Source organism: Gilliamella sp. App4-10 (assembly GCF_001690495.1).
Taxonomy (GTDB): Bacteria; Pseudomonadota; Gammaproteobacteria; order Enterobacterales; family Orbaceae; genus Gilliamella; species Gilliamella apicola_G.
In genome coordinates this window covers 1-48,435 of record NZ_LZGS01000008.1, presented here as the reverse complement: position 1 = coordinate 48,435, position 48,435 = coordinate 1, and the positions used below count along the sequence as shown (strand labels likewise).

Annotated in this window: 38 protein-coding genes and 1 tRNA gene; 18 read left to right on the top strand and 21 right to left on the bottom strand. The window is 33.0% G+C overall.

From position 1 onward, the window contains the following. Positions 1–977: 977 nt before the first annotated feature. Positions 978–1,565 carry a helix-turn-helix domain-containing protein gene (locus A9G23_RS02205; protein ID WP_176700259.1) on the top strand — a complete coding sequence of 196 codons (588 nt, stop codon included), beginning with the start codon at positions 978–980 and terminating at the stop codon, positions 1,563–1,565. Between the two features lie 49 nt (positions 1,566–1,614). Continuing rightward, positions 1,615–2,658 (top strand): YdgH/BhsA/McbA-like domain containing protein, encoded by a 1,044-nt coding sequence (locus tag A9G23_RS02200; RefSeq protein WP_065586075.1) that lies wholly within the window; start codon positions 1,615–1,617, stop codon positions 2,656–2,658. A 72-nt stretch (positions 2,659–2,730) separates the two neighbouring features. Here the strand turns inward: A9G23_RS02200 and hrpA are convergent, their stop codons facing one another. Further along, on the bottom strand, positions 2,731–6,570 hold the full coding sequence (hrpA, locus tag A9G23_RS02195; RefSeq protein WP_065586077.1) for an ATP-dependent RNA helicase HrpA: 3,840 nt from the start codon (positions 6,568–6,570) through the stop codon (positions 2,731–2,733). Positions 6,571–6,681: 111 nt separating this feature from the next. Between hrpA and A9G23_RS02190 the strand changes: the two genes are divergently transcribed. The 4 genes from A9G23_RS02190 (at position 6,682) to A9G23_RS02175 (ending at position 12,536) form a co-directional block, all read left to right on the top strand. Beyond that, positions 6,682–7,101: an META domain-containing protein gene (locus A9G23_RS02190; protein WP_065586074.1), complete on the top strand. Its 420-nt coding sequence runs from the start codon at positions 6,682–6,684 to the stop codon at positions 7,099–7,101. A gap of 318 nt (positions 7,102–7,419) precedes the next feature. Then, positions 7,420–8,832, top strand: coding sequence for a pyruvate kinase PykF (gene pykF / locus A9G23_RS02185; protein WP_065586073.1), 1,413 nt, complete (start codon positions 7,420–7,422; stop codon positions 8,830–8,832). 112 nt (positions 8,833–8,944) lie between these two features. Continuing rightward, on the top strand, positions 8,945–11,002 hold the full coding sequence (gene ppk1, locus A9G23_RS02180) for a polyphosphate kinase 1 (protein ID WP_065586072.1): 2,058 nt from the start codon (positions 8,945–8,947) through the stop codon (positions 11,000–11,002). A gap of 64 nt (positions 11,003–11,066) precedes the next feature. Next, the gene (locus A9G23_RS02175) at positions 11,067–12,536 is read left to right on the top strand and encodes a Ppx/GppA phosphatase family protein (protein ID WP_081296902.1); all 1,470 of its coding nucleotides are present in this window, start codon (positions 11,067–11,069) and stop codon (positions 12,534–12,536) included. Positions 12,537–12,624: 88 nt separating this feature from the next. Here the strand turns inward: A9G23_RS02175 and A9G23_RS02170 are convergent, their stop codons facing one another. The 3 genes from A9G23_RS02170 to A9G23_RS02160 form a co-directional block, all read right to left on the bottom strand. After that, positions 12,625–14,085: a DASS family sodium-coupled anion symporter gene (locus tag A9G23_RS02170; protein WP_065586070.1), complete on the bottom strand. Its 1,461-nt coding sequence runs from the start codon at positions 14,083–14,085 to the stop codon at positions 12,625–12,627. Between the two features lie 264 nt (positions 14,086–14,349). Further along, a complete protein-coding gene (locus A9G23_RS02165; protein WP_065586069.1) occupies positions 14,350–15,315 on the bottom strand; it encodes an FAD:protein FMN transferase in 966 nt (321 codons plus the stop codon). Positions 15,316–15,345: 30 nt separating this feature from the next. Further along, entirely contained in the window at positions 15,346–18,117 is a 2,772-nt protein-coding gene (locus tag A9G23_RS02160) for a flavocytochrome c (RefSeq protein WP_065586068.1), read from the bottom strand. Positions 18,118–18,636: 519 nt separating this feature from the next. On the opposite strand from A9G23_RS02160, the gene A9G23_RS02155 reads away from it, so the two are divergent. Further along, complete coding sequence (locus tag A9G23_RS02155) at positions 18,637–19,701, top strand: dihydroorotate oxidase (RefSeq protein WP_065586067.1); 1,065 nt, start codon at positions 18,637–18,639, stop codon at positions 19,699–19,701. Between the two features lie 765 nt (positions 19,702–20,466). Here the strand turns inward: A9G23_RS02155 and A9G23_RS02150 are convergent. Both A9G23_RS02150 and dnaQ read right to left on the bottom strand, forming a co-directional pair. After that, positions 20,467–20,543: transfer RNA gene (locus A9G23_RS02150), tRNA-Asp, on the bottom strand. Between the two features lie 112 nt (positions 20,544–20,655). Next, the gene (dnaQ, locus tag A9G23_RS02145) at positions 20,656–21,393 is read right to left on the bottom strand and encodes a DNA polymerase III subunit epsilon (protein WP_065586066.1); all 738 of its coding nucleotides are present in this window, start codon (positions 21,391–21,393) and stop codon (positions 20,656–20,658) included. A gap of 221 nt (positions 21,394–21,614) precedes the next feature. Between dnaQ and rnhA the strand changes: the two genes are divergently transcribed. From rnhA to A9G23_RS02130, 3 genes are all read left to right on the top strand, one after another. After that, positions 21,615–22,085: a ribonuclease HI gene (gene rnhA, locus A9G23_RS02140; RefSeq protein WP_065586065.1), complete on the top strand. Its 471-nt coding sequence runs from the start codon at positions 21,615–21,617 to the stop codon at positions 22,083–22,085. Positions 22,086–22,181: 96 nt separating this feature from the next. Then, on the top strand, positions 22,182–22,910 hold the full coding sequence (gloB, locus tag A9G23_RS02135) for a hydroxyacylglutathione hydrolase (RefSeq protein WP_065586064.1): 729 nt from the start codon (positions 22,182–22,184) through the stop codon (positions 22,908–22,910). A gap of 213 nt (positions 22,911–23,123) precedes the next feature. Further along, on the top strand, positions 23,124–24,194 hold the full coding sequence (locus A9G23_RS02130; protein WP_065586063.1) for a transglycosylase SLT domain-containing protein: 1,071 nt from the start codon (positions 23,124–23,126) through the stop codon (positions 24,192–24,194). On the opposite strand, the gene A9G23_RS02125 is transcribed toward A9G23_RS02130, so the two are convergent. The 3 genes from A9G23_RS02125 to rlmC form a co-directional block, all read right to left on the bottom strand. Next, the gene (locus tag A9G23_RS02125) at positions 24,166–24,954 is read right to left on the bottom strand and encodes an endonuclease/exonuclease/phosphatase family protein (RefSeq protein WP_065586062.1); all 789 of its coding nucleotides are present in this window, start codon (positions 24,952–24,954) and stop codon (positions 24,166–24,168) included. The two genes, A9G23_RS02130 and A9G23_RS02125, sit on opposite strands and share 29 nt — an antisense overlap. Continuing rightward, a complete protein-coding gene (gshA, locus tag A9G23_RS02120) occupies positions 24,947–26,518 on the bottom strand; it encodes a glutamate--cysteine ligase (RefSeq protein WP_065586061.1) in 1,572 nt (523 codons plus the stop codon). Before gshA ends, A9G23_RS02125 begins: the two co-directional genes overlap by 8 nt. Before the next feature lie 239 nt (positions 26,519–26,757). After that, the gene (gene rlmC, locus A9G23_RS02115; protein ID WP_065586060.1) at positions 26,758–27,906 is read right to left on the bottom strand and encodes a 23S rRNA (uracil(747)-C(5))-methyltransferase RlmC; all 1,149 of its coding nucleotides are present in this window, start codon (positions 27,904–27,906) and stop codon (positions 26,758–26,760) included. A gap of 233 nt (positions 27,907–28,139) precedes the next feature. Between rlmC and map the strand changes: the two genes are divergently transcribed. Continuing rightward, complete coding sequence (gene map, locus A9G23_RS02110; RefSeq protein WP_065586059.1) at positions 28,140–28,928, top strand: type I methionyl aminopeptidase; 789 nt, start codon at positions 28,140–28,142, stop codon at positions 28,926–28,928. Positions 28,929–28,981: 53 nt separating this feature from the next. Here the strand turns inward: map and A9G23_RS02105 are convergent, their stop codons facing one another. Then, positions 28,982–29,851, bottom strand: a complete 870-nt coding sequence (locus A9G23_RS02105; protein ID WP_065586058.1) for a co-chaperone YbbN — start codon at positions 29,849–29,851, stop codon at positions 28,982–28,984. A 22-nt stretch (positions 29,852–29,873) separates the two neighbouring features. Beyond that, positions 29,874–30,665, bottom strand: coding sequence for an SDR family oxidoreductase (locus tag A9G23_RS02100; RefSeq protein ID WP_065586057.1), 792 nt, complete (start codon positions 30,663–30,665; stop codon positions 29,874–29,876). Between the two features lie 77 nt (positions 30,666–30,742). On the opposite strand from A9G23_RS02100, the gene A9G23_RS02095 reads away from it, so the two are divergent. Next, on the top strand, positions 30,743–31,453 hold the full coding sequence (locus tag A9G23_RS02095; protein WP_065586056.1) for a 5'-methylthioadenosine/adenosylhomocysteine nucleosidase: 711 nt from the start codon (positions 30,743–30,745) through the stop codon (positions 31,451–31,453). Here the strand turns inward: A9G23_RS02095 and rnd are convergent. Then, positions 31,447–32,541: a ribonuclease D gene (gene rnd, locus A9G23_RS02090; RefSeq protein WP_065586055.1), complete on the bottom strand. Its 1,095-nt coding sequence runs from the start codon at positions 32,539–32,541 to the stop codon at positions 31,447–31,449. The two genes, A9G23_RS02095 and rnd, sit on opposite strands and share 7 nt — an antisense overlap. 24 nt (positions 32,542–32,565) lie before the next feature. Then, positions 32,566–33,720 (bottom strand): metallophosphoesterase, encoded by a 1,155-nt coding sequence (locus A9G23_RS02085; protein WP_065586054.1) that lies wholly within the window; start codon positions 33,718–33,720, stop codon positions 32,566–32,568. Between the two features lie 33 nt (positions 33,721–33,753). On the opposite strand from A9G23_RS02085, the gene cmoA reads away from it, so the two are divergent. From cmoA to argE, 3 genes are all read left to right on the top strand, one after another. Continuing rightward, positions 33,754–34,524 (top strand): carboxy-S-adenosyl-L-methionine synthase CmoA, encoded by a 771-nt coding sequence (gene cmoA / locus A9G23_RS02080; protein WP_065586053.1) that lies wholly within the window; start codon positions 33,754–33,756, stop codon positions 34,522–34,524. Positions 34,525–34,560: 36 nt separating this feature from the next. Further along, positions 34,561–35,529, top strand: a complete 969-nt coding sequence (cmoB, locus tag A9G23_RS02075) for a tRNA 5-methoxyuridine(34)/uridine 5-oxyacetic acid(34) synthase CmoB (protein WP_065586052.1) — start codon at positions 34,561–34,563, stop codon at positions 35,527–35,529. Between the two features lie 491 nt (positions 35,530–36,020). Next, positions 36,021–37,178 carry an acetylornithine deacetylase gene (argE, locus tag A9G23_RS02070; RefSeq protein ID WP_065586051.1) on the top strand — a complete coding sequence of 386 codons (1,158 nt, stop codon included), beginning with the start codon at positions 36,021–36,023 and terminating at the stop codon, positions 37,176–37,178. Between the two features lie 56 nt (positions 37,179–37,234). On the opposite strand, the gene rnz is transcribed toward argE, so the two are convergent. Together rnz and A9G23_RS02060 are read right to left on the bottom strand one after the other, a co-directional pair. Further along, positions 37,235–38,152 (bottom strand): ribonuclease Z, encoded by a 918-nt coding sequence (rnz, locus tag A9G23_RS02065; protein ID WP_065586050.1) that lies wholly within the window; start codon positions 38,150–38,152, stop codon positions 37,235–37,237. A 6-nt stretch (positions 38,153–38,158) separates the two neighbouring features. Then, entirely contained in the window at positions 38,159–38,386 is a 228-nt protein-coding gene (locus A9G23_RS02060) for a YccJ family protein (RefSeq protein WP_065586049.1), read from the bottom strand. 74 nt (positions 38,387–38,460) lie between these two features. Here A9G23_RS02060 and yaaA point away from each other — a divergent pair, with 74 nt between their 5' ends. Beyond that, complete coding sequence (yaaA, locus tag A9G23_RS02055) at positions 38,461–39,234, top strand: peroxide stress protein YaaA (protein ID WP_065586048.1); 774 nt, start codon at positions 38,461–38,463, stop codon at positions 39,232–39,234. Positions 39,235–39,244: 10 nt separating this feature from the next. Continuing rightward, complete coding sequence (locus tag A9G23_RS02050; protein ID WP_065586047.1) at positions 39,245–40,198, top strand: AEC family transporter; 954 nt, start codon at positions 39,245–39,247, stop codon at positions 40,196–40,198. A 3-nt stretch (positions 40,199–40,201) separates the two neighbouring features. On the opposite strand, the gene A9G23_RS02045 is transcribed toward A9G23_RS02050, so the two are convergent. Further along, positions 40,202–41,062, bottom strand: a complete 861-nt coding sequence (locus tag A9G23_RS02045; protein ID WP_065586046.1) for a carboxylate/amino acid/amine transporter — start codon at positions 41,060–41,062, stop codon at positions 40,202–40,204. Between the two features lie 170 nt (positions 41,063–41,232). Further along, on the bottom strand, positions 41,233–41,454 hold the full coding sequence (locus A9G23_RS02040) for a hypothetical protein (protein WP_065586045.1): 222 nt from the start codon (positions 41,452–41,454) through the stop codon (positions 41,233–41,235). A gap of 743 nt (positions 41,455–42,197) precedes the next feature. On the opposite strand from A9G23_RS02040, the gene A9G23_RS02035 reads away from it, so the two are divergent. Then, positions 42,198–43,790: an ABC-F family ATPase gene (locus A9G23_RS02035; RefSeq protein WP_065586044.1), complete on the top strand. Its 1,593-nt coding sequence runs from the start codon at positions 42,198–42,200 to the stop codon at positions 43,788–43,790. 62 nt (positions 43,791–43,852) lie between these two features. Here the strand turns inward: A9G23_RS02035 and A9G23_RS02030 are convergent, their stop codons facing one another. From A9G23_RS02030 to A9G23_RS02015, 4 genes are all read right to left on the bottom strand, one after another. Next, entirely contained in the window at positions 43,853–44,188 is a 336-nt protein-coding gene (locus A9G23_RS02030) for a YggL family protein (protein ID WP_065586043.1), read from the bottom strand. Positions 44,189–44,215: 27 nt separating this feature from the next. Continuing rightward, positions 44,216–45,523, bottom strand: coding sequence for a DEAD/DEAH box helicase (locus A9G23_RS02025; RefSeq protein WP_081296897.1), 1,308 nt, complete (start codon positions 45,521–45,523; stop codon positions 44,216–44,218). A 519-nt stretch (positions 45,524–46,042) separates the two neighbouring features. After that, complete coding sequence (locus A9G23_RS02020) at positions 46,043–46,780, bottom strand: carbonic anhydrase (RefSeq protein ID WP_065586042.1); 738 nt, start codon at positions 46,778–46,780, stop codon at positions 46,043–46,045. Positions 46,781–47,087: 307 nt separating this feature from the next. Continuing rightward, positions 47,088–47,810 carry an outer membrane protein gene (locus A9G23_RS02015; RefSeq protein WP_065586041.1) on the bottom strand — a complete coding sequence of 241 codons (723 nt, stop codon included), beginning with the start codon at positions 47,808–47,810 and terminating at the stop codon, positions 47,088–47,090. Positions 47,811–48,435: the final 625 nt, after the last annotated feature.

The window sequence follows — 48,435 nt, the reverse complement described above, 5'->3', positions numbered from 1 at the left end:
GAATGAAATTATAGCTATAAATGGAAGTAGTGAGGAATTCGCAATAATCAACTTAATTTAACATAATATACATTATTCCGACTTTAACATTTTGATATTTATAGTTTTTTATAATTAAAAAAAAGAGGGTGAAAATTTTCCCAGTGGTTAGTTTTGTGAATTGTAACTTAATGATTAACAATAAACATCATTGAATTTATACTTGATTTATCTAAAACAACAACTGTGGGATATAGGCTCAACTTGGAATTTTTTAGGTTGATTCTGTCAGCAAATTTTATATCCATTTTTCAGAAACTTGTTGTATTGACAGATAAATGACTTTTGGTCGGCAAAACCTATGGAATACCGTATTTAAAGACTCTATCGCATTGCATTAATGGTATAAATCGCTTTACGAATATCTCGATCCTAGCCAAAATATTAGACAATACACACCTATATCATTTTGTCATTTTGGTCATATTGTATGGCTGTGTTGGAGATTATAATAGATTTCAATATATTCCAGCCAGTTTATACTTGAATTTACATGCTGATTTTATTAGTTATATCTCAATAATTCATGTACATTTATTTTAGTGCGCATAATGTATATTATGTTAAATTAAGTTGATTATTGCGAATTCCTCACTACTTCCATTTATAGCTATAATTTCATTCGATACTTTAATTTTTTGTCATAAAAATAACTTCACTACCAGGAACTGGCATTTTTAAAATAGGTTTTTTTATTTTACCCCTCTTTACACAATAGAATAAAAATAATAATTAGCGAGCAATTGTGGTTTTATTATAAAATATGATACCCTAATGATCATAATAAACTATGATCATTACTTTTCGTCAATATGCAAAATATATTTAAGAGATTACGTTCCAACAGTTATTCTGTTCCATGTGAATTGTGTAGTATGGGATCTCTTTGCATTCCAATGTTACTTAACAATAAGTTAGATAGCATATTAGAGCAAAAAATGTCTTATACCAAAGATGAAATTCTAGTTAAAGCAAATACACCATTTACCAAATTATATATTATTCATTCGGGGGCATTAAAAACTTTTGTTACTACACCGGATAATCAACAACAAATTAATGGTTTTTATTTACCTGGCGATATTGTTGGTTTAGATTCACTTTCAACCAAAGTATATAACAATAATATTCAATCTCTTTGTAATACTCTTGTTTGTGAACTTTATTATGATGAATTAATGTCTTTAGTCGATACTCAAAAAAATATCAGAGACATGGTTTTTAATTTGCTAAGTTCTGATATTTATAATTATCAAAAATTAGTATTATGCTACTCGCAAAAAAAAGCAGATGAACGATTAGCAACCTTCATATATTCGCTTTATCAACGTTATGAAAAAAGAGGTCATTCTTCATTAAATATTAAACTTATGATGAGTCGGGCTGATATCGCTAATTATTTAGGCTTAACAATTGAGACAGTTAGTAGAAATTTATCAAAATTGCAAGAACAGAATATTATATCAGCTAAAGGAAAATATATATTTATTAAAAATTTAAATGCTTTGATAGATTTAGGTAACTAGATATATCTATGTTAAAATAATCAAAATAATTTATTTAAGGTCTTAATATATGGCAAGTTTAAAGAAAATATTCATTGTGACAACTATGACCTTTGTCTCTCTTTCTACGTTTGCAGCCCAACAACTAACAGAGCAACAAGCTAAAGATTTGCAGCCATTTAAAAACATAACCATCCGTGGAGCATTTTACACTGATAATGATTATGTTATGGCCATGTCAAGAGCTGCAGATAAAGAAGGTGCAGCTTCTTTTTATATAACCACAACCAATATCAGCCCATCTAATGATACTTTACGGATTGTTTACGCTAAATTATATAAAGCTGATGCGCCTAAAGCAGAAGAACAAACTGAAAAATTGCGCAAATTTGAAGGTGTGTATGAATATTCCAAATCTAAAGCTATACGTTTAGAACCATTCAATATTATTCGTATTCGAGGGTATTTTTCTAGTGAATATGATATAAACCAAGCAATTGCTAAAGAAGCTTCGGCAAAAGGTGCTTATGCTTATTATATCGATTCACATTCTCAATTAGGTAGTAATATACAAGTTACAGCCTATTTGTTTAAAAAAGATGCGCCAGTACGTAATCTGCAACCAGAAGATGCAATACCTTATGATTCTGAAGCTGGGCAACAAGCCCTTGCGCAAGGTGGTGATGTGGCAATGCAAGTTGAAAAACCTGGTTATTATTCTTCTTCAGCTTTTAATGAAAAATTTTATGCTAACAAATTTAATAATAAAGTAAAAGTCATTGATCAATCTACCAATAATGCAACAACGCCTACAGCAACAAGTACACCTAAATTGGGCGTTACTGCGGTTGCAAATGAGCTGCAGCGCATAACTCGTTACACTGTCACTCTGCCCGATGGAAGAAAAATTCAAGAATTAAATGATGCAACTGCAGCCAAAATGGTCGCATTTGATACAATTAAATTTAGAGGCTACTATGTGACTGATCAGGAAATTTCTTATCAAGCTGGTAAACGAGCCATTGATGCTGGAGCTAAGTATTATCACATAGCCCGAGTGGCTCATGATTCAAATGGTCCAAATATAACTGTTTTTGTTGACCTTTATCGATGAAACGTATATAGATAATTGGGCGCATAAGCGCCCTATTATTTTATTCAAACGAATTCTTTATTCATTCCATCATTATAATTCAGATTTAACTGTATCAATTTGTTGCTTAATGCGTTTTGCTGAAATGGGATATGATGTGCCTAGCTGTTGCGCAAATAGATTTACTCTTAATTCTTCAATCATCCAACGTATATTTATTACTTTTTCTTGTAATTTTGAGTTTTCTGGTAAGCTATTAAGCCATTTTTCATATTCATTTTCAATCTCTTCAACTATATTCATCGACAGCCTATCTTTAGTGTAATTTAACATGAGTTTTTCAATTCTTTTTTCAATTGCAGTTAAATAACGGTTGATATCTGGCAGCCGCTTATAACCTGATTGCGTAACAAAACCTTTATAAACAAGGTGATCAAGTTGTTTTTTTATATCAGATAAAGCAAAAGCTAATGCTAAGTCAATACGACCTTTTAATTTTTTACTGATGTTGTAATATAAAGTCAAAATGGACTCAACTTGTTTTGCAATATCAACCACAATTTCATTGATATTCGCTTTGGTATAATCCAATAATTTCTCGTAGTTATTTTGGCTTTGAATGACTTGACCATTTTGTTCAATTAAATAATCAACACCACAAGCAATGCAGTCATCAATTAAACTCAGTACTGTACCAAAAGCATTGAAATATAAACTTAATTTAGATTTATTTGGTAACTTTTCATGTAAATACTTGATTGGCGATGGTATATTGAGTATAAGTAAACGTCTTAACCCTAATTTTGTCAGTCTTTGTTGCTCATCTGGATTATCTACTAGCTTAATGCTTACAGATTGTTGATTATCAATGATTGCCGGATAAGCTTTAATCGTATAATTTTTATGCTTTTCTTCATAGATACTAGGTAGAGAGCCGAAACTCCACCCAGTTAAATTACTTTGCTCAATTTGAACCGTTTTCTTAATTGTTAAAGATGATAATGCTTGTTGAAGTTCGTTTTTGAGTTGTTCTTTTAGTAAAACGAGGTCTTTACTTGTAGCAATTTCTTTATTGTTATTATCAACAATGCTAAAAGTCATTTTCAAATAATCAGGAATTTGATCCAATTGCCAATCTTCAGGGGTAATTTTTACACCTGTCATTTTGTGAAATTCGGTTTCTAAACTTTCGAGTAAAGGTTGATCCGTTGAAATACCTCTACTCAAAAATGCATCAGCATAGTTTGGTGCTGGAACAAAATTTCGGCGCAGTGATTTAGGTAATGATTTGATTAGTGCAATAATTAAATTTTTTCTAAAACCTGGTACCTGCCAATCAAATCCCCTATTTTTGATTTGGTTTAATAGATTAAGAGGTATCCTTATTGTGACGCCGTCACGTTTATCTCTTATATCAAATTGATAACTCAGTGCTAATTTCAAATTATCTTGATTCCAAAAATCAGGAAAGTCATTTAAATTAATCAGTTGTGCTGATTGTTTGATCAACATCGCTTTCTCAACATTAAGAAAGTCAGGGGCTGATTTCTGCTTTTGTTTCCACCAAGCATCAAAGTGTTTAGATGACACGACAGATTTATCAATTCGTTTATCATAAAATTCAAAAAGTTCATCATCATCAATTAAAATATCTTGCCGACGAGATTTATGTTCAAGATCTTCAACTTCATTAATCAATTTTTTATTTTTTTTATAAAACTGATGGTTGGTAAACCAATCCCCTTCAACCAAGGCATGACGAATAAATAGGGAACGACTTAATCCAGGATCGATTTTACTATAATTCACTATTCGGCTAGCAACAATAGGTAAACCAAATAATGTCACTTTTTCATTTGCAATTGTTGTACCTTGTTTTTTTGACCACCTCGGTTCGTTATAACTATATTTCACCAAATGTTTTGCTATGGGCTCAATCCATTCAGCTTCAATTTTAGCCGCTGTTCTTCCCCATAGCCGGCTAGTTTCAATCAGTTCACTAACGATACACCATTTAGGTTGATTTTTGAAAAGTGCCGAATTAGGAAAAATTGCAAATTTAATATTTCGCGCCCCAATATACTCATGCTTTTCAAGTTCCTTCATTCCGATATGGGATAATAAACCACTTAGTAATGAAATATGTAATGAATTATAATCTGCCGCTTTACTATTTATAGGGAATGCTAATTGTTTAATTGTTTGTCTAATTTGTGTATAAACATCTTGCCATTCTCGAATCCGAAGGTAGTTTAAGAACTCCTTCTGACACAATCGTCTAAATTGATTGCCGGATAGCATATTTTGTTGTTCTTTAATATAATTCCATAAATTAATCAGAGAAATAAAATCGGACTCCTTATCTACAAAACGCCGATGTTTTTCATCAGAAATTTGCTGTTTATCAAAAGGTCTTTCTCTAGGATCTTGTATCGACAAAGCTGCAGTAATTATCATTATTTCTTTAGTACAACCTAATCGCCTTGCTTCGACCAGCATTCTGGCCAACCTTGGGTCGATGGGTAATTGTGCTAAAATCCGTCCTATTTCAGTTAAATGATATCGATGATGTTTAGTAAATATTGCACCGAGTTCTTCTAACAATCGAATGCCATCACGAATATATTTTGCATCAGGCGCTTCAACAAAAGGAAATGCTGCAATGTCACCTAAACCTAACGAGGTCATCTGTAATATCACCGATGCTAAATTGGTACGTAAAATTTCAGGATCGGTAAATTCGGGGCGAGATAAAAAATCTTGTTCATCATATAACCGGATGCAGATACCATCTGAGGTTCGCCCACAGCGCCCTTTTCGTTGGTTGGCTGAAGCTTGAGATATCGGTTCAATCGGTAAACGTTGAACTTTAGTGCGATAACTATAGCGACTAATCCTAGCTAAACCCGTGTCGATAACATATTTAATTCCAGGCACCGTTAACGATGTTTCTGCCACATTTGTTGCTAGAACTATTCGCCTTTTAGTGTGTGACTGAAAAATCCGATTTTGTTCTGATACTGATAACCTTGCATATAATGGTAAGATATCAGTATGACGAAGTTCCAATTTATTAAGTGTATCTGCAAGATCTCGAATTTCTCTTTCACCAGTTAGAAAAATAAGTATATCACCATGGCTTTCAGCAGACAGTTCATCAATTGCTTCTATGATCGGTTGAAAATCACTATTTTTATCATTGTAATTATCATCTTCATTTAATATTGTGGGACGATATCTAACTTCAACTGGATAGGTACGACCCGACACTTCAATAATCGGTGCTTGGTTAAAATGTTTAGAAAAACGTTCCACATCAATCGTTGCCGATGTTATTATGACTTTCAAGTCTGGACGTTTAGGTAATAATTGCTTAAGGTAGCCTAAAATAAAATCAATGTTTAAGCTACGTTCATGAGCTTCGTCAATAATAATGGTATCGTATTGTAATAAAAGTTTATCTTTTTGAATTTCAGCAAGCAATATACCGTCAGTCATTAATTTAATCAGTGTTGTTTCACTAACATGATCAGAGAATCTGACTTTGAAACCAACTAATTGCCCTATTTCTGTTTTCAACTCATCTGCAATACGATTAGCCACTGAACGTGCAGCTAATCTCCTTGGTTGGGTGTGACCAATATAGCCTTTGACGCCTAAGCCTAATTCTAAACAGATTTTTGGAATTTGTGTCGTTTTTCCTGAACCCGTTTCACCAGCAATTATGACTACTTGATGATGCTTAATTGTGTCATAAATTTCTTGTTTTTTTTCAGCGACAGGTAAATTATCGGGAAAATCAATTTTCTTTGGTAACGATGCTACTCTGGCTTGGAAAGCTAAATGAGCCTCATGTATGGCGGAATCTATATCAGCTATAGTTTGACTTTTCTGGACTAATTTTATTATTTTATGTTTATTTACGAAAGTCATTGAATCAAGATTTTTTAATTGTTGTTGAGATAACATGGCTCGTCAGATATTTTAATTAAAGTCATAATTAGACTCAATTATAGCAAATTTAACCTATTATTAGGAGTTCAAATGAAAAAAACGTTATTGCTAATTTCACTATTTATGGCTTCTTTATGTATGTCAGGATGTGATAAATCAAATAAAATACAAGATACCGACCTTATGCATCACCGTTTTGCACTAATTAAAGTAAATGGTCAAGATATTCCTTTATATGAACAAGCTGAGCTTATATTTGGAGAAAACATGATTATCACAGGAAAAATGTGTAATCAGTTTTCTGGTCAAGTTACCTTAAATAATGATAACATTAAAGGTGCAAGCCTTGCGATGACCAAAATGCTTTGTAATGATGATCAATTAAATCAATTAGATTATATTATTGATCAATTAATTACTGAAGGCGCTAAGATCAATTTAACCAATGATCAATTAACCTTAAAAGACCACGAAAATGAATTAATTTATCAACTTAAAGATTTAATGTAGCACATACATGTTATTTTTTAAGACTTTTTGATATAAATATATCTATTAATTTGAGATAAAAAACTTTATTTAAAATACTGTTAAGAATATAATAAGGATAATTTTTAAAGGATCTAACTTATTGATGAAATTATCATATTTTTCAAGAGTTTTATACGAATTTTGTAGCTATTTAATTAAAGCTATAAAAATCCTTTTAATCAATATTGCCAATGCTTTGTCATTGGTTTTTTTTTGCATAACGTTGGTTTATCGAATTTTTAAATTGAATTAAAACTTTAACTTTAACTTTAAATAAATTACTAAGTAGATATTATTATGAAAAAGACAAAAATTGTTTGTACTATCGGACCAAAATCTGAATCAAAAGAAATGTTAGCAAAACTATTAAACGCAGGAATGAACGTTATGCGTTTAAACTTTTCTCATGGTGATTATGAAGAGCATGGCAATCGTATTAAAAACTTACGTGAAGTCATGCAAGAAACTGGTTTAAAAGCAGCTATCATGCTAGATACCAAAGGACCAGAAATTCGTACTATTAAATTAGAAGGTGGTAATGATGTATCGCTTGTTGCTGGTCAAACGTTTACTTTTACAACAGATAAAAATGTTATCGGAAATACTGAACGAGTAGCGGTTACTTATGATGGCTTTGCACATGATCTTAAACCAGGTAACAGAGTACTTGTTGATGATGGTTTAATTGCCATGGATGTTAAAGAAATCAAAGGTAACGAAGTTATCTGTACCGTTTTAAATAATGGTGATCTTGGTGAAAATAAAGGTATCAATTTACCAGGTGTTTCAATTAAGCTGCCAGCACTTGCAGAAAAAGACAAAAACGATCTTATCTTTGGTTGTGAACAAGGTGTTGACTTTATTGCCGCATCATTTATACGTAAACGTTCTGATGTTGAAGATATCCGTGCACATTTAAAAACTCATGGCGGTGAAGACATTAAAATCATCTCTAAAATCGAAAACCAAGAAGGTTTAGATAATTTCGATGAAATTCTTGAAGCTTCTGATGGTATTATGGTTGCACGTGGTGACTTAGGTGTTGAAATTGCCGTTGAAGAAGTTATTTTTGCTCAAAAAATGATGATAAAAAAATGTAATAAAGCTTCTAAGCCCGTTATTACAGCAACACAAATGCTTGATTCAATGATAAAAAACCCACGCCCTACTCGAGCTGAAGCTGGAGATGTGGCAAATGCAATTATTGATGGTACCGATGCTGTTATGCTGTCAGGTGAAAGTGCTAAAGGCAAATATCCACTTGAGACAGTGAGTGTCATGGCGACTATCTGTAAACGTACTGATGGTACAATTCCTGCATCATTAGAATTAACATCAAAAGAAGAAAAATTACGCATAACTGCAGCTGTTTGTTGTGGTGCGGTAGAAATTGCTGAACGTCTGAATGCACCATTAATTGTTGTTGCAACTCGTAGTGGTAAATCTGCTCGTGAAGTTCGTCATTATTTTCCTAAAGCACGTATTTTAGCGCTTTCATCAAGCCAAAAAACAGTTAATCAATTAGCAGTAACAAAAGGTGTAGAACCTATTTTAATTGATTCAATCAACTCAACTGATGATTTTTATCGTTTAGGTAAAGAGATGGCAGTTAAAGTATGCGGTTTACAACAAGGTGATATTATTGTGATGGTATCAGGTGCTTTAGTACCAAGCGGAACGACTAACACAACATCTGTTCACCGTATTTAAAAATATATTTTTTAATCTATAATAAAATAAAAAAGCTAGTGATCTGCTAGCTTTTTTATTTACATAAGCTATTCTGTATAAAATTATTATCCATAGAGTTTAAAAGACTAAAATGATTAAAGAAAAAGTATATTTACCTAAAGAACTTAGTTGGTTATCTTTTAATCAGAGAGTTTTACAAGAAGCTGCAGATAAAAGCAATCCGCTCATTGAGCGAGTACGTTTTTTAGGTATATACTCCAGTAATCTTGATGAATTTTATAAAGTACAGTTTGCTAACTTAAAAAAATATGTACTTATTGAACAAGAACAAACGCATACTTCATCTAACTCTAAAAACTTATTGCGCCAAGTAAATCAAAAAGTTATTCAATTAGAATTACAGTTTGATCAACTCTATAATGAACTACTATTAGAAATGGCCAGAAACCAAATTTTTTTGATTAACGAAAGGCAACTTTCATCTTATCAAGAAAATTGGATAAAAAATTATTATAAAGAAAATCTTAGACAATACATCACACCTATTTTACTTGATAGTCATACTGAACTTATACAATTTTTAAAAGATGATCATGCCTATTTGGCTGTAGAAATTAGTTGTGAAGATAACATTAGTTATGCTCTACTTGAGCTACCGACAGATAATATTCCACGCTTTGTATTATTACCTTCAGAAGTTTCAACTAAAAATAAATCAATCATCTTTTTAGACAACATATTACGTTACTGTTTACCCGATATTTTTAAAGTGTTTTTTGATGCGAAAGAATTAAATGCTTACTCAATTAATATTAACAGAGATGCAGAATACGAGTTAAACACTGAGTTAGACAGTTTACTTGAGCTTATGTCTCAAGGTTTAAAACAACGTTTGACTGCACAGCCTGTGCGTTTTACTTATCAAAAAGATATGCCAAAAGCATTATTTGAATTATTGATTAATAAATTACGATTAACCGAACAAGACGCAATGCCTAGTGGACGCTATCCTAATTTTAAAGATCTTGTTAAATTTCCTGATTTTGGGCAAAAGAACCTATTAAATAAAAAAATTCCAAGCTTAAGTTATAATCGTTTTAAACAATTTCGTAATGCATTTGATACGATTAAAGAGCGAGATGTGTTGCTTTATTATCCCTACTATTCTTTTGGTCATGTACTAGAAATCATGCGACAAGCCTCGTTTGATCCTTCTGTTACACATATTAGAATGAATATCTATCGTGTTGCGAAAGATTCACGTTTTATTCACACAGCCATTAATGCTGCCAATAATGGTAAAAAAGTTACCGTAGTGGTTGAATTACAAGCCCGATTTGATGAAAAAGCCAATATAAAATGGGCTAAACGCTTAATTAGTAGTGGAATTAAAGTCATCTATTCACAACCAAAACTAAAGATCCACGCCAAATTGTTTTTAATTGATCGTAAAGAACATGGTGAAATTGTTCGTTATGCTCATATTGGTTCAGGTAATTTCAATGAAAGAACCGCAAGAGTTTATACTGATTTTTCATTATTAACGGCAGATCCCGCAATTACAGATGAAGTTAAAAAAGTATTTAATTTTATCGAAAATCCATTTAAACCTGTGTCATTCAATTATTTACTTGTTTCCCCACAAAATACACGTTTACGATTCTATGAATTTATCGAACAAGAAATAAATAATGCCAAAGCTGGTAAAAAAGCAGGTATCTATTTAAAACTCAATGCAATAACCGATAAAGATATGATAGATCAATTATATCGAGCGTCTTGTGCTGGCGTAAAAATTAGGATGGTAGTAAGAGGAACCTGCGTATTAGTACCGCAAATTCCTAATTTAAGTGAAAATATTACTGTCACAAGTATTGTTGATCAGTTTTTAGAGCATGCACGAGTTTATATTTTTGAAAATGATGGAAAAAAAGATACTTATATCTCTTCTGCTGATTGGATGCCCCGTAATATAGATAACCGTATTGAAGTGGGTGTAAAAATTTTTGATCCAATAATAAAATCAACTATCCATAGTATCTTTGACATACAGTGCAATGATAATGTAAAAGCTCGTATTATTGATAAAGATGCGGTTAACAATTATGTGCAAAGAGGTAATAAGAAAAAAATCAGAGCCCAATATGCTATTTATGATTATTTGAGGCAGTTAGAATTAATTGAATAAGGATTTTTAAGTGAATAAATTCAATGAATATGCGGTAGTGGATCTTGGTTCAAATAGTTTTCATATGGTTATTGCCCGTGTCATTAATGGTGCCATACAAATTATTTATAAAAATAAAAAAAATATTCATCTTGCCACTGGGCTTAATGCCAATAAAGAACTTAGTGAATCAAGCATTATGCAAGGCGTAGAATGCCTTGCGCTATTTGCCGAACGATTAAATGGATTTCCTTCCGAACATGTTCGTGTTGTCGCAACGCATACTTTAAGGGTGGCAAAAAATAGACATAAATTTTTAATGGCAGCGGCTAAAGTATTCCCTTTTCCTGTTGAAATTATTTCAGGCCAAGAAGAAGCTCGTCTTATTTATTTAGGCACCATGACAGCAGAATCAACATCGCCAACCGATACAAAACTTGTGATAGATATCGGCGGCGGTTCTACTGAAATTGCGATAGGCAAAGGGAATGATTTAACCCCTTTAATTGTTGCTAGTCGTCCCATGGGATGTGTAACTTATACAAAACAATTTTTTTATGAACAAAAAATTGATGCGGTGTTATTTCAACGAGCAAAACTTGCTGCTGAACAGCAAATAGAAAGCATGATCAATAGAATAAAAAAATTGAATATCACAGCAGCGTTTGGAACGTCTGGAACCATTAAATCTATTTATCATATCTTATTAGATCTTGGTGTCAGTGATGGTATTATCACACCTAAAAGGCTTGATGATTTAATTAGTTATGTTTTGGAATTTAAATCTTTTCACGATATTAATTACCCTTCGCTTTCCAATGAAAGGAAAAACGTATTTGTTAGTGGGCTAGCTATATTTAGCGGTGTTTTTAATGCGCTGGGGATAGAGGCCTTACAGTTTAGTTCATGTGCTTTACGAGAAGGCGTGCTTTACGAGTTGATTGATGGACCTAATTATCGCGATATTAGACAAAACACCGCACAATCGCTTTTAGAACATTACAACATAGATCAACGCCATGCAAAACAAGTTGTTAAAACTGCAAAATATTTATTTGCACAATGGCAACAACAAGCAACAATCACGATTCCATCCAGCCTTGAATCTATATTATATTGGGCCGCTCAGTTACATGAAGTAGGTTTAAAAATTAACTTTTCTTCAATTCATAAACATTCAAGTTATATTTTACAAAATAGTAACCTACCAGGATTTAATGAAGAACAACAATTACTTTTATCTACTCTTGTTCGTTATCATAGAAAGTCGATCAACATTGATGAATTACCTTATTTTAGCTTGTTTGAATATAAATATATAATATCGTTAATGCAAATCCTTAGATTATCTATCTTGATAAACAATCAACGAAATGCTGAACTCGATTTACAGGCGTTTCAATTGGAATTATCAAAAAGTAAACTAACCAAAGTGACCTTAGAAGTTAACCAAGAATTTGTTGAAAATAATAAATTGATATTACTTGATTTAGAACAAGAGCAAAAATATTGGAAAATGATTGAGGATTGGGAATTATCAATTGCAATTTGCTAGGCTATAAAAATTATATTTATACATAGAAATACCGCCAATCAATATGGCGGTATATACATTAATTAGTAAAAGAACTATCAGCTAATTATTAACCGAGGCCAATAATTTTCCACCATAAAATACCGACAGTAAATACGATAATCAAATTTACAACACTACAAATAAATCCTACTTTCCACCAGGTTTTTACTGGCACAAACCCTTCAGCAAATAACAATGGATTACGAGCATTGGCAAACTGTGTAATTGAACCAAAATAGTTAGTACAAATAACCAAAGCAAAAATTGCAATTAATGTTGGTACGCCAAGCGTAATAGCAATCGATAAGAAAACAGGGAATAATGCAGCTATATGAGCATTTCCACTTGCAAAGAAATAATGTAAATAAACATAAGCAACACATAAAATAACTAATATAAATACCCAACTACTTTCTCCTAAATGACCTTGCACTGCACTACCTATTGTGTCACCTAACCATTTTGTTACCCCAAGTTTATTAACTTGACCTGCCATCATGAGTAATGCAGCAAACCAAATTAATGTATCCCAAGCGGCTTTTTCACTTTTTATATCATCCCAGTTTAATACACCAGTTAAGATCAAAATCGTTAAACCAATAAACGCAGTGGTTGTTGAATCAATACCAAAGTTTTTGCCAAAAATCCAAAGTGCTAACAATAGTACAACCGTAACACCCATAATGATCTCTTTAGCTTTAATTGCCCCCATTTTTTTTAATTCTTCAGTGGCTAATTTTGGGGCTTCTGGTGTTCTTTTTAATTCTGGATTAGTTAAAAAGTAAATAACCAAAGGAATCACAATAAATGAAACTAAGCATGGCACAATTGCTGCAACAAACCATTGTCCCCAGCCTAATGTAATACCCAACGATGTTGTAACTAATTTAGCGGCTAATAAGTTGCCAGTAAACGCTGTTAAAAACATTGCCGAGGTAATATCATTAACATGGCTAATCGTTAACATTAAAAATGTACCAATGCGGTTTCTTGACTCATCTTTGGGGTTAGAATTAAAATTGATTGCTAAAGCTTCTGCTATTGGGTAAATAACCCCACCAGCACGTGCTGTTGTACTTGGAATAGCTGGCGCCAAAGCAATATCAGTGACAGATAAACCATAAGCAAGCCCCAATGTACTTTTACCTAAAATCTTAACAAGATAATAGGCAATGCGTTTACTTAAACCAGTCTTGATAAAGCCACGGGCAATCATAAAAGCAATAACAATTAGCCAAATAAGGCTGCTATTTAGTTCACTTAGCGATACTTTTATCGATTCAGCAGCGGTTATTGCACCAGAAGGTCTCAATACAGCAAAAATTGTAATCGCTAATAGGCCGATTGCGCCAATAGGCATTATTTCAGCTACAATACTGGCAATTGTTGCCACAAAAATAATGCTGGTTTGCCAACCTTCTTGGCTAATACCTTCAGGTGGTGATACAAACAACCAGAGTATCGCTGAAAATGCCACAATAATTATAAGTGGCAGCCATTTCACCGGCGGTTTCTTGACTACGTTCATAGTGTTTTCCTTTTTAAATTTAAATATTATTTAATTTATAAGAGTTGATTCAGTAACAATTATGCCACCCTTTGCTTTGTTGTTATTTTTATTTAAAATGATTTCTATTTTAAACAACTCTAAAAATTTCAATAAAATCAATTACTTTCCTGACAACTTTTGTGGGGAAGTTTATATATTAACTAACCTTACAAAACTGAATTTTTAAAAAGACTAATAAAATCAGTATTTTTTTAAAACCCTTTTTGATAGCAAATCAAATAATCAATCTGCTTTTATTTTGTATTGAGTATCAATCTTTTGAAAAATAAAGTTATCAGGATTTATTAATGCTATTGTTTTATTCTTTAACAAAAATATCGCTGATAAGTTTTGATGTTTTTGTAAATATTTACTGCTTTTATCAAGCCCCCATCCATAAAAAACAGTTGAATAAATATCGCCTTCCAATGAGGAATCTGAAATTATTGTCACGCTTTCTAATTCATTGTCTAGTGGATAGCCTGTTTGGGGATTAAATATGTGATGATAAAGATGATCGTTTTGCATAAAAAAACGTTCATAAATTCCCGATGTCACAATCGATTTATTTTTAACTTTGATAATTCCAGACAGCTTATCATTAGTTGAAAACGGTTTTCGGAGTCCTACATGCCAATAGCCGTTTTTATCCGTTAAGGAGCCCCCTAATGTTAATACATTTCCACCTAAGTTAATGATACCTTGGTACACTTGCTGTTCATGTAAAACCAATTTGATGACATCGGCAATATACCCCTTCGCAATTGCACCTAAATCAATTTCCATTCCTTGCTTTTTTAAAAAAACGGAATGTTTATTTGCATTAAGTTCGATATTTTTAGGATCAATTAATAATAGTTGTTGTTTAATTAACTTGGCAGAAGGAACTTTATAACCTTTAAAGCCAATTTTCCAAATCTTAACTAAAGGACCAATGGCAAGATTAAAGCAACTATTAAAATGTAGGCTGACTTTTTGAGCTTGTTCAATTAAAGAAAAAACTGGTTGGCTCACAGTAACGGCGTGTTTTCCTGCAGCTAAATTAATTGACATAACTTCAGATAAAGACCTATTAACGGTCAATTTATCCTCAAGCATTTTTATGGTTTGAAAAACCGTATGTGCAGCGGTTTCATTAGGCTCTAAGAGCGTTAATGAAACCGTTGTTCCCATTAAAGTTTGAGTATATTCGTAGCTCGAACTTACCATGTTAAACAAGCACAAATAATCATAGAAAAATTAACTTTTAATATAATCAGCAGCTTTGGTACCCGCTTGAATACCAAAAATAATGATATCTGCAACCGCATTACCACCAATACGGTTAGCGCCATGTACGCCCCCCACAACTTCGCCTGCTGCGAAAACACCTTGAATGATATTTTTATTTGCATCTAAGACTTGTGTTTGCGTATTGATAGTTACACCGCCCATGGTGTGGTGAACTCCAGGCGCAATTTTTATTGCATAAAAAGGACCTTTTTCAATTGGGTAACGTATTCCTGTTGTTCGACCAAAATCTTCATCGTGTTTAGTGATGACAAACTGATTGTAACGTTCTACAGTTTTAGCTAATGTGTTACCGTCAATCGATAATTGTTGTGCTAATTCTTTAATGGTGCTTGCTTGGGTTACAAGTTTATTTGAAATATATTCTTCAACAGCTTTGTTTTCATCACGAACTTGTTGATCAAACAAGATATAAGCATAATGTTCCGGTAATTTGATAATTTCAGCTGATACTTTATCCCTTGTATCAAGTTCATTAACAAATCGTTGACCTTTTTGTGATATAAGTATTGCGCCACCACCTCGAATAGACTCAGAAATTAAATATGAACTTGTTTGTTCAACCGTTGGATGAATTTGAATTTCCCCCATATCAACAGTTCCTGCACCAAGTTTTTCTAATATCATAATACCTGAACCAGTCGCGCCTTTGTGATTGGTAGTGACAAAGCCTTTGAGATCTGGACGATATTTTTCAACCATGGCAGTATTGGCACTGAATCCTCCCGTTGCAATAACAACTGCTTTAGTTTTTATAACATGAGTTGAACCATCTTCTTCTAAAACTTTAACGCCAACAACTTTATGGTTTTCGGTTGCAATTTCAGTAACCTTAGTATCAAGCATCACTTCAATTGCGCGCTTGTTAATATTTTTTACTAGGCCACTAATTAAAAATCCCCCTACCGCGGCACCACTTTCTGGACGGTGAGTGCGATCGATGCTCATCCCACCCGTTGTTGTAATATTGCTTAATTCAATACCATTTTCATCTAACCAATTAATGGCATCAGGTGCGTTTTCAACAAAATAACGTAATAATGCTGGATTATTTTTATTTTTTCCACCTGTCATGGTTTCTTTATAAAAGAGTTCTTTAGTATCTACAATACCTTTGAGTTTTTGGAACTTGGTTTCTGCGGCATTCATTCCAGCCGAGGCTTTATTGGTATTACCACCAATGACAGACATTTGCTCAACTATAACTACACTTGCACCAAGATCACGAGCTTGAATAGCAGCAACAAGACCTGCCCCCCCACTACCAACAATCACAACATCGAAAGACTGGTCATCAGGATTGCCACCTTCAGCAATAATTGCTGCTTTGTTAGATTTTGCCATTGCTTTAGTGACTGCTTTTTTAAAAGCCTCGCACTGAGTAGTTGCTCCCGAAATCGTATCAACATGCGGACTATTTGAACCAATAATTCTATTTTTAATAACCGAAAAATTACCTAAAACGTCATTATCAAACTCTTTCTCATTCACTAATTTTATATTTTTAATAAAGTCTTTACCTAATTCAACATTAATAAGGAATTCATAAGATTCGTCATTAACTTTCTCTTGGTAATTACCGGGTTTGAATTTTTTCACATTAAGATTAACATCACGAATCAAGCTTTCAACAAGAGAAAAATGCCATAGAGGTACAGGAATATTAAGAGCCTCACGCTTATCACTATCGATGAAGAGTTCTAGTTTTTCACCTTTCTTTATGCGATTTACCCAGTCAGGATAAGCAATGCAGGCTCGACCAACCGCAACTAAGTCATAACCATTGTTGATTGCATCATCAACATCACTTAGATTAATAACATTCCCAACACCCACAACAGGAATTTTAGCTAATGTTGCTGAACGCATTGCAACATATTTTTTGATTAAAGGAGTTGGATCCTGAGTATCAACAATCGACGATCTAAGCGTTGTTCCCATTGAGAAATGAACATAATCTAGCCCTTTTTTAGCCAATTTTTCAAGTAAATACATTGTGTCATCAAAACGAATTCCTGGGACTTCTATCTCTTCTGGTGAAAAACGATATCCAACAATAAATCTAGGGGTTGCATATTGCTTAACCATATTATGGGTAATATCTAATACAGCAAGAGGGAATTGAGCGCGATTATCACGATTACCCCCCCATTTATCATCTCGTTGATTTGAATTAGGTGAATAGAATTGTTGAATTAAATAAGTATTAGCACCATGAATCTCTACGCCATCAAAACCAGCCTGAATAGCTCGACGCACTGCCTGACCAAATTTGTCAATCAGTTCGTCCACTTCATCAGCAGTCAATTCAATTGGAGTAGCTGCATTAGGGCGTGGAGCTGCAATAGCACTAGGTCCGACAGGAGATTGACCACCAATTAACTTTGGTTCAACCATTCGACCACCATGGTAAACTTGAATAATTGCTTTAGAACCTTGTTCTTTGATAGCTTTAGCAATTTTTGCTAATCCTTCAATCTTATCATCACAATCTAAACCAATAGCGCCAGGAAAAGCTAATCCTTTATTATCAACAAATCCACATTCGACAATAACTGTTCCAATTTCGCCAGCTCTTACGCGATAATACTCAATCAGATCATGTGTAACGGAACCATCGTGAAAACCAGAGCAAGTTGTCATTGGCGCCATCACTATGCAATTTTTTAGTTCGACTCCATTAGGTAGGGTGATCGGCCTAAAAATATGTTCATTTTTCATTTTTATATACCTAATCATTAATATTTAACTTTCATAGTTATCAGTAATGATGACATTACAAATAATCGTTCTCTAGTTTCATTAGCTACATTAATCGTAATGTGTATCATTTTTTCGACGAATTTTTTTTAGATTTATTAATTAATTATAAAATTATTGATATAAATAAAATAATATTTTGCCTATTTTTTATACTCTATAAATCTTAAGGTGAAGAAGTTATAATTAAAAATCTCAAAAAAAACACTGTAACCTTTTCATTTAGTTACATATTTTTCATATTTTCATATTGAACTTTAATTTTGTTAGGATAAAATGACTAGAAATTAATACTATAGAGAATAACGTAATGTTTTTAATACCAATTGACAGATTAGATTCAAAACCAACTTTCTCTTCTCTATTCATCCTACTTTTCAATCCTCCTTTATGGAGGATTTTTTGTTTTAAAAACCTTTTACTTTTATAGCAAATTAATAATCGATTTTACTTTAAGAACACATATAATCAGGAGATATTATGAAATCTTTGACACCTTTTTATAATCCTAGTATAAGCTATGAAGATAATTATGCTCAAGGACCATTTGGAAGTTTTACACAATTAGATAAAGTGCAACAAATCTCAACAAAATCCTCAAAATTTTTAAATGTTGATGTCAATTTACCATTCGGTATGCCAGCGGGGCCTTTATTAAATGCAAATTACATCAAAGCAGCATTTGCTTATGGATTTGATTTATGTGTATATAAAACAGTACGAACTAAACTTCATAAATGCCATCCTTTACCTAATGTTTTAGCAGTCCATCCTAAAGGTGAATTATCTTGCAATTTAGATACGGTATTAGCTGATACTAATTATGAACAGCCACTATCTATAACCAACTCATTTGGTGTGCCTTCTTTTTCACCCGATATTTGGCAACCCGATATGGCAGACGCTGTAAAAACAGCAAGTCATGGACAATGTGTAATTGGTAGTTTTCAAGGTACACAAGGTAATGGCGATATAGAAAAAGATTACGCTTTAGCTGCAAAATTAGTTCGAGAAACCAATGCACCTATTCTTGAGGCAAATTTAAGTTGCCCAAACGAAGGGGCAAGCAAACTACTTTGCTTTGATATAGATAAAGTTGAGCGAATTGTCAATGCCATTAAAACTGCTGTACCGGATCGTCCTCTTATTTTAAAACTGGCTTATTTCCCTGATGATGAAAAAATTATTTCTTTACTAACCCGTGTTGGATCGATTATTGATGGTTTAAGCGCAATCAATACATTATCGGCTAAACCCGTTGATGCTAAAGGCAATCCGGCCTTAGGTGAAAATAGAAAAGAAGGTGGAATTTGTGGTGATGCAATTCGTTGGGCTGGCTTAGATATGGTAAGTCGACTTGCTAAATATCGTAAACAAATGGAGCTAAAATTTGCTATTGTTGGTGTGGGTGGTGTCAGCTCGAATGAACATTACCAGCAGTTTATTAACAGTGGCGCTGATGCCGTCATGAGTGCAACCGGTGCAATGTGGAATCCACTCCTTGCGATAGAAATCAAGAAAGACCTTTTGAATGGAAATGGTTAGTTGAAAAAACATAAAACGTTACGGGGTAACTTATCCTATAATCCCATTTCCAGTAATAAAGTTATATGATATTGCTTTATTTACTTTTACTAACAATAAAATTGAAGAAGAATTGATTAAACGGATGGGGGCTTGAACCCGCCCCCCAGCGTAACAGGCAGAACGCTAAAAGGTAATTTAATTAAAAAAAATTAAAAACAAAGATTTGCATCTATTGCAATATTTGATTGTGACACAATATAAAGTAAATTAAATTTATATAAAGCGTGGAATTGACACAAATATACCACAACGTCAACAACGATGACATTGCCGATTTTGTGATGCTATACTCTACTGTAGAATATAGAAAATTGATAGCGTTTTAGATTAGTCTAGTTTTAGTATTTATTAATTCGTTATCAACTAAAATGAATTCATCATTATCATGAATTGGTAATCGTTTCCCTGTCAGCATTTCAGATGTAAAAAACCAATGATTATCCGACAATTCAATCACATTATTATTACTATCTACTCCATCTTAGATTGCATGCTTGGGCAAATAGACATTCAATGAATGGCATTCATCCACACGCACTACAGGTTTTAGAAGAGTGGAATAAAGCTGATACCTGTTAGAAGATATGCTCATTTGTCTTCAAGGCATTTGTTAGGAGTTTCGGACAATGCTTTATCGAAAAGCGTCGCAAATTTGACACAAAGAGTACCGCAATGAGAAGTACTTTTACCGATTTCTTTAATCAATTGATACTCATAAAGAATTGGCGGAACGGACGGGGCTCGAACCCGCGACCCCCTGCGTGACAGGCAGGTATTCTAACCAACTGAACTACCGCTCCGCTTTATTTGATAGTTTTAATGTAGAACATTAAAGTAGGCGTGATATTAAAGATTATTTTTATTATCGTCAATAAAATTTTTAAAATTAACGTTTAATTGACTACAAAGCAATCACCTGTTCAAATTCCATAATGCCCCACCACTTTTTTTATCAATTTTTTTTAAAACAGTTTCATGTTCAAAAAGCTCATCTTTTGTTGCTTTGATTACCTTTAAAGGCAAACCGTTACGTTTTACTCTTTTTATTGCATTAAATTCAGATGAAAATGCATTATCATCCTCTGAACTGAAAGATAAAGTCGTTTGTCCCCCTGTCATTGCTAAATAAACTTCAGCTAAAATCTCGGCATCTAATAATGCACCATGCAGCGTTCGGTGAGAATTATCGATCTGATAGCGTTCACATAATACATCTAGATTATTACGTTTCCCTGGATATAGGCGTCTTGCCATAGCCAAGGTATCAGTCACAATACAATGCTCTGCGGTTTTAAAATCCAGTCCGCAAAGACGAAATTCATAGTCCATAAAGCCCACATCAAACGAAGCATTGTGGATAATTAATTCAGCGCCATCAATAAACTTAATAAAATCATGTGCTATATTTTTGAAACTTGGTTTATCTTTAACAAACTCGTCACTTATTCCATGTACTTTAAATGCATCTTCATCAATTAAACGTTCTGGGTTAATGTAAACATGAAAATGATTACCTGTTAAGCGACGGTTAATAATTTCAACGGCACCAATTTCAATAATCTTATGTCCTTCATAGTGATTATTACCTTCTTGGTTCATACCAGTTGTTTCTGTATCTAATACGATTTGTCGAGTGGAATTATGTATCACTTTCTTCTCTTTTATATCAATTTTTGGGGAAACACATTTTTAGTGGTATAGTTTAGCATCTAAACCCTTTAATGTTGATACCTTCATAAATGAAGATAACTGATAATTTGCTCAAATTATAGAACAACGGAAATAAATTAAAGATCTGCTAAATTATATTTTGAATTGAAATAAACAACAAATTTAAATAGGTCCCCAATAGTTATAAAAGAAATCAGAAAATGTTAAAAAAAATCGAAATCTATACAGATGGTTCTTGCCTTGGTAACCCCGGTCCTGGTGGTTATGCCGCTATTTTAAAATATAAACAAACTGAAAAAATATTATCGGAAGGCTTTTTTAAAACAACGAATAATAGAATGGAATTATTAGCTGCAATTGTTGCTTTAGAACAATTAAAGCTGCCTTGTCAAATTGAGTTATATTCCGATAGTCAGTATTTACGAAATGGAATTATCAATTGGATACACGGTTGGAAAAAAAATGGTTGGAAAACAGCTAATAAACAACCAGTAAAAAATATTGATTTATGGATAAGGCTTGACGATGCTGTTAAAAAACATCAAATTGAGTGGATTTGGGTCAAAGGTCATGCTGGACATATTGAAAACGAACGTTGTGATATTATAGCTAAAACCCAAGCTCAATCCCCTACTTTGCAAGACACAATATTTGAAAATATCTATACATAATTAATTTATGAAATAAAACATTTTTTATTCAACCTAAATAAGGTTAATTGCTTTTAATTTAAAGAATTAACTCATAACTGATGGTAAAAAACTAATATGTATCAAATTAATAGCATTGCATCTTTAAAAGATAACTATATTTGGATTATAACTAATACAGATAATCAAGCCGTGATTATTGATCCTGGTGAAACCGAGCCTGTGATTAATTATCTTAACAAACATAAATTATCACCTATTGGAATTTTACTAACCCATCACCATATTGATCACACTGGCGGTGTGAAAGAATTAAAAACTCGATATCCGGATATAGAGGTTTATGGTTCTCGTGAAATCGATTTACCAATCAATCATCTTATTAATCAAACTAATATATGTGTTGGTAATTTTAACTTTGATGTTATAACAGTACCAGGACATACTCTTGGGCATTTAGCTTATTATTGTTGCCCTTATTTGTTTTCTGGTGATACTTTATTTTCAGCTGGTTGTGGAAGAGTTTTTGAAGGTACTTATCAACAAATGCTAGATTCATTAAATAAATTAAAAAATTTACCCAATGAAACACTTATTTGTGCTGGGCACGAATACACTTTATCCAATTTAGAGTTTGCGCAAAATATGATTCCAGAAGATGAATATATTAATAAATATTTAAAATTTATTGCTAAAAAATCGATGTCCTTACCATCTACTTTATTAAATGAAAAACAAATCAATATCTTTTTAAGATGTGACGAAAAAAAATTGCAAAATAAATTTAATTTTAACAGTGAGTTAGAGTTGTTTGCTTTTTTTAGAAGCCAAAAGGATATTTTTTAGTTATAATAGGCAGCTTAAAACAACGAATAAATTAACAATATAATGAAGAAATTATTAATATTTACAATATTATGTTCATTTTTAGTCGCATGTCAAAATCATGGACCACGACATAATGCTGTTGTTAGAATAAAGTATTCAAAAAATACAGCGAAAAATAATAGAAATAGTTCCAGTAATTATGTATCTATAACTCAAAACCCTTGGCAGTTTATGCTTAATCAAATTGACGTTAATGTGCCTGAAAATAGCCGAGTTATAGCTGAAAGGGAGCGTTTATTACGTAATCCTCAAGGATTCGAAGCGACTGCCTTACGTTCTGAGCCTTACGTTTATTACATTATCAATCAACTTTATAAAAACAATTTACCAGTTGAACTGGCCTTAATCCCTCTTATCGAAAGTGCTTATGATCCACTTGCAACATCACCAGCACAAGCTGCAGGATTATGGCAATTTGTGCCAGTTACAGCGAGAGAGTATGGATTACTACACAATAGTTCATTTGATGCACGTCGCGATCTAATAGCTTCCACTAACTCTGCAATTTCATTGTTACAGAATTTAAATAATCGTTTTAATGGCGATTGGCTATTAACACTTGCCGCTTATAATGCGGGGGAAGGTCGTATAAGAAGAGCTATTGAAAAAAATCAAGCAAAAGGGTTACCTGTTAATTATTGGTCGCTAGATTTACCAACGGAAACCATGCATTATGTCCCTAAGATTTTAGCAATAATTGATATTGTTAAAAATAATAAACGCTATGGTATAAAGTTACCTGATTGTAATTATGAAAATTCACTTGTTAGAATTGATATGTCAAAAAATATTTCATTAGCTAAAATTGCAAATTACACAGGAATATCACTCAATGAGCTAACGTCATATAATGCAGGATATGTGAAACAAACTGTAAGTGGGCCTTTCCATTTACTTATTCCTTATGCTCATGCTGAAACTTTATTTAAAAAGTTACAAGCAGAAAATCTTGTTGCAAATGAAATTACCGAACTTTTACAAGATATTCCACATGGTAATATGCCATTTGAATTTAATAGCTCAGATTCAATTCAATACAACAGAATTACTAATAAAGATGATCGCGCAAGAAATGTAAGAAAAATTGCTTATCTTGTCAAAGCTGGAGATAGCCTTTATTCGATAGCTAAAAATTACCGCGTGAAAATTACCGATATATTGGAATGGAATAATTTAAAAAATTCTAGAGTCCAAGAAGGTGATGTCTTAACAATTAATCTTGCCAATGCGAATCCAATCTAAAATTTGCTAATAATGGATTATGATCTGATGCGGTTGTGCTAATAATTTCAGCTGTGTTAAGTTGTAATCCGCGATAAAAAACAAAATCAAGCGGTCTACCCATAAATGTCTTTCGCATATCAACTGAAAAATTAACTGACTTAAGTTCAAATGAACGTACAAATTGATACAACAAATGCAATCGCTGCTTGCTCCAAGCATTAAAATCACCCGCCAAAATAATAGGGCCATTATGCTCTTTTATTCGATTTAATAGCATATGCATTTGCTGTCGGTAGGCTTTTACTCCAATACTGAAATTAACAGCATGCATATTAGCAACTAATAATTGCTGTTTGGAATTACTAATAGGATAAATAGTAATCAAAGCAGATTTAGATACACGGATTAATGGCTCCCTTTCTCTAAAAGAAAAAAGTGAGGTTGGTAATGAATTAGAAATTGTCATTACTCCAACATAAATATCGTTAAAACAATATGCTGGGACATGATCTGCAATTTTATTATGTTGTGAAATAAAATTAAGCAACGGTGATGTTGCTTGGGCTTCTTGTAATAAAATTAGTTTAGTTTTATCAGCATATTGTTTGAGTATATTAATACAATTAGCTCTTTTTTGTTTAAAAATATTCCAAACTAAAATCGAAAATGGTGTGTGATCGATTAACGGTTTATTAACTATTATTTGTTGATTAGGCAAGATCAAGTCCACTTCATTGCTTGCCTGATATCGTAAAGTATAATATCGGTTTTTAAACATTTTTTTGATTCAATTTTTTCTTCAAGTATTCATCAAAAGATAAAGTATCACCCTTTTCTTTCTTTACCTGTTTTTCAATAGATAAATTGCGTTGTTGTACAAAATCACTTTCAGTTAATAATGCTAAAGGTTCAGCCATAAGTTGTTTTTTATATTGACTTGCTAAAGCTAAACCAAATTTTGCTGTCCCTAAGTCACTTATTGCTTGTAGTGTTCTAGCTGATAAAGTTAATTCAGGTTGCTCAAACATTAAATCTAAACGCTCACAAACATTACGGTAACTCTGCTTATCATCTTGATGATCTAAAACATTAGCAACACGTAATAAATCTTTGAATAATTGGTGTCCAACTTTGGCCAAAGGTTCGCGATAGCTATTGCAACCAATACCAATTTCAAGCCCTGGTTTTCGTCCTTCCATTATGACCCTATTCCAATTTAATTTGGCACACTCAAGTTCTTGACTGCTCATTTCAGGCGCTGGTGCTAGTGCACACCAAATTAAAAACAGATCGATAAATCGTATCTGTTCTTCAGTAATCCCCACCGGTGAAAATGGATTAACATCTAATGCGCGTACTTCAATATATTCAATACCACCACGTAAAAGTGCATCCGACGGCGACTCCCCTATCATTGCGACTCTTTTAGGTCTAATTGGCCCGTAAAATTCATTTTCAATTTGCAATACATTATCATTTAATTGACGATAGTGATCATCAATTTTAATGCCCAATTTGGCAAATTCTATTGATTTTGTTTGCGTTGCACGTTTTAGTCCTGCAACATATGTATCTAAATGGTTAAAAGTAATACCAAGCTGTTTTTGGGCATTATTGGTATATCCAATATCACTTAATCTTAAAGAGGTTGCATAAGGTAAATAACAATTACCATTTGTTTGTTTAATAAAGGCTTGGGCTTTTTGTGGATCTTGGATAAATGAAGAACACATCGATGGTGATGCACCAAATAAATAAGGAATAACCCAACCAAAACGATAATAATTACGTATTAAGGTAAAATAACCTTCAGAAATAACTGCTTTACCTTCTTCGGTGTTTTTTATACCTTCTTTTGCCTGCCAAAATGCGGTTGGTAACGAAAAATTATAATGAACACCCGAAATGGTCTGCATCATTGCACCATAACGATTTTTTAACCCTTGACGATAAATCGTCTTAAAGAGCCCTTCATTAGAAGTACCATATTGTGCAAGGATAATATCTTCCTCGTTTGCAACAAAACAAGGCATACTTAAAGGCCACATCATTTCATCACCAATATTTACGCTAGCATAACGATGCAAATCCCGTAAAAACGTTAACATATAATCAAGATTGGTATTAACTGGTGTGATAAATTCTAACATCGATTCAGCAAAATCAGTTGTTATCCAAGGATGCGTTAATGCTGCACCAATTTTCGAAGGAAATGGCGTTTTCGACAATGATCCATCAGGCAAAATGCGTAAAGTTTCACGTTCAATACCACGTTGAATACCTTGTAAAATGGTATAGTGTTTTTCTAACCAATTAAGTGCTTTTGAGACGTCAGGAATCATATTTTTCGCTTCCTTAAAATGAAATTATTTAATACTTTTATATTAACATAATTTAATATTAACGGTGGGTGAATTTATGACAACCCTTAAAATAAAAAACAAATTTATCTTGGAGAAAAGACATTAATAAAACCGTAATCTCCTATTTTTATTACAGTTAAATTAAACTTAAATGTTTGACTTCGTTTTAAAAGACCAACCATTGCATAGAATATTACGTTATAGTGTTTATTATTGGATTATTTATCTTTCCTTTGTAGTAAAACTAACACTTCCATATGCGAGGTATGTGGAAACATGTCAAATAACTGCACTTTTTGGATTTGATAATTTGATAATAATGTTAAATCATCAATTAATGAAAATAAGTTGCAACTTGAATACATAATATAATTAGGTGCTATTTGCTCCAAATACTGCATAAGTGTTTTGCCAGCTCCTCGTCTTGGAGGATTAAGTAGCACTAAATCAGGTACATTTTGTTGAGCTGTCGCATATTGTGTGGCATCAAAGGATTTAAAAAATAATTGGTTAAAGCCTAACTGTTCTGCTGATTGAGTTGCGCACTCAATTGCGTCTGAACTAATTTCAATACCTGTCAGTTGGATAACACTTTTAGTATTAAGACTAACACAACTTAAGCCAAAACCACCTACACCACAAAACAAATCCCAAATTGAGTGAATAGATAAATTTGTGACCCAGTCACTTGCAGTTTTATAAAGATTGCTGGCAACATAACTGTTTGTTTGAAAAAAACTTTTAGGCTTAATGAAAAGCGGAACGCCATTTAATGTCATAGGTAAAAATGAGGTATCGGTTAAAACTAACTCTTTTTCCCCTTCTAAAATAGCTGCATGATTAGGTTGGATATTTATTGAAATGACCTTTAAGTTTTGTATTTTATCTTGTAATTGTTTAAAAGAATTATTTATTTTCTCGACAAATTTGTGCGATTTTAAAACAAATCGCAACATAAAACAGCTTGTATTATTCTCTTTACTTTCAGTAACTATAACAAATTTCAACTCTCCCTTCCGCTTATTAATATTATAAGGCACAAGCTCCTGTTTACGGATGAAAGTTCGAACAAGTTTTAGGATATTTTGCATACTATTTGAGTAAAGAGGGCAATCACATAAATCGACTATCTGCTTATCTGTTTGTATCCCTAAAATAGGTCTTTCAACGGTGCCTAACACCGCCATTTTTGCTTTATTACGGAAAGCAAATTCATTACTAGCAAACGGAGCTGCAACATCATTAGGTTTAAATTGGGTTAATTGTTGTAACAGATTATTTTGTTTTTCTGCTAGTTGTGTATGATAGGGTTTATCCATCCACTGACAAGATAAACATTTTTTCTGCTGATAAAAACGACATTGCATTGCGATAAAACCCTTTTTTATAATGAGCAATTATATATATAAAACGGTTATATATAAAACGGTATTAAAATAAGTATAAGATTTTATTTTATACTAAAACACATACTTTCCTGAAAATTTTTTACAAAATTTTATAAGAATATAAGTAAAATGCATAATTAATCATCTGGTATGATTTGACGAAATAGCGGGGTATGATAGGATATTGTTATTAATATTACAGGAAAAATTTAATGTCTATAAAGTTAAAAACCCCCGTCGAAATTGAAAAAATGCGAATAGCTGGAAAACTTGCAGCTGAAGTATTAGAAATGATTGAACCTTATGTTAAACCGGGCATTAGTACTGGTGAACTAGACAAAATTTGTTATGAATATATTGTTAATGTCCAAAAAGCTATTCCAGCTAATATTGGCTATAGTGGCTATCAACACACCACTTGTATTTCAATCAATGATGTGGTTTGCCATGGTATTCCAAATTTTGACAAAAAGTTAAAAGAAGGTGATATTTTAAATATTGATGTAACGGTTATCAAAGATGGTTATCATGGTGATACTTCTAGAATGTACATTGCTGGTAAGCCAACTATCGCAGGTGAAAAATTATGCCAAGTCACACAAGAAAGCCTTTATGAGGCGATTAAAATTATAAAACCCGGCATTCGTTTAAAAGAAATTGGTAAAACGATTCAAAAATATGTCGATAAATTTGGTTTTTCTTCAGTTCGAGAATATTGTGGTCATGGTATTGGTGAAGTCTATCATGATGAACCTCAAGTTTTACATTATGACGCTGATGATGGTGGTGTAATTTTAAAACCTGGAATGACTTTTACTATTGAACCTATGATAAATACAGGCGATTGGCGTACCCGTACCATGAAAGATGGCTGGACAGTCAAAACCAAAGATCATGGTCTTTCTGCACAGTATGAACATACTATTTTAGTAACTGATAATGGTGTTGAAATCTTAACATTGCGTAGTAACGAAGACTTTCCTCGTATTATTGAACACTAGAATGATAAAGATTCAACAATAAAATATTGCTGAATCTTTTATCTTTATAAATCTTAATACAATAATGTATAAAGCTTACGACGATATGCACTAGCTAATGGATTATTGGTTCCCAACGCAGCAAGTAAATCAAGTAATGCTTGTTTCAATTGACCTTTTCCAGCGTTGAGATCTTTCGTTAATGGGTTAAAAAGTAATTCAAGCGCTTCCTCATGACGTCCGACAGACATTAATTGCGAGGCTAGTTGAATCATGAGAGCAGTATTATCTGGTTGCTTAGTTAATTGATCTTGCAATTGTTGAATTTCTGGCGAATTAGCTGCTTGCTCAAGTAATTCTATCTCAGCTTGCAGGCCATGATAAACAGAATCATGATCTTGTAAAGGGATAGTTGCAAGTACTTCTTTTGCTTCGCTCAGTTGTTTTAATTCTATGTAAGATTTTATGAGCATTAATGCAATATCAGTTCTTGGTTTTCCAAGGTGATCGTTGAGTGCTTTCCAAGTTTGTTTTAATAAAGGTAAAGCTTGTTCATATTTTGCTTCATTAAACAGGTTTTGCGCTTCAATAAGTTTTAATTCTTCTTCATTGGGTAAAAACTTGACTAAAAACTCTTTAATTGTTTCTTCTGGTTGTGGGCCTTGAAAACCATCAACTGGTTGGCCATTTTGAAATAAATAAACTGTCGGGAGCGCCCGTAAACCAAATTGAGCTGCTAACATTTGTTGTTCATCGCAATTAATACTGGCTAAAATAAATTGCCCATGATGTTCATTAGCTAATTTAGTTAATGTTTGAGTCATCGCTTCATAATTTGGACTTCTAGCAGACCAAAAATAAAACAATACGGAATATTTAGATGATTCTTCAATGATCTTTTGAATATTTTGTTCATTAACATCAAAAATAAATTGGTTTTGCATATAGTGTCCTAACAATATTGGTTTATTTATTTCGTAGAATTTTATCCATTAATCTATCAGGAAGCAAACGTTTGGCAATTGCTGCTATCTTGGTAATATTTGTGACCCTGTAACGTATTTTGGGTGTTGGGTGTTCAAGTGCATGATATAAATATGGCAAAACTGCCTCTGCTGGTAAAGTAAATCGTTTTGCAATAGGTGGATTTTTTACAATATCCTTTTGCACCGTTTGATTAACATTATTTGAAAAAGATGTTTTTAACGGTCCAGGCTCAATTAAACACACTTTTATATTGGTTTTTGCTAATTCTAATCTCAGCACATCAGACCAGGCTTCTAAAGCATATTTACTGGCTGAGTAAGCACCTCGTCCCGGCGTTGCAACAATACCAACAATTGAGCTTGTTTGAATAATACGTCCTTCATTTTGTTCAAACATGGCAGGAAGCAATAATTGCGTCAACTGATGCACTCCAAAAAAATTGGTGGAAAATTGAGATTCTAACTGTTCACGGCTGACGGTTGATAAATGCCCATATACCCCAAAGCCAGCATTGTTAAATAACGCATATAATTTACCTTCTGCTAAATCCAATACTTCTTGAGCAACCCGCTTGACAGATTTTGGATTATCAAGATCAAGAAGCACTGTTTCGAATCCTTGTTCAATGAGCTTTTGTTGATCTGATAATTTTCGACACGAAGCAATAACACGATAACCTCGCTTTTTTAATGCAATGGCCGAAATATGCCCTATTCCACTTGAACAGCCTGTAATAAAAATTGTTCGCAATTTTAGCTCCGACTTATTCATATATTGTCAAATTTATCTTCACAAACTATGATAACACATCTAAATTGAAGTTACTCAAACTAAACCAAGAGGATCGTATGAGAATTGCTATTATTGCCGCAATGGAAGAAGAAGTAGCTATATTAAAAAGTAAAATCACCCATTATCACGTTGAGCGCCATTTAGATTGTGATTTTCATCTTGGTCAAATTTCAGGATGCGAGATTGTCTTACTCCAATCGGGTATAGGAAAAGTTGCTGCGGCATCGGGAACAACATTATTATTGAATAATTATAAAGTCGATGCGGTGATCAATACTGGTTCGGCTGGTGGGTTATCTTCCGACCTTAATATTGGTGATATTGTTGTTTCAAAGAATGTTTTTTACCATGATGTTGATTTAACTGCTTTTGGTTACAAACCAGGTCAAATGTCAGGTTGTCCTGTAGCATTTGATGCTGATCAAAAATACCAATCATTAGCTAAAATTTGTATCAAAAAGCACGAGGTTAATGCGATTGAAGGTTCAATTGCTAGTGGAGATGCTTTCATCAATGGTAAAAGTAATTTAGCAAGAATAAAACAAACTTTTCCTAATGCTATTGCTGTAGAAATGGAAGCCGCTGCTATTGGTCATGTTTGCTGGTTATTTAAAGTCCCATTTGTGGTTGTAAGAGCAATTTCAGATAATGGCGATAACGAATCAACGATGGATTTCCAATCATTTTTGAAACTTGCTGCAGCTCAATCATCACTCATTGTAGAGTCAATGTTGAGCAAGATTGCATCAAATAGTTTTCATCAATAACGAAAGTCCAAACAATACTTTTCAAATAAGGGTTTACGCCAACCTGTTAATATTTCGGGTTCGTTACCCTTTTTATCAACTTTCCATTTTACATATTGATTAATTAATCGACGTGAAAGCAATAAATCCTCACTAAGCCCTGTTTGTGAAGAAATCGTTAGTGCTGCTTGTTTTAACTCACCAGTAATTTTTTTATAATCTGGATAGCTATTAATTCGACGAATTGGTGGGATTTCAGGAATAGGATTAGATAATAGATCCAAAATTATTTGACCATACAAGCGAATTTCCTTTCCTTTCATACCTAACTTATCAAGTTCACCCAATGATGTCGGTGAATAGCGTGCAATTTTCAATAATACTTCTTCATGTACTACAAAATTTATAGCAATATCTTGTTCTTTCGCTAATCTATATCGCCAGCTCGCTAATTTATACAATTGTCCTAAACTTTTCCCTTTCAATTGCCAACTATTTTTAATATTTAGATAAGCATCATTTGGATCCATTAATTCCGATTTACGGGTAACCGCCATTCGGCACTCTTGATAAGCAGCTTGTAAATAATGATTAGTACTTAACTGTAACTTTAAAATATTAGTTAATGGAAAAAGATATAACACATCATTAATGGCATATTCACACTGTTTTTCAGTTAATGGACGTTTTAACCAATCTGTTCGGGTTTCGCTTTTATCAAGCTCTACCTCTAAATATTTTTTTACCAAACTAGCATAACCGCTACTCAATGGATTATCTAAAAAAGAAGCCAATATTTGGCTATCAACAATCTGGGTTGGAACACAGCCAAAATGATAAGAAAAGACTTCAATATCTTCACTACATGAATGAAAATATTTTTCAATAGTTGGATTATTTAATATCGCCAAAAAAGCCTGCCAATCAGTAATATTAATTGGATCAATTAACGCTGCATGTTCACCATTAAATACCTGCAATAAACCCAAATGAGGGTAAAAAGTTCGCGTTCGAACAAATTCAGTATCTAAAGCCAAAGCCGAGCTATTTTCGATTTTTGAACAATAATCAGCTAACTGATCATTACTAATAATAAATTGATAAGACAAAATCAAATTCCTGTTCAAATATATTTATTCATTGTGCGTATTTTTGTCAAAAACGATATCAATCACCACGATTTCGGAACGAGTCATTAAGCGAATTGGTGATCCCCAAAATCCATATCCACTACTTACAATGCTGGTAAAATGATGATCTTTATTTTGATACAAACCATAACTATTTTTATACATTAATTTCTCAATAAGATTGATAGGGAATATTTGCCCAGCGAGTGTATGCCCGGAAATCATCAAATCGACACCTAACTTTTCTGGTTCATCAAGGTCTTTTGGTTGATGATCTAATAAAATAATCGGTGTATTAGTATCAGTGAATATCATCAAATCAGACAGTGATGCTCGTTTTACATTATAATAACATGAAGAAAAATCATCTCGACCTACTAAGGTAATGCCTACCTCATCGAAATAAATGATATCATCTTTTAATACCTTTAAACCTATTTGCATAAAGGCGTTAGTGATATCTTCTTCTCGATTATTTTCTAGGTTAGTGGCTAAGTATTCATGATTACCGAAAATAATATAAGCACCATATTTTGATCTTAATTGCTGAAATTGCTTATCAAAGCCTTTTTGTGTAAAAGGTTTTAAATGTTTATCTAATGTATCACCCGTAATCACAACAAAATCAGCATTAAGCTTATTCACTTCATCAACCATTTGTTGAATAAATCGATGTGTGGTTAATTCATTAAGATGAATATCGGAAAGTTGAACAATACGTAAATGATCAACATTAGCAGATTTATGAATTTTGACTTGGTAATGAACAATCTTGGCATTAATTGCCATGTCATGACCAAAACAAAACAGTGATACAACGGCAACAATATAAACAATTTTAAGCCATAAATTGGGTTTAACCTTTTTTTGACTAAGCCAACGTACAGTGTCAAAAATAAACAATGTGAAAAAACAGCAAATCATTAAACCAGTAATGCTATTACAAAATAACGGTAACCAATAACTTGAAATATTATGTAATAATATAGAAAAGATGAGCGATAATCCGGCTATAACAACAACTAGCCAATAAACAAATTGATAACAACCAGTTATATGAAATTGAAACCAAAACTGCCATTGTTTTCCTAAATAAATGGTTATTAATATATTAACGATAATCGCGATAAAAATAATAATAAAATCGACAAATCCCATAATTATCCGAGCAATTGAATACCCAAAAATGATATGATAGCAGAATTATTTTTTATATTACCAATTAGTTTTATGGATATCAAAAAAGACCAGCTATTTTCAACACCAATTGATAAACTAGGCGATTGGACTTTTGATGAAAAAGTTGCCGAAGTTTTTCCTGATATGGTGCAACGTTCGGTTCCCGGCTATTCTAATATCATCTCAATGATCGGCATGCTAGCTGAAAGATTTGTACAACCTCATTCAATGATTTATGATTTAGGCTGTTCTTTAGGTGCTGCCACATTATCTATTCGCCGCCATGTTAATAAAGAAAACTGCCATATTATTGCGGTTGATAATTCCCAACCCATGGTTGACCGTTGTAAAAGGCATATTGAATCTTATAAAGCAAAAACGCCTGTAGATGTCATTTGTGATGATATCTGTAACCTTAATATGCAAAATGCGTCAATGGTAGTACTAAATTTTACCTTACAGTTTTTAACGCCTGAAAATCGCCAACGTGTTTTAAATAATATTTATACTGCATTAAAACCGAATGGTATCTTGGTAATGTCTGAAAAATTTAGCTTTAGTGATTCAACTATTGATGAATTATTATTTAATATGCATCATGACTTTAAACGTGCTAACGGCTATAGTGAACTTGAAATTAGCCAAAAGCGTAACATGTTAGAAAATGTCATGCTAACCGATACTATCGAAACACATAAACAGAGACTATCTGAAGCGGGTTTTAAACATATTGATACATGGTTCCAATGCTTTAATTTTGGCTCTATTATTGCCATAAAATAACAAATTAATTCAAGCGTAATTGATAAGGATAATAGAATGATTGACTTTGGTGATTTTTACCAGATTATCGCAAAAAATAAACTAAGTCGCTGGCTAGAAGTGTTACCAGCGCAGCTCGCAAATTGGCAAAAACAAAATATTGATAACCGTTTTAATCAATGGCTCAACAGTATTAAACATTTACCGTCAATCACTCCTTATCAAATTGATTTACTTCACAGTGTAACCGTCAATAGTGAACATCCTATTTCGACAGGTGAACAACAACGAATTACTCAATTACTAAAAAACATGATGCCATGGCGAAAAGGCCCTTTTCACTTATATGGTATTGATGTTGATACAGAATGGCGTTCAGATTGGAAGTGGAGGCGCTTAATTGATCATATTGACAATTTAGAAGGTAAAACTGTTTTAGATGTGGGTTGTAATAGTGGTTACCATTTATGGCGTATGATTGGCGCTGGAGCAAAACTCGCTGTTGGAATTGATCCTATGGCACTTTATCTATGCCAATTTGAGGCTATTCGCAAACTACTTGGTAACGATCAAAGAGCGCATTTATTACCACTTGGCATTGAGCAGCTACCCAAACTTAGTGCTTTTGATACCGTCTTTTCAATGGGGGTTTTATATCATCGTAGGTCACCACTTGATCATTTATGCCAATTAAAAGATCAATTAGTTGAAGGGGGGCAATTAGTACTCGAAACACTGGTTATTGATGGAGAATTACATCATGCCTTAATGCCAGGTGAGCGTTATGCACAAATGCGTAATGTCTACTTTATTCCATCTGTTCCAACCATGATTAACTGGCTAAATAAATGTGGTTTTTCGGATATAAAATTGGTTGATATATCACTAACCAGTTTAGATGAACAGCGTAAAACAGAGTGGATGACATCGGATTCACTAGCAGATTTTTTAGATCCCGCTGACTCAACTAAAACAATTGAAGGCTACCCTGCTCCAATGCGGGCTGTTTTTATTGCTAAAAAATGAAATAAAGCAATCTATAAAATACCCTTTATTGAAAGCAATAATATCATGGACAAGTGGTTACAAAATTAACTTAAAAAGAATAGCAAACTAATTGATATTCTTTAAATATTTTTCTGAAAATTAAACCGTGTTATAAACAATATGATAGTAAAAAACTTGTTAAGCGCTTGTAAAAAGTATCTGTTTAAATATAACTATAAACAATTTATTTTAATAATTGAGATAGTAGGAATGAATAATAATAAGTTATTTCTTTGTCTTTTTATTAATTTTAGTAAAAAGGCTCCTTATGCTATTTGGTCCAATTTTAACAATTTTGCACTACTACTTCATCTCAAAAACCTTGCTAGTAATTTATAGCCACATATATTAAAAATATAAAATAGCTAATTGAAACGACATCGTTATTTATATGCAAATTATAATGTAAATGCTATGCTTATAGACTTATAAAGAGGTCAACCTACAATTTATCATTTAAAGGTGATTTTATGACGCTTCCATCTTTTTTAACATTGTATAACGAACTAATTTCAACACCTACAATTAGTAACGTCACTAACCAGGAATTAGATTATTCTAACAAACCACTTATCGACAAGTTAGCTACTTGGTTTGAAGAATTAGGTTTTGTTATTGATATCCAGCCCGTTCCTAATACACGTCATAAATTTAATATGCTTGCTACCTATTCAAATAGCAAAAATAAAACACAAGGTGGTTTATTGTTAAGCGGGCACAGTGATACCGTTCCATTTGACGATGGGCAATGGACTAAAGATCCCTTTAAATTAACTGAAGAAAATAACAAACTATATGGACTTGGTACCGCCGATATGAAGGGCTTTTTTGCCTTTATTTTAGATGCACTGCGTGATATCGATCTTAAAAAACTAACCAAACCCATTTATGTTCTTGCTACCGCCGATGAAGAAACATCAATGGCTGGTGCGGCATTTTTTGCTAAAAACGCCATATTACAGCCTGACTGTACTATTATTGGTGAGCCAACATCGTTAATACCAATTCGCGCGCATAAAGGATTTATAGCTAACTCTATTAAAGTAATTGGTAAATCGGGACATTCGAGCGATCCTGATAAAGGCATAAACGCTATTGAAGTCATGCATTTAGTGGTAGAACGCTTATTAATCCTAAAACAAAAATTTAAAGAACAATATCATAATAATGGTTTTAGTGTACCTTACCCTACTCTAAATTTAGGCGTTATTCACGGTGGTGATGCAGCCAACCGTATTTGTGGCTGTTGTGAACTGGTCATTGATATCCGTGTATTGCCAGACAATGACATTGATTCGTTATATAACTCACTTTGTGATATACTCCAACCTGTTATGGACAAATATCCAAATCGAATCGAGATACAGTACGAAGTTACTCCAATTCCGGGATATGAATGTAAAAAAGATCATCCGGCATTACAGCATATCGAAAAATTAGTCGGTCATAATGCCGAAACGGTTAACTATAGCACCGAAGCACCATACTTAAATCAAATCTCGCCAACGATTGTATTAGGACCGGGATCGATCGAACAAGCACATCAACCCGATGAATTTATTTCAATGGACTTTTTAAAACCGACAAAATTAACGATAAAAAGACTAATTAAGGATTTTTGTCTTTAATTCCTTCAATACGCCAATAACAATAACCTCGGCGAGGTTTAATAAAAGAAATTTAATTAAATGTGAAAAGTTGCAAAATCGGTAGCAATTTCAGTGTTAACAAAGATATTTTTTGCTTCATTAACTAACTTTTTATTATCATTCAAACTGTATCTAGGGCTTATATGAGTCATAATAAGCCTTTTTGCACTAGCTTGTTTGGCAATGGTTGCAGCATGTACAGTGGTGGAATGACCACGTTCAATAGCTTTATCAACTAACGCATGTTTTTGTGTTGCTTCATGAACAAGCAAATCCACATCATTAGCAAGCTCAATCGAAGCTTGGCAAGGTATGGTATCACCTAAAATAGCCAGCTTTTTGCCTTTTTTTATTTTAGTTTGATAGTCAATGCCGTGAATAATCCGACCATCGGTTAAAGACACTGTTTTGCCATTTTTTAGATCATTATAAAAAGAACCAATTTGAATATTATCTTGCTTTAACTTATTGATATCGAGTTGAACTGGCAAATCTTTTTCGATAACACGATAACCAAAACATGGCACACGATGCTGTAATAATTTTGCTTCAACCTGAAACAGATTATCATCAAAAACAATACCGTCTCCTTCAAGCTCAATAATATTAAGAGGAAAGGTTAACCAAGAATAGCTAATTTCAATCACAGTCTCGATAAACTGCTTAATTCCTTTTGGCGCAATCAACGTCAAAGGGGATTGATTTTGCATTGAAGACCTAGATGCTAAAACACCCGGTAATCCAAACAAATGATCGCCATGTAAGTGCGTTAAAAAAATCACCTCAAGTTTAGCTAGACTAAATTTGGCTTTTTGCATTTGCATTTGAGTTGCCTCTCCACAATCAAAAAGCCATAACCGTCCCCGTTCTTGTCTAAGATCCAGTAAAATACTGCTCACATTACGTTGTAATGTTGGGGAACCCCCACTTGTCCCTAAAAAAGTTAATTCCATAAATATTTAAACATTTTTACGTTCAATCGTTTGTTCACCCCAAAACAACTTATCGGCTTTGGTTTTAGAAAAAGCAAGTTTCAACACTTCATCATTACCTTCCGACCAAATTTGTTCGGCAAGCTTTTCATCGTGGTTAGCTAACTCAAAAATCGCCTCTGCGATTTCAATCGAGGTTTCACGAACAGTAGCCCAAGATTTAATATCATGTATTTCTTTTTTAGAAATGTTCATTTTGCTACTCCTTTGAGTTGAATTAAATGTAAAATAACCCTATTTATTGAAAAATACAATAGGCTATATTCGTTATGATAATAATTATTTCTCCGGCTAAAACCTTAGATTATCAATCACCATTATTAACCCTAAATTATACACTTCCTCAATTTATTGATTCGACTAAAGTACTTATTCAAAATTGTCAAAAATTAAGTGTTGAAAATTTAACGAAACTAATGTCTATTAGCACAAAATTAGCAGAGCTCAATTATGATCGCTTTCAAAATTGGCATAGTGACTTCAACCTTGAAAATGCAAGGCAAGCGATACTCGCATTTAAAGGTGATGTGTACGAAGGATTACATGTGGAAGATTTTACTGATAAAGATCTAAAGTTCGCGCAATCCCATTTAAGAATATTATCCGGTCTTTATGGCATTTTAAAACCACTTGACCTAATTCAACCTTATCGGTTAGAGATGGGGATCCGTTTAAAAAATGGTAATAATACAAATCTTTATCAATATTGGGGCGACAAGTTAACTGAACACCTTAATAGCGAACTAACCAAATCATCACATCGCACATTAATCAATTTAGCCTCAAACGAATATTTTAAAGCCATTAAACCAAAACAATTAAATGCAACTATCATTCAGCCCATCTTTTTAGATCAAAGCAAAGATACCTATAAAGTTATTAGTTTTTATGCAAAAAAAGCACGCGGACTTATGACCCGATATATTATAAAAAATAGCATTGAAAAGGATGAAGATATTAAAAGTTTTAATCTAGAGGGTTATCAATTTGATTCAAAACGATCAACTGACTTAGAATGGTACTTTATACGTAATCATCAATAAAATAATAACGATGGAATTTCTTACTACATTATGGGCACAGTTTTTATCTACCTTGCCTTTATTTATCTTAATTTTATTAGGATATTTAGCGGTTAAACTAGGACGCTGGCAAAAAACGATAACCGATAGCTTAACCAAATTTACTTTTTATATTGCATTTCCAATTATGTTGTTTCAGATCATGAGCCATTTTTCTGAACATTCACAAATCAATATAAAATTATTATTTGTCTTTTTTGGTGGATCATTTATCGTTTTTGCATTTGGCTGCTTAATTGCATCTAAAATATTTAAATTAACTGGTTCAGAAAGTACGCTTTTTGCCATGGGAGGTATCTATACAAATACCGTGTTTGTTGGTATTCCCATCATCAAAATGTTACTTGGCGATAAAGCGATCCCCATTGTCGCCATTATTGTTATATTTAACGCACTGATTTTATGGACGCTTGCCACCGTATCAATTGAATTTGTTCAAATGGGCAAGCTTTCAGGTCGAAGCTTTTTCAAAGTTTTAAAAAACGTATCAAAAAATCCTATTATTATTGGTATTTTTACTGGAGTTGTGGTGAACTATATTAGTTTACCTTTGCCTAAATTTATCAATCAATCAACAAAAATGGTCAGCGATATGACGGCACCACTTTCACTGATTGTGCTAGGTATGGGATTAGCTGAATATAAAATTCGCGACAAATTACTTATTACTACCTCTATCTGTATTTTAAAATTGACCATGTTACCGATTGTTACCTATATTGTGGGTAAGCTCTTAGGACTACCTACTTTAGAATTACAAGTGGTAGTATTACTCAGTTCGGTTTCAATTGCGATAAACTGTTATATGATGGCAAGGCAGTTTGAAGTGTTACAAGGTCCTATTGCTTCTAGCTTGCTAATATCAACGACACTGTCTTCTGTCACAACGCCGTTGATTTTATCGATTATGACACATCTACCTTAAATGTTAATTAATGTGTTGCACGTTTTTAACTTTGTAATGTAGCACTAATGCCAAAACAATAACGGCACTGCCTAATAAAAAGCGTCCCCAATCAATAGATTGATGCCAAACCACTACATTCACCAAAATCCCTGTTGGGATAACCATATTATTCATAATCGCTAAAGTGCCCGAATCCACTTTGGTTGCACCATAATTCCATAAAAAATAACACACACCAGAAGCAACTACGCCAAGCCAAATAATAATTCCCCATTGCAAGCTGGTTGTCGGTAATTTTGATGCATTACCAAAAAGTAACCAACCTAGCGTTGCAACAATAAGCGCCCCCAAATAAACCCAAGCAAAAGCTTGATGTTGAGACATTGGATAAACTTCCATAATCCTTTTATACCCTACTTGCCCTAACGCAAAAACGATATTAGCGCCCTGAATTAATAAAAAACCAATAATAAAATTAGCACTAATACGATCATAACGAATAATGGCCGCACCGACTACCGCTATAATTGCCATTAAAAGATAGCTAAGTCTTAATGGATGGTGTTGCAATAAATCATAAATCACTGTGACATAAATCGGTGTAAAGATAGTAAACAACAGCACCTCAGGTACCGAAATATATTGAAAGGAATTATAATAAAAAAAGTACATAATCCCTAATTGACATGCCCCAACTCCCATTAAAAGCAACATCTGCTTAAAACGAATATTTTTAAAGCGTAGAAATGGAATAAAAGTAATAAAGGCAAATAGCACTCGCATCACAACAGCAAACCAAGAATCTACCTGCCCACTTAAATAAACCGCAATAAAACTAAATGAGAATGACCAAATAATCGTTACAAAAATAAGATAAAACATAATTGATACATATAAAAAATAACTAGACTCGCATCGTATCAATTGGTTTAATACTTGTAAACTTTATATCATAAAAATTGATTACTATATTAAAATAATTGATAGTCTAATCTTTTTGTCGTTTGATGCGAGGAAGCGAATATATCTTATTATTAATTGCCAACTTCATTTTAATAAACAGGATAGACAATCTCGTTAAGTTGGTATTCTTGTTCAATTTGGGCTAGCTCTTCTTTTGAACCAGCTTTTGAAGCTTTGTCTAACTCCTCAATTTGTCTAGATGTGATCTTAAAGCTCGGTTCAATATAAACAAAGCTTTTTGCATCATCTAGGCTGTAATCAATATACTTTAAGCCTACTTTATTTAGTGGTTTGTCCGTTCCATACTCCATAAAGTAGCTGATCCAATCCCAAGCATAAGTAAATAAACGGTTGGTTTTACCAAAATAAATATATTCACCTAACTCATGACTGGTCGGCTACAATTGAGCGTCAAATAATGTAAACTCATTGCTATGAATTATGCTATATACATGGAGAATTACTATATTTCGTCTTTTTATGAATTAAAATTCGTCCTCCCATAAAATTATTGTTGACTTCAAGTTGATAATTAAATTCTTCAACAATCCCAAAAATTATCTTCAATCACTACCACTGGTATTAGACAACGCAACTTAGATTCCAATTCACATATATACTCATAACAGCCCAAATCAGATTTTTTACGGCTTTAAAAATGATGTAAATTGTAATACCCTGTTATTTTTAGATCCTCAAATATCAATTTAGCTTATAACGGCGCAGAGACTTTGAAAAGGCACTGTATAGATATCTTTTTTACGAATATAATCAATGCCCATTTTAAATAATTTTTCTACATTTATCTGATCATTATAGATTATTCGAGTTGCTTCGAGTTTTATCCATAATTTATCTTTTTTAATGTTTTGTAAAAGCAACTTTAATTGCTTAACAAAAAATTAAACAACTCATTATAGACATCAGTATATAAAGGAGTTCCTCAAAAATGATTAATTATGGCATAATGTGCGCCAAATCACATTTTAGCGAATTTACTCAAAAACTAATGACTATTTTTAAGTAAAACGCATTTTAAAGAGAGTCAATTTTCGTGTTAAGTACAAATAACATCACAATGCAATTTGGCAGTAAGCCATTATTTGAAAACATCTCGGTTAAATTTGGCAACGGTAATCGTTATGGTCTAATCGGTGCTAATGGCAGTGGTAAATCCACCTTTATGAAAATTATTGGTGGCGATCTAGTGCCGACCTCAGGTAATGTGGCTTTAGATCCACATGAAAGACTCGGTAAATTACGCCAAGATCAGTTTGCTTTTGAAGAATTTACCGTCCTTGATACCGTCATTATGGGACATACCGAATTATGGCAAATCAAACAAGAACGCGATCGCATTTATTCACTTCCTGAAATGAGTGAAGAAAATGGCTTTAAAGTTGCTGATTTAGAAACTCAATATGCTGAAATGGATGGTTACAGTGCCGAATCTCGGGCTGGCGAATTATTATTAGGTGTTGGTATTCCAATTGAGCAACATTACGGATTAATGAGCGAAATCGCACCAGGTTGGAAGTTGCGGGTATTATTAGCCCAAGCCTTATTTTCAAATCCAGATATCTTATTACTCGATGAGCCAACCAATAACTTAGATATTGATACGATTCGCTGGCTTGAAGATACCTTAAATCAACGCGAAAGCACTATGATCATTATTTCGCATGACCGCCATTTTTTGAATATGGTCTGTACTCATATGGCAGATTTAGATTATGGTGAATTGCGCATCTATCCGGGTAACTACGACGATTACATGACCGCATCAACGCAAGCGAGAGAGCGTTTGTTAGCAGACAATGCCAAAAAGAAAGCACAAATCAGTGAACTGCAATCGTTTGTTAGTCGCTTTAGTGCCAATGCATCAAAATCAAAACAAGCAACTTCACGTGCAAGGCAAATTGAAAAAATCAAACTTGAAGAAATCAAAGCTTCTAGTCGGCAAAATCCATTTATTCGTTTTGAACAAGATAAAAAACTATTCCGTAATGCGCTTGTTGTTGAAGATCTTACCAAAGGATTTGACAATGGCCCTCTTTTTAAAAATCTTAAGCTCATGGTTGAAGTAGGCGAAAAAGTTGCTATTTTAGGAACCAACGGTATTGGTAAAACCACATTATTAAAAACGCTAATGGGCGAACTGGCTCCTGAACAAGGCGATATAAAATGGTCTGAAAACGCAAATATTGGTTATTATGCGCAAGATCATGAATACGAATTTGAAGGCGATTTAACGGTATTTGACTGGATGAGCCAATGGAAACAACCAAACGACGATGAACAAGCCGTGCGTAGTATTCTAGGTCGATTATTATTTTCACAAGACGATATTAAAAAGCAAGTTAAAGTCTTATCTGGTGGTGAAAAAGGACGTATGTTATTTGGTAAATTGATGATGCAACGCCCTAACATTATTGTTATGGACGAGCCAACTAACCATTTAGATATGGAATCTATCGAATCACTCAATATGGCATTAGAGCTTTATCAAGGTACGCTATTCTTTGTTTCGCACGACCGTGAATTTGTTAGCTCATTAGCAACACGAATTGTTGAAATCACTCCAGAAAAAGTAATTGATTATACGGGTAATTATGAAGATTACTTGTGTAGCCAAGGAATTGCATGATATAAATAGCCAAAAAGCCACTGACTAATGTGGCTTTTTTATAAAAAATTCAAATAATTAAATTAAAATTCTAACTCATCCCACCAAATATCAATAAGTTGGCTGGTTTTTACATTTTTCAGGCCATGAGTTTCTAGCCATTTTGTGACAGTGCCACGATGTTCTTCAGTACAGTTCCCTAATTTTTGGGTGCAAATGATCCCTTTCCAATTTAAATAACCGCTTCCCTCATAAGCTAAACCATTGGGTTGAATAGCTTCAATAATAAACTGATCAACGATACTGTCTAAAGCCTCTTCGCTTGTGCCTTCGTCAAAAGACCAACTAACAGTAAAGCCTAATTCTTTAAACTCTTCAATGTGTAATTTTTTTCGTAAACGTCTGCTGCGATTTACCATAATCGTTTCCTTCTACATTATTAAATATTAGTGTTTATTTTTAGTGTGATTATGCCGGCTTGATGATTTCCCGCCATTTTGATTGGATGGCGACGATTGGTTCGAGCTTGAACTTCCTCTTTTTGGTGGTGCTCGCCTTTGTGATAATTTTTTTACCGGTTCGGCTTTAATCTTAGGATCAACTTCAAAACCTTTAGTTGTTATTTCTGGGATCGGTTGTTTAATTAACTTTTCAATCGATCTTAATTGAGGAAGCTCATCAATGCACACCAACGAAATAGCCTGCCCTTCATTTTGTGCCCGTCCTGTTCGCCCAATGCGGTGTACATAATCTTCTGCCACTTGCGGTAGCTCATAATTAACAACATAAGGAAGTAACTCAATATCAATGCCTCTTGCTGCAATGTCAGTTGCAACTAAAGCACGTATTTGTCCAATTTTAAAATCTGCCAAGGCTTTAGTGCGTGCGCCTTGGCTTTTATTGCCATGAATAGCTGCTGCCTTTATGCCATCTTTAGTCAACTGCTCGGCCAAGTGGTTAGCACCATATTTAGTACGAGTAAAGATCAACACCTGTCGCCACTGATTTTTACCAATTAAATAAGAAAGTAATTCACGCTTACGCCGTTTATCAACTCGATGGACATATTGAGTAATTTGTTCTGAAGCACTATTATTTTTTGCGATCGAAACAGATTCAGGTGAACTCAAAATAGATTGAGCCAAAACTTTTATTTCATCCGAAAAAGTCGCCGAAAACATCAAATTTTGACGTTTTTTCGGTAATTTAGCAATCACACGACGAATATCGTGAATAAAGCCCATATCTAACATACGATCCGCTTCATCCAACACTAATATTTTAACCGTTGAAAGATCCACAGCATTTTGTTGCACTAAATCCAGTAATCGCCCAGGAGTTGCAATTAAGATATCCACACCGCCACGTAGTTTCATCATCTGCGGATTAATACTTACTCCACCAAATACTACTAATGATCGAATGGGCAAATAGCAGCTATAGTCACAAATATTTTGGCCAATTTGTGCAGCAAGTTCACGTGTTGGCGCTAAAATCAAGGCGTATAGTGGGCGTTTACCTTTTTTACTATTTGAATTATCAGATTCTTTGGTTTTCTGCTCAATTAACTTTTGTAAAATTGGCAAGCTAAAGCCAGCGGTTTTACCTGTTCCTGTCTGCGCACTCGCCATTAGATCTTTGCCAGATAAAATTACGGGAATAGCTTTTTGCTGAATGGGAGTTGGTTCGGTATAGTTTTGTTCTTGAATTGCTTTTAAAATCTCGGTATCTAAACCAAGAGAGTCAAATGACATGAAATGTTTCCTAAATAAACGAAAAATAAATTATCCAAACGCATTATAAAGCAATTCAGTAATATTTGTCTGATTATTTAACAACTCATTTTCCTCAACACGTCTTTATTGGATATTATATACATGTATTTTTATAAACTTTTATAAGTTTGTATGAATAAATCAGTGATATTTTTATTTTTCTAAAAATGATTTTTTCTTAAAATATGAGGAATTATATTAAAAGTATACAGCTGAAAAAATAATATTTATTATTATTTATGATTGCACTCGTATTTTTTATCTACCTAATAAATCGTTTTTGGATTAGTTTATGCGATTTAACTTTAGAAGTTTCAATAACCTGTTCATTGCGACAATTTTTATTAATAGCTAGCCTTAACTATATTGTAAAGCAATACTTAGCATTCGCAAATTTCCACTGTACCATTTTGGGGTTGATTACACTGCAATAAACTTCTCCTAAAATGAAAAAACTGACTCATTTAAAAATCATTTAACTGAGCCAGACAAGCAGCATTAATCAATAATTACACGACCATGCAATGGTTGAATTGGACGATTGTTATTGTGATGCATGATTGAGTGGAATTTTTCGATTTGTTCAGTAGACACATTACTTTCTTGCTCTAGTACAATCCATATAACACCTTCAGTACAAGGCGGAGTAGTCAGTGAGCCGCTAAAGCGATAAAAATTTAACCTGTTTGGCAATAATGCCTTAATATCAACTGACTGGTTTAATACTGCTGTGCTTCCTGCTTCTGTCGGAATTTGCTGCCAAGCTTTAGCTAGTTCGAGGTTAGGTTTCCCTTTTTTAAACATAAGCCCAACAACCGCTAAATCACCATTTTTGCTTTTATAAACAAAATGAGCTGCCATAGGAAAGTGTTTGCCATTGATTTCATTCTCACTTGGGGTGTGAAAATGGAATTGTTGTAGGGTAAAAACTTCGTTATCAATTTCTAGCGTATTACCTTCATCAACATTCACTTGGACTGTATGACCATTATTAATGATTTCTTGTTTACCTGGTTTGAAAACCAGTTTAAGTTTATCATGATGTGTTTTTAATGCATGTTCAATATTGATAGGTGATTGATTTTTTCCATTTTCACATGTTGAAAATTCTGGTGAAAGCTTTCCCCAATTTTCGGGTTTAGCTTCGCCTTCATAATCCCAATGCGGAACAGGCTCTGCTGCAACGCAAGATAAGCTAGTTACCATTAGTACCGCAATTATTACATTAAGTTTCATATTAAATTTCATATTAATTTTACACTACAATGTTGGTTATGGGGAGGTAGATTATACACCTCGACTTTTCATTTTTATAGATAAAAAAGCACGAATTAGTTAATTTTTTCCAAAAAATTCATGATTAATTAAAAATCTAATAGTAACAAACTAAACAAGAAAATATTCTGATCTGTACGTACAGTATTTTTAAATAGTCATAAAAATGTATATCAAAACGAGATCTGTATTGTTGTAGTATTAATAAATCAATTAAAAAGGACTAGAGTACTTTTATAGTATAGCCCTTTTTAATTTAATCAATTGATTAGAAGTTATAACGAATACCAGCTAATAAATCAATTGAGCTTAACTTGGCACTGGTATTAGTTCGGTAATATTCATTATGTTTTTTAATAGTTATTTTACCTGCATCTACATAGCGAGCCATAAAATCAAAATCTAGATTATTATTGACTTTATAAGCTACACCGGCTGCAACATTCCATGCAAATTTAGTTTTAGTTTTTGATAAAGAACGTTCGTAGTCAACACCATCAACAGAAACATTATATTGCTCTCTATAACTATTTTCTAATTTAGTGAATGCCATACCTATTCCAACACCAACAAATGGAGTAATTGATGAGTCTATATCAATATCTGAATAACCATTTAACATGAGTGTATTCATACGTGATTTAACTTTTTGAGTAGTACGAAGATGATAATCCTCATATGTACTGTATCTATTTTCTTTTTTCTCTGTATTACCTCGTAGTGTAAAAGATAGCTCCACTCTTACTGGAATATCATCGTCATGGAAGCTATAACCTAAATTTAAAGCACTTGCTAATTTAGTTTTATGCATCGAATCAAAGATATCATCGTTCAAGACAATACCCCGTTTATGATACATATTGTCCTTAAGACTGCTTGCCTTCAGCATCGCAGCACCTAATTGTCCACCTAGATAAAATCCACTTGTTTCAGCATAAGCAAAACTTGAGAAACACGCAAAAGTTGTTAGTGCGATTAATGTTTTTTTCATTTTCATTTCCTTAATTATTTTTAGTTATAATTTATAATGCGAGGCGTAATTTTCCGCGTCAATTTTGTACTAGCGCTAACGATGGAGTAATTGCAATTTTATTTACTACTGCAAACACAACTAGAATTTTTCTAGCATATTATCAATACAATATCAACAACTTTAGCACAACTCAACCAAATATAAAACGAACTTCATTCAACAAATTCACTCTAAAATTAACTTTGAAATCCTTACCATATTATTATAGGAATGTAGTCAAAAACATACTTAATGTATAAATAAACAGCATAGGGCTATTTATTCAAAATAAGTTACATGTAAAAAATAGAAATTGAACAAAAAATACGATGAATTTTGATGTCGCCAATGAAATGGACGATTAAATAAATAGAGGGGAGTTTTAAGTTGGCTAAAAAAATAATGGAAAAGTAAGACATTTTCAACCTAAAACTAGTCAAAATAGTATTACTGATTTTACAATACCATATAAATGATTTACATTATGCTAGTCATTAATTGATTATTTAGAAACAAACTTTACTATATATTGTTTTCTATATTCATTGTCATTATATAAATATCAACAATAAAGCTTTATAGCAGCAATTCTATATAAATAAAG

Excerpts from the sequence above, each read along its gene's own strand:
- rnz (WP_065586050.1), bottom strand. The coding sequence starts at position 38,152 with ATGGAATTAACTTTTTTAGGGACAAGTGGGGGTTCCCCAACATTACAA.
- A9G23_RS02015 (WP_065586041.1), bottom strand. The coding sequence starts at position 47,810 with ATGAAAAAAACATTAATCGCACTAACAACTTTTGCGTGTTTCTCAAGT.
- A9G23_RS02025 (WP_081296897.1), bottom strand. The coding sequence starts at position 45,523 with ATGTCATTTGACTCTCTTGGTTTAGATACCGAGATTTTAAAAGCAATT.
- rnhA (WP_065586065.1), top strand. The coding sequence starts at position 21,615 with ATGTTAAAAAAAATCGAAATCTATACAGATGGTTCTTGCCTTGGTAAC.
- gloB (WP_065586064.1), top strand. The coding sequence starts at position 22,182 with ATGTATCAAATTAATAGCATTGCATCTTTAAAAGATAACTATATTTGG.
- A9G23_RS02085 (WP_065586054.1), bottom strand. The coding sequence starts at position 33,720 with ATGGGATTTGTCGATTTTATTATTATTTTTATCGCGATTATCGTTAAT.
- A9G23_RS02105 (WP_065586058.1), bottom strand. The coding sequence starts at position 29,851 with ATGCAAAACCAATTTATTTTTGATGTTAATGAACAAAATATTCAAAAG.
- rlmC (WP_065586060.1), bottom strand. The coding sequence starts at position 27,906 with ATGCAATGTCGTTTTTATCAGCAGAAAAAATGTTTATCTTGTCAGTGG.
- cmoB (WP_065586052.1), top strand. The coding sequence starts at position 34,561 with ATGATTGACTTTGGTGATTTTTACCAGATTATCGCAAAAAATAAACTA.
- A9G23_RS02030 (WP_065586043.1), bottom strand. The coding sequence starts at position 44,188 with ATGGTAAATCGCAGCAGACGTTTACGAAAAAAATTACACATTGAAGAG.
- A9G23_RS02130 (WP_065586063.1), top strand. The coding sequence starts at position 23,124 with ATGCTTAATCAAATTGACGTTAATGTGCCTGAAAATAGCCGAGTTATA.
- A9G23_RS02155 (WP_065586067.1), top strand. The coding sequence starts at position 18,637 with ATGAAATCTTTGACACCTTTTTATAATCCTAGTATAAGCTATGAAGAT.
- A9G23_RS02125 (WP_065586062.1), bottom strand. The coding sequence starts at position 24,954 with ATGTTTAAAAACCGATATTATACTTTACGATATCAGGCAAGCAATGAA.
- gshA (WP_065586061.1), bottom strand. The coding sequence starts at position 26,518 with ATGATTCCTGACGTCTCAAAAGCACTTAATTGGTTAGAAAAACACTAT.
- ppk1 (WP_065586072.1), top strand. The coding sequence starts at position 8,945 with ATGATTAAAGAAAAAGTATATTTACCTAAAGAACTTAGTTGGTTATCT.
- A9G23_RS02200 (WP_065586075.1), top strand. The coding sequence starts at position 1,615 with ATGGCAAGTTTAAAGAAAATATTCATTGTGACAACTATGACCTTTGTC.
- A9G23_RS02060 (WP_065586049.1), bottom strand. The coding sequence starts at position 38,386 with ATGAACATTTCTAAAAAAGAAATACATGATATTAAATCTTGGGCTACT.
- yaaA (WP_065586048.1), top strand. The coding sequence starts at position 38,461 with ATGATAATAATTATTTCTCCGGCTAAAACCTTAGATTATCAATCACCA.
- A9G23_RS02205 (WP_176700259.1), top strand. The coding sequence starts at position 978 with ATGTCTTATACCAAAGATGAAATTCTAGTTAAAGCAAATACACCATTT.
- map (WP_065586059.1), top strand. The coding sequence starts at position 28,140 with ATGTCTATAAAGTTAAAAACCCCCGTCGAAATTGAAAAAATGCGAATA.
- pykF (WP_065586073.1), top strand. The coding sequence starts at position 7,420 with ATGAAAAAGACAAAAATTGTTTGTACTATCGGACCAAAATCTGAATCA.
- A9G23_RS02045 (WP_065586046.1), bottom strand. The coding sequence starts at position 41,062 with ATGTTTTATCTTATTTTTGTAACGATTATTTGGTCATTCTCATTTAGT.
- A9G23_RS02020 (WP_065586042.1), bottom strand. The coding sequence starts at position 46,780 with ATGAAACTTAATGTAATAATTGCGGTACTAATGGTAACTAGCTTATCT.
- argE (WP_065586051.1), top strand. The coding sequence starts at position 36,021 with ATGACGCTTCCATCTTTTTTAACATTGTATAACGAACTAATTTCAACA.
- A9G23_RS02175 (WP_081296902.1), top strand. The coding sequence starts at position 11,067 with ATGGTTATTGCCCGTGTCATTAATGGTGCCATACAAATTATTTATAAA.
- hrpA (WP_065586077.1), bottom strand. The coding sequence starts at position 6,570 with ATGACTTTCGTAAATAAACATAAAATAATAAAATTAGTCCAGAAAAGT.
- A9G23_RS02190 (WP_065586074.1), top strand. The coding sequence starts at position 6,682 with ATGAAAAAAACGTTATTGCTAATTTCACTATTTATGGCTTCTTTATGT.
- A9G23_RS02050 (WP_065586047.1), top strand. The coding sequence starts at position 39,245 with ATGGAATTTCTTACTACATTATGGGCACAGTTTTTATCTACCTTGCCT.
- cmoA (WP_065586053.1), top strand. The coding sequence starts at position 33,754 with ATGATAGCAGAATTATTTTTTATATTACCAATTAGTTTTATGGATATC.
- A9G23_RS02095 (WP_065586056.1), top strand. The coding sequence starts at position 30,743 with ATGAGAATTGCTATTATTGCCGCAATGGAAGAAGAAGTAGCTATATTA.
- A9G23_RS02100 (WP_065586057.1), bottom strand. The coding sequence starts at position 30,665 with ATGAATAAGTCGGAGCTAAAATTGCGAACAATTTTTATTACAGGCTGT.
- A9G23_RS02170 (WP_065586070.1), bottom strand. The coding sequence starts at position 14,085 with ATGAACGTAGTCAAGAAACCGCCGGTGAAATGGCTGCCACTTATAATT.
- A9G23_RS02165 (WP_065586069.1), bottom strand. The coding sequence starts at position 15,315 with ATGGTAAGTTCGAGCTACGAATATACTCAAACTTTAATGGGAACAACG.
- A9G23_RS02040 (WP_065586045.1), bottom strand. The coding sequence starts at position 41,454 with ATGGAGTATGGAACGGACAAACCACTAAATAAAGTAGGCTTAAAGTAT.
- A9G23_RS02160 (WP_065586068.1), bottom strand. The coding sequence starts at position 18,117 with ATGAAAAATGAACATATTTTTAGGCCGATCACCCTACCTAATGGAGTC.